The sequence below is a fragment of the Polynucleobacter sp. MG-27-Goln-C1 genome, from assembly GCF_018881905.1.
Classification (GTDB): Bacteria; Pseudomonadota; Gammaproteobacteria; order Burkholderiales; family Burkholderiaceae; genus Polynucleobacter.
Map to the genome: position 1 here is coordinate 57,672 of NZ_JACVPM010000001.1, position 56,495 is coordinate 114,166.

Genomic DNA, 56,495 nt, shown 5'->3' on the forward strand with positions numbered 1-56,495 from the left:
GTACTAATCCAACCTAGGAGTGCAAATGTCGCAAAGCTCAAGGCAAAAGAAACTAGTAGACGTTTACGGATATGGTTGCACTTGTAGTGGCCTAGTTCATGAGCTAGTACGGCTTCCACTTCACCGGGATTGAGTTTCTCAATCAAGGTATCAAAAAAGACGATACGCTTGGCTTTACCCATGCCAGCAAAAAATGCATTGCCATGGGCGCTACGTTTGCTGCCATCCATGACAAATAGACCTTGGCTTGCAAAATCACAACGCGTCAACAGAGCTTCAATTTGGGTCTTTAGTGCACCTTCTTCTAGTGCTTCAAACTTATTAAAGATAGGTGCAATAAAGGTTGGAAATATCCACTGCATTAACAAGCTAAAGGCGGTAAGAACGCCCCACGCCCATAGCCACCAGAAGTCACCTGCTTGAGCCATTAAACTGAGAATGACCCAGAGGAGTGGAGTGCCAATTGCGCCACCAACACCTAAGCCCTTGAACATGTCGCTAAAAAAGAGTTTGGCATTCATGCGGTTAAAACCAAAGCGCTCTTCTAAATAAAACTGTTTGCACCAGGAAAAGGGTAGGTCAATAATTCCGGAGATCAAGACAATGGATATCAATAGCGCCATTTGCTGCGCAATACCTTCTCCCAATAGCTGCAGAAGAGAGAAATTCAAAATTTGCAAGCCACCCAAGAGCGTGAAGCCCATCAAAACAATTGCGCTGAAGCCATTCTCTAAAATACCCAGGCGCAGTTTAGCGATCGTATAGTCAGCAGCCTTTTGGTGCTCGGCTAAAGAGATCTGAGAGGCGAACTCAGCTGGTACCACATCACGATTAAGTGCAACGTGACGAATTTGGCGTTGGGATAACCAGTGGCGTAGACCAAAGCTGGCGATGAAGGCGATTAGAAAAACAATTGTGAATGTCATGAGATGATTATAGATATGAGTGAAAAAACAAGTACCCCCGCACCAAAGGTAGCGCCAGCCAATGAACACCTGATTTGGGTGGATATGGAGATGTCAGGCCTAGACCCTGAAAAAGAGCGCATTTTGGAAATTGCCGTGATCGTGACCGATGCATACCTCAATACCATTGCTACTGCCCCTGTTTGGGTAGTCCACCAAGACGACGCCTTATTAGATGCGATGGATGCCTGGAATAAGGGCACGCATGGACGCTCTGGTCTCATTGATAAGGTCAAGGCATCAACCACAGATGAAGCCACGGCCGAAGCTGAATGCATTGCCTTTCTTAAGAAATACATCAAACCCGGTATCGCTCCAATGTGTGGCAATACGATTGGCCAAGATCGCCGCTTCATGGCTAAATACATGCCTCAGCTGGAGGCATTTTTTCATTATCGAAATATCGATGTTTCCACCCTCAAGGAGCTCTGCAAACGCTGGCATCCTGAGCTGGTAAAGGGTTTTACAAAGAAGCAGGCTCATACCGCCTTGGCAGACATTGAGGAATCTATTGAGGAGCTCAAGTACTACCGAGAAAAGTTTATCGTTCCTTTGCCGGAGTAAGTTGGCATTTAAAGGTGAGTAATGAGTAATAAAAAAGGGTCTAGAAATAGACCCTTTTTACTTTTCAAAGTGACCGTTCGCCTTATTTCTTAATTGCACTCTTAGGTCTAAAAGCCTTGACGATAGATTCATCTGTCTCGATATAGGGGCCACCAATCAAGTCAATGCAATAGGGGACCGCAGCAAAGATGCCGGGAACAATGGATTTGCCTTCGGCATCCTTTAATCCCTCAAGTGTTTCTTTGATTGATTTAGGTTGGCCAGGCAAGTTGATGACTAGGGCGGTATGACCATCGATTTCTCGTAAAACGGCTGTTTGACGGGACAAAATGGCGGTAGGTACAAAGCGCAGGCTAATTTGGCGCATTTGCTCGCCAAATCCGGGCATTTCCCGGGTTCCGGCATCCATTGTGGCCTCAGGGGTTACATCTCTACGGGAGGGGCCTGTGCCGCCTGTGGTGAGGACTAAATCACAGCCAAGATCGTCGGTCAGTTCCACGATGGTTTCGGTAATGATCTCCCGCTCATCTGCAATAAGGCGCTCATGAAAGACGCAGGGGGTACTAATAGCGGTCTGAAGCCACATTTGCAGGGCAGGGATGCCCTCGTCGGTATAGACGCCCTTACTCGCTCTATCAGAGATCGAGATTAGACCAATTTTGATTTCGTTTGGGGAGGATCTTTTCCAGGCTTCGGTATGCTTCATGTTTCTATTCTAGCTATTATTAGGGCATGTTTACATACTCATCAAATCAGTTTCAAGAAATCATTGATTTCATGCTCACAGAAGCCAAAAGGCGGGGTGCCTCAGATGCTGTAGCTGAGGTTTCTGAGGGGCAAGGTCTTTCCGTCACCGTCCGCAAGGGCGAGGTTGAAACCATTGAGCAAAGCTTGGATAAACAAGTTGGCGTTACTGTCTTTTTAGGCCATCGTCGCGGCAATGCCAGCACGAGTGATTTTTCTAAAGATTCTTTAAAGGCGACAGTTGAGGCTGCGTACCATATTGCCCAGCATACGGCTGAAGATCTTTGTGCCGGCCCTGCTGAAAAATCACTCCTAGAAAAACATCCGCTTGATCTGGATTTATTTCATCCATGGGATTTGGATTCGGCAACAGCAATTGATATTGCACGTACTGCTGAAGGTGCTGCCTTTGCGGTCAGTAAACAAATTAAAAACAGCGATGGTGCTTCGGTATCCGCACATCATGCGCATTTCATGATGGGAACTAGTCATGGGTTTATGGGTGGCTATCCATTCTCACGCCACTATATTTCTTGCGCACCGATTGCAAATGAAGGTGGCAAGAAGTCACTTATGCAACGAGATGACTGGTATTCCAGTTCACGCATCCCTGAAGAGTTAGCTGATCCGGCCGCGATTGGTAAGTACGCAGCAGAGCGTGCGCTCTCACGTCTTAAGGCAAGGTCACTAACTACTCGACGCTGCCCGGTGATTTTTGAGGCGCCTTTAGCTGCAGGCCTATTGGGTGGATTGGTGCAGGCGGTATCCGGGGGCGCTTTGTATCGTCGCTCCAGTTTTTTGTTGGATAGCTTGGGTAAACAAGTCTTACCAAAGCACGTTAGTCTTTTTGAAAACCCTCATCTGAAGTCGATGACAGGTAGTGCGCCGTTTGATGAAGAGGGCGTGAAGACAAGCGCAAGGACGGTAGTCGATAAGGGCGTACTGCAAGGCTATTTCTTATCCACTTACTCTGCCAGAAAACTTGGCATGAAAACTACTGGTAACGCTGGTGGCTCTCATCACCTGACATTACAAAGTCGCAAGACGCCTAAGGGTGGATTGCCCGCGCTCCTTAAAGAGATGGGTACAGGTTTGTTGGTTACTGAGCTCATGGGGCAGGGCGTGAACTATGTCACTGGTGATTACTCTCGTGGCGCTTTTGGTTACTGGGTAGAGAACGGTGAGATTCAGTATCCAGTGGAAGGAATTACGATTGCGAGCAACTTACGCGATATGTTGATGGATATTCAGATGATTGGTAGTGATTCATTAATCCGCGGAACCAAAGAAACGGGTTCTATTCTGATTGGATCTATGACGGTTGGTGGTAAATAATTTTGGAGGAGAAGAAAATGCAAAGACGTTCCTTTTTAAAGAAAGCCACTATCGGTGCAGGTGCGGCAGCATTAGCGGCTCCATCCATTGCACAGAGCTTACCAACACTCAATTGGCGTTTGGTCTCGAGCTTTCCTAAATCATTGGATACTTTGTATGGCACCCCAGAGGTATTTGCCAATGCTCTGCGTAAAGCTACTGATGGCAAGTTCAATGTCAAAGTGTTTGCTGCCGGAGAAGTAGTGCCGGCCTTGCAAGTATTGGATGCGGTTCAAAACGGTACGGTGGAATGTGGTCATACCGCCAGCTATTACTACTTGGGTAAGAACAGCGCATTTATTTTTGATACGGCCGCGCCATTTGGCATGACAGCACGCCAGCAATCTGCTTGGATGTTGCATGGCAATGGCATGAAGTTGATGCGTGAGCTCTATGCCAGTTACAACATTGTGAACTTCTTGGGCGGACAAACTGGTACTCAGATGGGTGGCTGGTTCCGCAAAGAGATCAAGTCTCCAGAGGACCTCAAGGGACTTAAATTCCGTATCGCTGGCTTTGCTGGACAGGTGCTTGCCAAGTTAGGTGTAGTGCCACAACAGTTGCCTGCTGGTGAAATTTATTCTGCCCTAGAAAAAGGCACGATTGATGCCGCTGAATTTGTGGGTCCTTACGATGATGAGAAATTGGGTCTAGCTAAGGTCGCCAAGAACTATTACTACCCAGCATTCTGGGAAGGAGCGGCCGGCCTCTCATTCTTGGTAAATAAGAAGCAGTGGGATTCATTACCACCTGCATACCAAGCAGCATGGCAGGCAGCGTGTTTTGAAGCCCACACGGATATGTGCGCCAAGTACGATGCTTTGAATCCACCGGCATTACAACGCCTTGTTCAGGGTGGCGCAGTATTACGTAAGTTCAATACCTCAGTAATGGATGCCTGCTTTAAGGCTAGCCAAGAAACCTATGCTGAAGAGTCTGCCAAGAATCCTCAGTTTAAGAAAATCTTCGAAGACTATCGAGCTTTTAGAAACATGGAAGCGCAGTGGTTTAACGTGGCAGAGCAAGCATTTGCACAATATAGTTTTGCTAAGAAGCTTTAAGGCTAGGTTGCCAAAAGCGCCGCATCAATTGCAGATAAAGAAAAGCCACCCTAGGGTGGCTTTTCTTATAAGGGCAGAAATAAAAATCCTTACTGCTTCTTAAATACCTGCTGTCCATTAACCCAGGTTTCATTCACTTCAATATCTCTAATCTTGTAGGCATCCGTTTTCATGGGGTTCTGATTCACGATAGCGAAGTCAGCATATTTACCCGCCTGAACTGATCCAACCTTGTCATCCATCTTCAGTTGATAAGCGGCATCAATAGTGACCGCTTTTAACGCATCATTAATGGATACCTTTTCATTAGCATTTAATACCTTTTGCGGCGCTACTTGCCAAAGTCTTGAGGCGCCCTCAGAAGCGTACTTCAATGGGTGGATAGGAGAAACAGGAGAGTCGCTATGGTACGCAAAATGCATGCCATTCTTTATCAAGCTAGCGCTTGCGTCAATACGATTAGCTCTCTCAGGCCCAAGCAGGTGGTCATGAAAAGCTTCGCCCCAATAATCTGTATGTCCAATAGTGAAGCCAGGAACAACACCTAATTTTGCTGCTTTTGTGATCTGTGCCTCAGTAGGTACAGTGAAGTGCTCAATTCTTAATCTAGTCTTGGCATCACTTGGCTTGGTAACTAGTTTCTGAAATACATTGAGAGTCTGCTCAATTGCTCTATCGCCATTGGAATGCACAGAGATTTGCCAGCCCTGATCAAATCTTGGTTTAGCAAGATCATAGAGTTCTTGCTCAGTAAAGTTGAGGCTGCCTGTATTTGTAGTTCCCGCAGGATATGCGTAGGGTTGAATCATTGCGCCAGTGAGACCTTGGTCGGATCCATCAGACACAATCTTGACGCCAATAAGCTTATAGACATCATCACCCTGACCTGGCTTATAGCTATTGTTAGTCAGTGGATATGCATTTGAGTACATATATCCCCTGACGCGAACTGGAAGCTTCCCGCTGTGAGTCATGTCGTTTAATAAAGCATTTTCTTTATCAACACCAAGGTAACCGCCGAGAGAAATTTCTGCTGAAGTGGTAACACCCTTGCGCACCATTTTCTGGCCAACCTTTGCAAGCGCTTGTTCAATTAAATCCTGGTTAGGTACAGGCATCTTTGATAAGAACAAATAGAAGGCTGGTACCTCATAAACTACGCCAGTTAAACGCCCCTTGCTATCTTTAAGCAATTTGCCACCTTTGGGATCTGGAGTGGAGTCAGTAATTCCTGCCATCTCCATAGCCTTATGGTTTACATAGGCAATGTGCATACTTTGATTCATGACAAAGATTGGCTTAGTCGTAGATACCTTATCCAAGATATCGGCCGTCAACTCAGCCATGAATGGATCGGTCCTTGAGGGATCAACACCGAACGCAGTGATCCACTCTCCATCTTTAACATTCTTGCTATACGTTGTCAGTTTTGCAACCAAACTGTCTAAGGTGTCATGCGGCATCTCGAAGTTGGACATGTTTTGCCAAAGCTCTTCTGAAAATGCTGTGCCAAAGATATGTACATGTGGCTCAACAAAACCTGGCATTAAGGTTTGACCATTCAGATTGATAAGCTTGGTGTCTTTACCTTGTAAGCTTTTAACTTGGGATAAAGAGCCGACCTTAGTGATCTTGCCACCCTGAATAGCTACAGCCTCTGCTGTAGGCTGGGCCTTATTCATTGTGACAATATCGCCACCATAAAAAATGGTGTCAGCATTCCCAGCGGCGCTAGCGATCTGGCCGGCGGAAAGTAAACAGATGGATGCGAGAGTGATGCGGCTTAAAAGATGCATTTTTTAACCTTGGTGTTGTGGGTGATTGAATAAAAAGCTTTTAATGGGGTGCGATTTTTCTATTTACGCTCAAGCGTAATGAAATTAAACGTAATTTCACCTTCAGATGCTGGAGTACGCTCAATTTCTTTCCATTCGGATGGATTGGGAACCTCAAAGAAGGTATCACCACCGTCTACATCGATTTCAATCTCGGTGATGTAAAGGCGATCTGCCATCGGAAAAGCTTGAGTAAAGAGCTGCTCTCCACCAATCACAAATACGCGGGGGAATTCATTCAAAGTGGCGAGTGCTGCATCGAGTGAGTTAACTACTTCCGCGCCAGTCAACTGGAGATTGGCGTTGCGACTCACAACGATATTGCGGCGTCCAGGAAGCGGGCGACCAATAGACTCCCAAGTCTTGCGACCCATGATGACGGGGTGGCCCATTGTTACTTTTTTGAAGAACTGCAAATCAGCAGAAATCTTCCAAGGCATTTGATTGTCGCGGCCAATCACGTGATTACGTGAACGGGCAACAATCATCGATATGGCAGGGTGCTTGGTTGCAGTCATGAGGATCTAATTTCTTAAACAGCTACAGGAGCTTTAATGGCGGGATGGGATTCGTAGCCGGCGATTTCAAAATCTTCGAATTCATAATCAAAGATGGAATCTGGCTTACGTAGAATATTGAGCTTAGGCAGCGGGAAGAAGTCTCTGGATAGCTGAAGATCAACTTGCTCTAAGTGGTTGCTGTAGAGATGACAGTCGCCACCAGTCCATACAAAGTCACCCACTTCTAAATTGCATTGCTGCGCCATCATATGGGTTAGCAAAGCATAGCTAGCGATATTAAAAGGTACGCCCAAGAAGATATCCGCGCTGCGTTGATAGAGTTGGCAAGAGAGCTTGCCATCGGCAACGTAGAACTGAAAGAAGGCGTGGCAAGGCGCCAACGCCATACGAGGAATATCGGCAACGTTCCATGCGGAAACAATTATGCGACGAGAATCTGGATTCTTTTTAAGGGTCTCTACAACTTCTGCGATCTGATCAATATGCTGACCATTAGGCGCAGGCCATGAACGCCATTGATAGCCGTAAATCGGACCTAGGTCACCATCTGGTGCTGCCCATTCATTCCAAATAGAAACACCACGCTCTTTGAGCCAGTTGTTATCGGTGCTACCTTTGAGAAACCAGAGCAATTCCAAGATGATGGATTTGAGATGCAATTTCTTGGTAGTGACCATCGGAAAGCCTTCAGCCAGATTAAAGCGCATCTGGTGGCCAAAGATAGAGATCGTTCCGGTTCCGGTTCTATCGGATTTTTGGACGCCCTTTTCGAGGACTTCCTTCATAAGATTGTGATATTGACGCATAGGTATATTCAGCTAAATGATTCAGTGATATTAAGAGCTTACTCGAATGTTGGTGGGCTCACCCCAAGCGCTTTATGCAGCTTTGGAGAGGTGGTGGTGTACTGGAGTTGAATCTGCTTTTCAGGGGCTATATAGGCTGCTGCCGCAAATGCCGCCAAGGCTGCCTCATGAAAGCCTGACAGAATCAGTTTTTTCTTGCCTGGGTAGATATTGATATCGCCAACGGCGTAAATACCGGGCGTATTGGTCTGAAAGCAGGCGGTATCCACAGCAATTTGCTTGCGATCAATATCCAAGCCCCAGTCAGCAATTGGACCTAATTTCGGGGAGAGGCCATAAAACAATAAGAGCGCATCTAAGGCAATGTTTTGAACTTCACCATCAATGTTGGTGACGGCAATACCAATGAGTTTGTCATTGGAGGATTCAAGGCCGGTAATTTGTCCGATGATGAGTTGCATCTTGCCGGCTGCGCAAAGCGCGCGCATCTTAGTGATAGATTGAGGCACTGCTTTGAATTCATCTCTGCGGTGAATAAGGGTCACACTGGCCGCTTGATCAGCGAAATGTAATGCCCAGTCGAGTGCAGAATCTCCGCCGCCACAAATCACCACACGCTTACCTATAAATTGCTCAGGATTTCTGACTCGATAAAAAACTTGGCTATCTACAAATGCCTCAATGCCATCCAGATTAAGTGTGCGCGGTTGAAATGCGCCAACGCCGGCAGCAATAAAAATAGCTTTACTCAAAAATTGTTGATCTTGGGATGTGCGAATCAGAAAGCGGCCATCAGCCTGCTTCTCAAGGGTGGAGACCTCTTGATTTAGGTGGAACTGTGGCTTGAATGGCTCAATTTGTTTAAGCAGATTAGCAACCAGCTCGCGACCAGTGCAAACCGGAATCGCCGGAATGTCGTAAATCGGTTTATCTGGATAGAGTTCGATGCATTGACCACCTACCTCGGGCAGGGAGTCGATGACATGCGCTTTAATTTCTAGGAGACCAAGCTCGAAGACTTGGAAGAGCCCCACCGGACCGGCGCCAATAATGACTGCATCGGTTTCAATGGGGGAGTGCAATTTACTTTACCAGTTGGTCAAGTTTGTTTTTAACGTCTTTCCACTCTTCTGCTTCTGGAAGAGCGGCTTTGGATTTGGTGATGGATGTCCATGAAGGAGATAGGTCGGCATTCAACTTAATGAATGCCTGTTGGTCTCCCGGTACATCATCTTCGGCGTAAATCGCATTGACTGGGCACTCAGGCACGCAGACTGCGCAATCAATACATTCATCTGGATCGATAACTAAAAAGTTAGGGCCTTCGCGAAAACAATCGACTGGGCAGACATCAACGCAATCAGTGTATTTGCAACGGATACAGGCTTCGGTAACAACGTAAGTCATGATGGTGTACAGGTGAGGAGTCCGGATTAATGGACTGCCAAGTTATAAAAACTCAATTTTAGCCGAATCAGCCTATTTTTCAGGCAAAAGCCCCAATTTACTTGAGGTAAAGTCACGCTATGAACACTCCAATCAATACCTCCACAAGCCATTCCAAACCAAAGATTTTGGTCGCAAGGGCCATATTTCCTGAGGCCCTAGCCAAATTAGAGGAATCCTATGAGGTTCACTCTAACCAGTCCGACAAGATATTGACCCCAGAAGAGCTTCAAAAGGCACTCTCAGGGGTGGAGGGGGCTTTAGTTGCAGGTAGTGAGCGAATCGATGCTGCTGCCCTCGCTCAGGCTAAAAACCTGAAGGTAGTTGCCAATATCTCTGTCGGCTATAACAATTTTGATGTCCCAGCGATTACCGCTGCTGGTGTCATGGCTACCAATACCCCTGATGTTCTTACGGATACCACAGCAGATTTTGGCTTTGCTTTATTGATGGCAACTGCTAGACGTATTGTGGAATCGGAGCATTGGGTGCGAGCAGGTAAGTGGGATCAATGGTCGATTGTGAATAACCCACTCGGCATGGATTTGCATCACAGCACTGTTGGCATTATTGGTATGGGTCGTATTGGTCAAGGGATCGCTAAGCGCGCTTTAGGTTTTGGGATGAAGGTGATTTATCACAACCGCAGCCATCTTTCTGATGCTGATGAAAAAGCTTGTGGTGCCACTTATGTTTCAAAAGAAGAATTACTCCGCACTGCTGATCATGTGGTGTTGGTGCTGCCTTACACCGCGCAAAATCACCATACGATTGCTGCTGCAGAAATTGCGATGATGAAACCGACTGCAACCCTGATTAATATTGCCCGCGGCGGTATTGTGGATGATGTGGCTTTGGCACAAGCATTGCAAAGTGGCAAGATCTTTGCAGCTGGCTTAGATGTTTTTGAGGGTGAACCTCAAGTGCATCCAGAGTTACTCAAGTGCAGCAATATTGTGTTGGCTCCGCACATTGCGAGCGCTACAGAAAAGACACGAAGAGCGATGGTAGATCTCGCAGTAGAAAATCTACGAGCAGCCCTTGATGGAAAAAAGCCACCAAGCTTAATTAATGCTGAAGTACTAGCGGGTAAAAGTCAGGCTTAAGAAATGAAACGAAGTCGACAGAGTGATTAGTCGGCTTCGATTTCTTCTGGGAGCTCGCGAAGAGCAAGCTCAATCCCACCAAATTTACCTGCTACCCAGTTGTATACCTTGCAGGCAATCCAAAGCAAAGCAAAACCCAGTAAAGCATTGAGGATCAGTGCGGAGAGAACGGTAAATCCAGGAATAGCACCGTCACGAATGAAGGCCACAAACAAGGCCAACAACACAATCGGTACGGAGAAGCAGAGATAAACCAAAACCAGGGTTTTGGCGGTATGCATTGGATCTACGTAGACAATTTCTTTTTTGGTGAGTTTCATGAGGTGCAATCTTAAAGCAGTCCGTCGAAAAGCGCCACATCTACCCAGTCACCAGCGGCAACATTTCCTTGGTCATGGGGTAGGATTACAAAACAATTTGCCTCGCTCATGGATCGCAAAATTCCGGCGCCTTGGCTGCCAGTTAGTTTGACTGTAGGCTTTCCATCTGGGCCGCGCCCCACAATAGCGCGCTGAAACTCAGTCCGACCGGGCTTTTTCCGAATCGGCGCCTCGGCAATCGCTTGAGTCATTGGTGGCTCAGTCTGGCTTGCACCATTCAGTTGCAACAAAGCGGAGCGGACAAATTGGTAGAAGGTCACCATGACTGCAACGGGATTTCCGGGCAGACCAAAGAAGAGGGTTTTTCGGCTAGACCCTTCAACTGGCTTGAGCATTCCAAAGGCCATGGGACGACCTGGACGCATAGCAATTTTCCAAAATCCTACATCGCCCAAATCCTGCATGATTTGCTTGGTAAAGTCTGCTTCGCCAACGGAGACTCCGCCAGAAGAAATCAGAACATCCGCTTTAGAGGCGGCATCCATAAAGGCAGCTTTAAGTGAGGTGGGATCATCGCGCACAATGCCGCAATCAATGATTTCTAAATTAAGGCGATTGAGTAGACCAGTCAGGCTGTAACGATTGCTGTCATAAATGCTGCCGAGGTCTAGGGCCTGCCCAAGTGGGCGCAGCTCATCTCCAGAGGAAAGAATAGCAACTTTGAGTTTGCGATGTACTTTAAGGCTCGCAATACCCAGCGAAGCAGCTAGACCAAGATCGGATGGTCGCAATAAACGACCGGCTGCAATAGCAGCTTTTCCGCTTTGCAAGTCTTCGCCACGTAAGCGACGATTCTCTCCGCGCTTCACTTGATTTTGCTTAAAACCTACAGCTGACTCATTTGCAGATTCTGTAAATTCTTGAGGTATGACGGTATCGCAGTCATGAGGCATGAGTGCGCCAGTCATGATCTTGATACATTCACCCAGACCAATAGCCCCCTCATAAGGTTTGCCAGCATAGGCTGTGCCAACAATCTTCAAGGTAATTACGGTTTCATTATTTCCCAAGCAATCACCATTAAAAGCGAAGCCATCCATCGCAGAGTTATCAGCAGCGGGGACATCAATCGGGGAGAGTAAGTCTTCTGCCAAAATGCGGTTGATCGCTTGATCCAATGTGACCAACTCAATATCACTCGCGTTATTCAGCTTGCGAGACTCCTGAATCAATTCATTAACGAGACCGGCGATTGCCTTGCGTGCTTCGTCCACATGGAGAGAGGCGGTCAAAAGAATGGGGCTATTGGGAGAGTGCTTCATTAAATCTGTCATGACGATACTTTTTCTAGGGCAGCCAACTCTTCCGGGGTATTAACGTTGGCAAATGATTGCGGGTTTTCAAAAACCACAGTGCCAGAACGTAACTCTTTAAACCAGCGATCAATCTTCAAATCCCCTTTGCTTAAAAAAGCATTCAAAGAATCTTGCAGGCTGGTTTTCATTAAACAGAAAACGGGTTGCGACCAAACCTTTCCATCAGCCTCTTTGGAGGAGGCAAAGACGAGCTCTAAATTATTGTCTTCCAGCTCGGCTGACATCGTTTTGGCAAGATCCGTTGGCAATAGAGGTGAGTCACAAGGTGATGTCAGTAGGTAGGATGTTTTGCAATGCTTTAGACCAACCGAGAATCCAGCTAAGGGGCCAGAGAAATCTGGCGTTTCATCCATGAGCACTGGGTAGCCATAATACGAATACTTCGTAATGCTGCGGTTAGCATTAATCAGAATGGTGCTGACCTGGGGCTTGAGTCGACTGATAGCAGATTCAATGAGGGGTTTGCCATGAAAGGGGATTAAGCCCTTATCAATGCCGCCCATTCTTTGGGCGCGGCCACCTGCCAGAATAAGTCCCGTAATTTGTGCTGAAGTAATCATTAGCCGCCGATGTAAGACATTTCTACTTTTCGAGCGGATTTTGATCCAGCAGTATTGGATCCCCGAATTTCTGAATAGTGATCATTGCGTCCAGACCATGTGGACATGATGGCGTTGGCAATTTCTAAATCACTTCTATCGGAGCGCAATAGCGTTTTGAAATCAAAACCTTCGTTTGCAAATAGGCAAAGATAGAGCTGACCATCTGTAGAGATGCGAGCACGCGTGCACTCGTGACAAAAAGTTTGCGTGACGCTAGAGATAAAACCAATTTCGCCGGAGCCATCAACATAGCGCCAGCGCTGAGCCACTTCACCGGGATAGTTGGCCTCAATAGGCTCTATCGGGAAGACGGCATTAATGCGATTGGCCACTTCTTGTGAGGGAAGTACTTGCGACATATCCCAACCGTTAGAGCTACCTACATCCATGAATTCAATAAAGCGCAGTGTTACACCGCTACCTTTGAAGTGCTTGGCCATGCCAATAATCTCTTGATCGTTTGTACCCTTCTTAACAACCATATTGACTTTGAGATTAGTGAAGCCCACTTCTTGAGCTGCAGCAATTCCGTCGAGTACATCGGTGACTGGGAAGTCGACATCATTCATTTTCTTGAAGACATCATCATTCAAGCCATCAAGGCTAATGGTTAAGCGATGCAAGCCTGCTGCTTTTAATGCAGCTGCCTTCTTACGCAAAATACTGCCATTGGTAGTGAGCGTTAGATCAAGGGGTTGATCTGCTGTAGTGCGAATCTTCGCTAGCATCTCAATCAGCACTTCGAGATTTTTACGTAGCAAAGGCTCACCACCAGTCAGACGAATTTTTTCCACGCCTAGAGAAGCAAAGATATTCGTTAAGCGAGTGATCTCTTCAAAGCTGAGTAATTCATTATGAGAGAGATAGGGATAGTCTTTGTCGAAGATTTCCTTGGGCATGCAATAGGTGCAGCGGAAATTGCATCGATCGGTTACGGAGATTCGTAAATCACGTAGAGGACGTCCCCGAGTATCTTTAGTTGAAGTATTAGCGGCAACAAGCTGTCCAGGAATGGACGGCGCAAGGCCTTTACCTTCATCTAAACGTATGGGGATTACTTTTTCAACCATGCCTAATTATGGCTGTGAAACGGTGTTTCTGCCAAACTGCCAAATATCCTTGTGGGATAAATAGCAGTCTGGAGAAATTGGATTAAACCGTTTTTTCTTGGCCGCCGGTTTCAACTAAAACCATTGGACCATTTTGCAAGCTAACCGGAGCTTTAGGAGTTCTGCCCATTGGCAAAATTTCTGGCTCAGCTTTGATTTGCGATTGCGCTTCTTGATGCTTGCTTGAGTCTGTAGCTACCCAAACCATGCCAGCAGATTGAACGACGCTATGCAATGGAGTTTCCTCGAGTGCCTGGAAGGCAACCTTAGGAAGCTCAGGCATCGGCTTTGCAATTACCTCAATAGCTGGCGCTGGCTTAGCTGCTGCCTGTGGGGCAGGAGTTGTGGCAGCGTTATCAGGGCGATTGCTTTGACGTGGTGCACGTTGCTCTCTTGGCTCTCTAGGTGCGCGGGGTGCGCGCTCTTTTACTTCGTTAGAGGCTACAGGCGCAACAGTATTTCCAAAGCTTTGAGCAATATTCTGAATCGGCATTGAAGCAGACGCTCCAGCCATTCCTACTGGTGGGCCTGAGAATGAAGTTGCTATTGCAACAACAGAAGCAATTGCTGCATCACCGTTGGACTCAGTGCGCTCGCCACGTTGACCACGGCCACGACCACGACGGTTGCGACCACGACCACGACGCTCTTCGCCATCCGCACTTGGTGCTGCATCAGTACCAGGAGCAGCCTCAGTTGCAGGAGTTACCGCAGCTTGATTTTCTGGTTTTGGATTTTGATTGTTCTGGTTGCGATTGCCGTTATTTCCGTTGCGGTTACGACCATCTTGACGACCTCTACCGGCACCCGCTTCGCGTGGAGCATTTCCACCTTCAGTGCTTACTGCACCTTCGGCTGGACGCTCAGCACGATCGTTACGTTCGCCACGACGACCGCGATTGCGGTTATTGCCGTTACGATTGTTTTGATTGCGGCCACGTGGTGCGCTAGGAGCAGGTTTCACTTCTGGCGCAGGCGCTGAAGAGAATAGGCTCTTAATGAATCCGAAGAATCCACCAGTGCTTGCAGTTTCAGCATTCGCTTTTTCAGTACGCGCAGGACGTGGCTGACTTACTGGTGCTGGTGCATTTGGCGTAATACCTTTAACAGCAGCTTCAGGGCGAACTTTAACGTCCGCATCTTTACGGCTGACTGCAGTATCAGTCTCGAGTTCGGCAGCAGCTTCTTCAGCCATCACATAACTCGCTTTTTGATCATCAAGACGTGGATCGTCATGACGCAAACGCTCAAGCTTGTAATGTGGAGTTTCTAAATGCTTGTTTGGAATCATCAAGACATTGACTTTGAAGCGTGTCTCAATCTTGATGACTTCAGCGCGCTTCTCATTGAGCAAGAATGCAGCCACTTCGACTGGAACTTGACTATGAATGGCGGCAGTATTCTCTTTCATTGCCTCTTCTTGGATGATGCGCAAGACTTGCAATGCAGAGGATTCAGTATCGCGGATATGGCCTGTGCCATTACAGCGTGGGCAGGTTACGTGGCTGCCTTCAGAGAGGGCAGGGCGTAAACGCTGGCGTGACATCTCCATCAAGCCAAACTTGGAGATCTTGCCCATTTGAACGCGAGCACGGTCATGACGTAGAGCATCGCGTAAACGATTCTCAACATCCTTCTGTGCCTTGCTCGACTCCATATCAATGAAGTCGATCACGATTAAGCCACCCAAGTCACGTAAACGCGCTTGACGGGCAATTTCATCGGCAGCTTCTAAGTTGGTACGAGTAGCAGTCTCTTCAATGTCAGAGCCGCGGGTTGCGCGTGCAGAGTTAACGTCAACTGAAACCAAGGCTTCAGTGTGGTCAATCACAATTGCGCCGCCAGATGGCAATGGCACAGTACGTGAGTAAGCAGTTTCAATCTGATGCTCAATTTGGAAGCGAGAGAACAATGGAACATCGTCCTGGTAACGCTTCACTCTTGGCAGATTATCCGGCATCACTACGGACATAAATGCCGCAGCTTGCTCGTAGATGTCGTCCGTATCGATGAGGATCTCACCAATATCTGGTTGGAAGTAATCACGAATCGCACGAATCACTAAGCTGGACTCGAGGTAGATCAATAGCGGTGCTGAGTTGCCTTTAGCGGCCTCATCAATCGCTGTCCACAACTGCATGAGATAGCTTAAGTCCCATTGCAATTCAGTAGCGTCACGGCCAATACCAGCTGTACGAGCAATGATGCTCATGCCATCTGGTACTTGTAATTGGGACATTGCTTCACGGAGCTCTTGACGGTCTTCACCTTCAATGCGACGAGAAACGCCACCTCCACGAGGGTTATTTGGCATTAATACCAAATAGCGACCTGCTAGAGAGACAAAAGAGGTGAGGGCGGCGCCTTTTTGGCCACGCTCTTCTTTTTCTACCTGAACAATGATTTCTTGGCCTTCGCGTAAAGCTTCTTTAATAGAGGCATTACGGACATCAATGCCTTCTTTGAAGTAGGTGCGGGCAACTTCTTTAAATGGCAGGAAGCCATGACGTTCTTCGCCGTAATTTACAAAGCAAGCTTCGAGCGAGGGCTCAATGCGGGTAATAACACCTTTGTAAATATTGCCTTTGCGTTGTTCACGACCGGCAGCTTCGATATCGATATCGATGAGTTTTTGACCATCGACGATGGCAACTCGCAACTCTTCTTGTTGAGTTGCATTAAATAACATGCGTTTCATAACACTCTCCTATTGGGAGTGCGTCGTTGCGCGCTGCGTTAGGGACAGGTTATATACCGCTTGGGGCATAGCCCATTGGCGGCTTTGGAGTGTGGATCAAGCAAGTCCAGGCATTTCTTGCCTGGTACACCAAGTTCAATGTTGTTAAACCGGTGCCACACTTGACGATCGCCGCAGAGACCTCCTTTAGGTCATCAATGCAGGCGCGCGCCTGAAAACTGTCTTCTAATCGCGGGTCGCGGCATACGGCACACCAACCCTGCGCCTCATTACAACGGGGGAGGGGCAACCCCGGGAGTCTATTAAGGGCGACTCCAAGCTCCACGATTCGAACCTGAATCAGGTTAGTCTCGGGCCAATAAATTGGCTAGAGCGTTGATTATACGGCACAAGTTGAACGACAATGGGGTATTGTTAAGTCCCTTGTCGACCCCTGTCGAGGCGACAAGAGAGATAAATCATGAAATCCGAACCCATTTCCAAGCCTTCACAGGTAAAAACCACCGCTCCGGCCGCCGTCCACCTCCAGACCATTGGTCCAGAAGAGGCTGGCCAGCGCTTGGATAACTACCTCTTGCGTTGGGCTAAAGGGGTCCCCAAAAGCCACGTTTACCGGATTATTCGCTCTGGCGAAGTCCGGGTGAACAAGAAAAGAGCTGAGCCAACTACGCGTTTAATTGAGGGGGATGTGGTTCGAGTTCCTCCAGTTCGGATCGCCGAGCCCGCCCAAATGGCGGCAGTCAATACCGCCCAAACCAAGTCACGGGCGCAGGGATATTCCGACAAAATGCCTATTTTGTTTGAAGATGAAGCGTTACTAATAGTCAATAAACCAGCAGGTTTGGCAGTTCATGGTGGTTCAGGTATCGCTCTAGGCGTTATTGAGACTCTGCGCATTACCCGCCCTGAGCTCAAATTCTTGGAATTGGTCCATCGTTTAGATCGAGATACCTCGGGTGTCTTACTTTTGGCAAAGAAGCGCAGTGCTCTGGTGGAATTACATCGCCAAATCCGCGAAGGGCAAACAGATAAGCGTTATTACTTGCTAGCCCATGGGGAAATTGCTCAGGGTGCGGGCACGATGCAACTCAAGTTTGCATTACATAAATACTTATTGGCCAATGGCGAGCGTCGTGTTCGGGTTGATCCAGATGGTCTACCAAGTCATACCGCTTTGCGTGTTACCAAAGTAATGAAGCGCGGAGAGCTAGCTATTACCTTGGCTGAGGCTCAATTGAAAACCGGGCGTACCCACCAAATCCGCGTACATCTCCAAAAACTAGGACACTCGATTTTGGGTGACGATAAGTACGGCTTTGAAGATCAGGACAAGATTGTGAAATCCAAGCGCCTTTATCTACATGCCCATTTAGCTGGCTTTACTCATCCACGTACTGGCGAGAAAATGCGTATCGAATCACCCCTACCTGCTGAATTTACAGCGATGATGAAAACTTTTGAAGTGCCTAACAATGCTTGAAGAGCAAAAGCCCGATAGACGTTACGACCTGATTGTGTGGGATTGGGATGGAACCATTATGGATTCCACGCCGACAATCGTGGATTGTATTCAGCAAGCGTGTCGCGATTTGGGTTTCAAGGAGCCTGATGATACTTTGGCTAGCTCTGTTATCGGCTTAGGTATTCAGGATTCGCTGAGAAGAGCGGTGCCGTGGATTGAGCCGGCACATTTCCCAAAATTAACCGAACGTTTTCGTTATCACTACCTCGCTAAAGATCACGAGCTTGATCTATTTCCAGGTATTCGTGAGTTGCTGCACAGTTTGCGCGAGGATGGTTACCTTTTAGGTGTTGCCACAGGTAAATCCCGTGTTGGATTAGATCGATCTTTAAAGCACCACCAGCTTGAGCAGATGTTCCATGAAACACGTACAGCAGACGAATCCTTTTCCAAGCCCCATCCTGGAATGCTTCTAGAGCTTTCGGATGTCATGCAAGTGCCAATGCGCCGCATGTTGATGATTGGCGATACAACCCATGATTTAGATATGGCAGCCAATGCAGGCGTAGATGCCGTAGCTGTAACGTATGGCGCGCATCCTCCGAGCACTTTAAAAGAGGCGCCATCACTGATTCATGTGGATGATGTCTCGCAATTAGGCCAATGGCTTAGCGACAATCTCACTGTTAAAAATTAGTTAGTCATTAAGGGTTAAAAAGATGGATCAGAATCAATCCGAGAACGTGAATCAAAATTGGGAACGTCAAGCTCTTGAGCATTTATTGCTCGAGAATTTAAAAGAGACTCGCAAGGCACGTCGCTGGAAAGCGGTGTTTCGTATTCTCACTCTGATTGTCTTTGTTGGCGTAGTGCTATCAGTTTTTGATTTCCATCTACCGGGGCGCGGGATGGGAATGGAAAAGCACACGGCTTTAGTCACGCTAGAGGGTGAGATTTCTTCAAGCTCGATGGCCAATGCTTTAGATATCAATTCATCGCTTACCGCTGCTTTTGAAAATCAAAATAGTGCGGGCGTAGTTTTGCGCATCAATAGCCCTGGCGGCTCTCCGGTTCAGGCGGGCATGATGAACGACGAGATTCATCGCTTGCGCAAACTTTATCCAAGCAAGCCGTTTTATGTCGTCGTGGAAGATATCTGCGCCTCAGGCGGCTACTATGTCGCTGTTGCTGGTGATCAGATTTTGGTTGATAAGGCCAGTTTAGTGGGATCTATCGGCGTGATCATGGAGGGCTTTGGTTTTACTGGCTTGATGGATAAGTTAGGCGTAACTCGCCGCATGATTACTGCAGGATCAAATAAGGGAATGATGGATCCGTTCTCTAAAGAAAACCCGCAGCAAGTTGAAATGATTAAAAATATGATCGATGAGATTCATCAGCAATTTATTGCGGTGGTCAAAGCAGGTCGTGGCGATCGCTTAAAAGAGACTCCAGAGATGTTCTCGGGCCGTGTATGGAATGGCGAACAGGCAATCAAAATTGGTTTGGTGGATGGCTACGGAACAGTAGAGACTGTAGCGCGCGATATCTTTAAAGCGCCGGATATTCTGGACTACACCATGAAAGAGAATTTCGCAGAACGTGTTGCTAAACGTTTTGGTGCTGAGGTGGGTTCTGCAGCAGGCAAGGCATTAATTAAGACACCTGATCTAAAGTAAAAAACGATAGATCAACAAGGTAGCAAAAAAACATCTAGGCCAGCAATAGAAATACTGCTGGCCTATTTTGTAGTGAAGCGCAGGCAGCCTCATTCGGAAAGCGCTTACGCCAGTCTGCAATTGATAGAGTAGTGACCATCTCCGTTGGTAGGCTCAAATCCATTCCCATGCAAAGCATCGATTGCGGTGACAGTGCACTCAGGCAGGCCATCAGCATGGCAGTATTGCGATAGGGTGTCTCAATCCAAATTTGCGTCTGCTGTAATTTTCTAGATTCCACTTCCAGCTGTTTTAGTCGTGCAATGCGATCTTGCGCATCATGCGGAACATAGCCCTGAAATGCAAAGCGCTGACCATTCAAACCGCTCGCCATCAGGCCCAACAAAATAGAGCTTGGACCGACCAAAGGTTTTACTTTGGCGCCTAACTTATGTGCCGCAAGGACGAGCTCAGCACCGGGGTCTGCAACACCCGGAACACCTGCCTCTGACATGAGCCCCATGTCTTTACCGGCGATGAGCGGCTTGAGTAAATCCATTGGTTTAACGGCATCACCGTACTTAGCATTACGGGCAACGCCACGCCACTCACTCATTTGCATTTCTTGAATAGTGCAGGCTAAAGGTGAAACGCTATCGACTGCTTTTAAAAAAGCACGGGCTGTTTTTGCATCCTCAACAATCCAGTTGGTGAGCTTGGCGGTTTGGGCGATGGTTTCGCTTGGCAAGACCCAAGGCAACTGCTCAACTCGAGAATCATCACCCAAAGTGTTGGGAATTAAAAAGAGGGTGCCTAGTGTCGAACTCATGTAGTTGCTTAGCTTTATGTTTGTTTTATTTCTTTGCTGGAATAACAAAGCCAGCTTCACGCAAGAGGCCGCTGAGAGCAATTAATGGCAAGCCAATTAATGCAGTAGGGTCATCGCTCTTAATGGATTCCAAGAGTGAGATTCCTAAGCCTTCGGATTTGGCACTACCAGCGCAGTCGTAGGGTTCTTCGGCGTGAAGATATGCCTCTAAAACATCATCCGATAGTTTGCGAAAGCTCACTTCCGTAGGAATATTGATTGTGGTTTCGACATCGCCATGCATCAGACATAGAGCTGTTTGAAAAGTCACTGTTGCACCGCGCATGAGTTGGAGTTGCGCCATGGCACGCTCAAAGTTTCCTGGTTTGCCAATCGCCGCACCACAGAGGTCGGCGACTTGATCAGAGCCAATGACCCAAGCCTCGGGGTGATCTTTCGCTACTGCGGCAGCCTTGGCTTTTGCTAGGCGCAAGGCTAAATCTAAGGTGCTTTCACCGGGCAAAGGAGTTTCATCCACCTTTGGGGAGATGACGTCAAAAGGAATGCGCAGGCGTTCTAAGAGCTCTCGACGATAGACCGAGGTGGATGCCAGAATTAGTTTTTTTGCAGAATTACTCATCACTACTTGTACTTTCGCTGAAGCCTTCATTTAGACTGATGTCATGAATCGTAATCAAGTTTTACCTCAAGTTGAGCTATCCACCGATCCCAAGGCTTTGAGCCGGATCGATTTTTGTGCCCCACAGTCCTATCAAGGCTCTGGTTTTTTGGAGATTGCAGCCTTACCGAGGGTGGCTGAGGAGGCCTCCAGCATCGAGCCGGGTGATGGCTTCCATTGGCAGGTAAAGACCCATTTTGCGGATTCTCCGGGTTCTGAGCCCCAACAAATTCTGGAATTAGCCGTAAAAGGGCGTATTCATCTGGTCTGTCAGAGCTGTTTGCAGGATTGCGGCCTCGATTTAACTCAAGAAAGTCGATTTGTCATGGTGGCTACTGAGGAGGAGGCAGAAGCCTTCCCTATGGAGGACGACCAACAAGAGCCTTTGGTAGCAAGTCAGCACTTTGATCTTTTGGGCTTAATTGAGGATGAAATTCTCCTGTCTATGCCCTTAATTCCAAAGCATCCAGAGGGTACTTGCAAACCACATGCCTCTTCATTTGGGGAGGGCGGGGAAGCTGCAGATGCCTCTGAAAAGCCCCAAAATCCCTTCAACATATTGAAAAATATGAAGAAAAATTGAATAGACCACCCGCATTGGGGGGTGGCTTTTCAAACCCGTTTTATCAATTAATCAAGCATTTAGCCCAATTCTCATGCTAGAATGTCGCCTTGCTTAGGAGTTCAATATGGCCGTCCAACAGAATAAAAAATCCCCATCCAAACGTGGCATGCACCGTGCGCACGACTTTTTGACCGCACCTGCTACGGCTGTTGAAGCCACAACTGGTGAGGCCCATTTGCGCCACCACATTTCACCAAACGGCTACTACCGTGGTCGTAAAGTGGTTAAAACTAAAAACGACTAATTCTTTAGTCTAAAAGATAGAAGCGGCTCCAATAAAAGCCGCTTTTTTCTTTGAAAAATACCACTTGCAGCAATACTTGATTTTATGAGTGTCACTCTTGCTATCGATGCTATGGGCGGAGATCACGGAGCAGTTGTCACGGTTCCCGCTTGTTGCGATTTTCTCGAAAAACATGCTGATGTGAAGATTGCCTTAGTCGGCAATCCGGAAGTGCTCAAGCAAGCCTTGAGTAAATTTCCCAAAGCGCCAATGGAGCGCATTCAAATTATTCCCGCCAGTGAAGTTGTCTTAATGGATGATCCCATTGAGGTGGCACTGCGTCGTAAAAAAGATTCTTCTATGCGCGTTGCTATTGAGCAAGTGAAAGAAGGTCTGGCTGATGCAGTCATCTCTTCTGGCAATACGGGCGCCTTAATGGCGATCTCCCGCTACATTCTCAAAACCCTTGAAGGTGTTGATCGCCCTGCAATTGCTACTGCGATCCCGAATGAAAAAGGGCGCGGCACCACCATGCTGGATCTCGGTGCCAACGCGGATTGTGAGCCAATGCACTTGGTGCAATTTGCACAAATGGCTAACGTGATGGTTCAAGTGGTGGATGGCACACAAAATCCTTCAATCGGTCTTCTCAATATTGGTGAAGAAGTGATTAAGGGAAATGAAGTAGTCAAGCAGACGAGTGAGTTGCTGCGCCAAGCAAACTTAAACTTCTATGGCAACGTAGAAGGCAACGATATTTTTAAAGGCACTACGGATATCGTGGTGTGCGATGGTTTTGTTGGTAACGTAGTCCTCAAGGCAAGTGAAGGCTTGGCGAAGATGATGAGCGGTTTAATCAAACAAGAATTCAATCGATCATGGCTTACGAAGCTAATGGCGATTTGCGCTATGGTGCCATTGTTGCGTGTCCGCAAGCGCGTGGATCATCGTCGTTATAACGGCGCAGTACTTTTAGGTTTGCGTGGTTGTGTGATCAAGAGTCATGGGTCAGCAGATCGTTTTGCATTTGGTTTTGCGCTCGATCGCGCATATGAAGCAGCAAAAAATCGCATGGTAGAGCGCATAGCTCAAGCTTTTGTGGCGGAGACAAAATAATCATGGGTACTTATTCACGGATAGCTGGAACTGGAAGTTACCTTCCAGAGCAGCGTTTAAGCAATCAAGATCTGGTTGAGCGTTTAGCGAAGATTGGTCTTGAGACTAGCGATGAATGGATTGTGACTCGTAGCGGCATTTCTGCTCGTCACTTTGCGGCAGACAATCAACTTACGAGTGACTTGGCGGTCAAAGCTGCTGAAGCCGCATTAGAGGCGGCTGGCTGCACCTCAGAAGATCTTGACCTCATTATTTTGGCAACCTCTACGCCGGATCATTTGGGCGGCTTTCCAAGTACTGCTTGCGTAGTGCAAGATAAATTGGGTGCTCACACAAACTGTGCGGCATTCGATGTCCAGGCGGTATGTGCCGGCTTTACTTATGCTCTGGCGATTGCGGATGCATTTATTCGTACGGGCACTTACAAAAAAGTTTTAGTTCTCGGTGCAGAAACCTTTTCCCGTATTTTGGATTTCCAAGATCGCACGACCTCTGTTTTATTTGGTGATGGTGCTGGGGCAGTGGTTCTTGAAGCCTCGAAAGAGCCAGGTATTTTGGCAACTGCCTTACATGCTGACGGCAGTCAACGTGACATCCTCTGTGTTCCAGGACGTGCAAAGCAGGGTGGCGTAGAAGGCTCTGCTTACTTAACTATGGATGGCCCTGCAGTCTTTAAGCTGGCCGTTAAGGTGCTAGAGCAAGTTGCGCATGAGGCTTTAGAGAAAGCCAATCTCAAACCAGAGCAAATTGATTGGTTGGTGCCACACCAAGCCAATATTCGCATCATGGAGAGCACGGCTCGCAAGATGGGTATGTCGATGGATAAAGTGATTGTGACTGTGCATGAGCATGGCAATACTTCTGCTGCATCTATTCCACTTGCCTTGGACGTCGGCGTGCGCTCTGGTCAAATTCAACGCGGTCAACACCTTTTGCTAGAGGGCGTGGGCGGTGGCTTTGCTTGGGGCGCAGTAGCAATTAAGTATTGAAGCAAAGCACTAAAGCTAAAAATATATTCACAACTATTATTCAGCGATTATTCCTATGACATTTGCATTTGTATTCCCTGGCCAAGGTTCCCAATCTGTTGGGATGCTCAACTCCATTGCTGATCGCCCAGAGGTTCGTGCAACTTTGCAAGAAGCCTCAGAGGCTTTGGGTGAAGATGTTGCAAAACTGATTGCTGAAGGCCCTGCAGAAGCATTGTCTTTAACAACCAATACACAGCCCGTGATGTTGACCGCGGCGATTGCGTTTTATCGCGCTTGGTTAGCCTCTGGTGGTGCCGTTCCTCAGATGATGGCTGGTCACAGTTTGGGTGAATACTCTGCTTTAGTTGCTGCTGGCGTCATCTCTTTTAAAGATGCAGTGCCTTTAGTGCGCTTTCGTGCTGAAGCGATGCAGACGGCTGTCCCAGTTGGTACGGGTGGTATGGCTGCGATTTTAGGTTTGGATGATGCGATTGTAAAAACGGTTTGTGCTGAAGCTGCTGCAGCTTCCGGTGGCGTAGTGGAGGCAGTGAACTTTAATGCTCCAGGACAAGTCGTGATTGCGGGTGGTAGCGATGCCGTGACTAAGGCTTGCGAATTACTCAAGGCAGCTGGTGCGAAGCGTGCTCTGCCATTGCCAGTATCCGCACCATTTCATTCATCGCTGCTGCAGCCTGCTTCTGAAAAGCTCAAAGCCTACTTGGCCGATATTGAATTTAAGGTCCCCACTATTTCTGTAGTTAATAACGTTGATGTCAATGTGCTAAATGATCCAGCGGCCATTAAAGATGCCTTGGTGCGTCAAGCTGCTAAGCCTGTACGTTGGCAAGAGACTATCAATGCTATGGCGCAGCAGGGCATTACTCAGGTAGTGGAATGCGGTCCTGGCAAGGTATTGGCTGGGCTGACTAAGCGCATTAATGAGCATGTTGTTGGCATTCCTATTTTTGATGAAGCTAGCCTCACTGAAGCCTTGGCTACAGTAAAGTAAAAATACAAATAAGAAACATTAAAGAAACGACGGAAGACAAATATGAATCTCGACTTAAGTGGACAAATTGCATTGGTAACTGGCGCATCGCGCGGTATTGGTCAAGCCATTGCGGATGAGTTAGTGAAATGTGGCGCCAAGGTAATTGGTACTGCTACTTCTGAAGATGGCGCCAAGGCTATCAATGCGCGTTTACAAGCGAGCGGTGGTCGCGGTGAAGTACTGAATGTGACTGACCCAAAGGCTTGCGAAGACATCATTGATTTGATCGTCAAGGATTTTGGCGGCATCAATATTTTGGTGAATAACGCAGGCATCACTCGCGATAACCTAGCAATGCGCATGAAAACAGATGAGTGGACAGATGTGATCGACACCAACTTAAGTGCAGTTTTCCGTTTGTCCCAGGCGGTAATGCGTCCAATGATGAAGGCACGTGCTGGCCGCATTATTAACATCACCTCGATTGTTGGGCATATGGGCAACCCTGGACAGGCTAATTACGCAGCTGCCAAATCAGGGGTTTCTGGAATGACCCGCGCTTTAGCCCGTGAAATCGGTAGCCGCAATATCACTGTAAATTGTGTTGCACCTGGATTTATTGATACCGATATGACTCGCGCTTTGAGCGAAGAACAGCAAAATAGCCTGAAAGCGAACATTCCCTTGGCTCGTCTGGGTAGCCCAGAAGATGTGGCCCAGGCAGTGGCGTTTTTGGCATCCCCAGCGGCTGGGTACATTACGGGTAATACCTTACATGTCAATGGCGGCCTGTATTTAGCCTAAAAATAAAGCAGAAATTTGATCATTTTTTGGCGGATTTGCTAATTCGGCCCGCCAAGCTGATAAAATTCTTTTCATCGTTTTTTTACAACCCTTGGGGGAATTAATGGATAACATCGAACAACGCGTTAAGAAGATCGTCGCTGAGCAATTGGGCGTCGCAGAAGCAGATATCAAGAATGAATCTTCTTTTGTGAATGACTTAGGCGCAGACTCTCTTGACACTGTTGAATTGGTAATGGCTTTGGAAGATGAATTCGGGATTGAAATTCCGGATGAAGAAGCTGAAAAAATTACTACTGTTCAGCTCGCTATCGATTTTGCTCAGTCAAAAGCTCAGGGTTAATTCCCTAGCTTAGTTAAAAGCTATTACTGTGTCAGCATCAAATGGCCGTCGCCGGGTTGTTGTTACCGGCTTAGGCCTTATTTCACCAGTTGGTAACTCGGTTGATGTAGCTTGGTCTAATTTGCTCGCGGGCAAATCAGGCATTGCTACCATCACTAAGTTTGACCACACTCCGCTGAGCGTGCATTTCGCCGGCGAGGTGAAAGATTTCAATGTCGAAGAATATGTTTCTGCCAAAGAGGCGCGCCATATGGATACCTTTATCCATTACGGTATCGCTGCTGGCACGCAAGCAATTCGCGATAGCGGTTTACAGATAACCGAAGAGAACGCCGAGCGCGTTGGTGTCATGGTTGGTTCAGGTATCGGCGGTTTGCCGATGATTGAAGAGACTGGCGCTGAGTTGCTCGCTCGCGGTCCTCGTCGCATCTCCCCATTCTTTGTGCCAGGCTCAATCATTAATATGATTTCTGGCCACCTCAGTATCTTGTTTGGTCTTAAGGGTCCAAACGTTGCTGCAGTGACAGCTTGCACCACAGGTTTGCACAGTATTGGATTGGCAGCACGTTTAATTCAGTACGGTGATGCCGATGTGATGGTTGCCGGTGGTGCTGAATCTACGATTTCCGCATTAGGGGTTGGTGGCTTTGCTTCTGCTAGAGCTCTATCTACTCGTAATGATGACCCTGCAACAGCTTCACGCCCATGGGACAGAGACCGTGATGGTTTCGTTCTGGGTGAGGGTGCTGGTGTTATTGTTCTCGAAGAGTATGAGCACGCTAAAGCACGTGGCGCAAAAATCTACTGTGAGCTCTTAGGCTTCGGTATGAGTGGTGATGCGTATCACATGACTGCCCCAAATATGGATGGCCCACGTCGTTGCATGGTGAATGCAATGCGCGATGCTGGCTTGAATGCAGATCAGATTCAGTACATCAATGCACACGGTACTTCGACACCTTTGGGTGATAAGAATGAAACTGGCGCTATCAAGGCTGCTCTCGGCGATCACGCCAAGAAGACGCTAATTAACTCTACTAAGTCGATGACTGGCCACCTTTTAGGCGGTGCGGGCGGCTTGGAGTCTGTCTTTACTATTCTGGCTTTACATAACCAAAAGTCTCCACCAACAATCAACATCTTCAATCAAGATCCAGAGTGTGATTTGGACTACTGCGCCAATACTGCTCGTGATGTGAAGATCGACCATGCCGTCAAAAACAACTTTGGCTTTGGGGGTACTAACGGTACCTTGATTTTTGGCAAACTGACCTAATATTCTTACTAGGTTATTTCCTTTCTTCGTTTCCTTAATTATTGGTTTTTACCAAGTAGGTTGATGGCATCATGAAAAAGTATCTTATTGCGCTCTTAGCTATCTTTAGCTTGGGGCAAATTGCATTCATTCCTCAGGCCTGCGCCCAGAGCCCTCGCGTCTCCATTCCAGATTTTGCTGATTTGGTTGAGAGAGCCAGTCCGGCCGTGGTCAATATTCGTACTACTGAAAAAGTGATGCAGCAGCAAGCCCAGGGTGGTTTCCCAGGAATGCCAGAGGATCAAGCTGAGTTCTTCCGTCGTTTCTTCGGAGTACCTATTCCAGGTTTGCCTGGTACACCTAAACAAGCCCAACCGAATCCAGGCAAGCCTCAAGAGGCTGATCGTGGCGTAGGTTCAGGCTTCATTATTGAATCCAATGGTTTGATTCTGACAAATGCCCACGTGGTTGAAGGTGCGAATACGATTTACGTTACCTTGACTGACAAGCGTGAGTACAAAGCGAAGTTACTAGGTATGGATAAGCGTACTGATGTGGCGGTTGTCAAAATTGATGCACGCGATTTACCTAAGTTGCCATTGGGTGACTCTTCCCGCGTAAGAGTGGGTGAGTGGGTATTAGCGATTGGCTCCCCGTTTGGCTTAGAAAATACCGTGACCGCAGGCATCGTGTCCGCCAAGAGTCGTGATACTGGCGACTACTTGCCATTCATTCAGACGGACGTGGCGGTGAATCCTGGTAACTCGGGTGGTCCCTTATTGAACACAGCCGGACAGGTCATTGGCATTAACTCACAAATCTTTAGTCGCTCTGGTGGATATATGGGTATCTCATTTGCGATTCCGATTGATGAGGCCATGCGCGTTGCAGATCAATTGCGTACCAATGGAAAAATGACTCGTGGTCGTATTGGCGTTGCTTTAGGTGAAATGACTAAAGAGATCGCTGAGAGCTTAGGCTTAGGAAAACCACGTGGAGCTTATGTTCGCAATGTTGAACCTGGTGGTCCAGCAGCAGCGGGTGGCATTGAGTCGGGCGACGTGATTTTGAGCTTCAATGGCCGCGATATTGGAAAATCCACCGATCTACCCAGAACAGTTGGTGAAACTAAGCCTGGAACTAGCGCAACAGTCCAGGTCTGGCGCAAAGGGGGCACCAAGGACTTGATGGTGACTGTGGCCGATACCGAAGCTGGTCAGGCCGCTGTGAAGAAATCGGATAACTCTGGATCATCTGGTGGGAATACCAATTCTCTTGGAGTGGCGGTTTCTGAGCCCTCAGATAGCAAGAAGAAGGAGCTCAATATCCGCGGTGGGGTTGAGGTTACGGGCCTAGGAGATGGCCCCCTAGCGCGTGCAGGGGTGCGTCCTGGCGATGTCATTATCCGGATTGCGGATGCTGACATTACTGGGGTAAAGCAGTTTGAGAGCCTGGTTAAGGGCCTGGATGCCAATAAATCGGTCCCAGTTTTTGTCCGCAGGGCTGATAGCACCATGATTATTCCAGTTAGGCCAAAATAAGCCAAAACCTGGGTTTTTGCATGGAATAAACGGGTTCGGCGCTAATTTAGCGCCACCCATTACAATCACTTTAAGACGGCTTTTTGCAGCGCATCATTGTGGTGCGTTCTGACAAGGCGTTTTTTGAAGACCACATAAGACGCTATGGATTTAATCCGCAATTTTTCTATCATCGCCCACATTGATCACGGCAAATCAACGCTTGCTGATCGCATTATTCAACTCTGTGGCGGTCTATCTGATCGTGAAATGGAAGCCCAAGTGCTTGACTCGATGGATATCGAGCGGGAGCGTGGCATCACGATTAAAGCGCAAACAGCAGCGCTGACTTATAAGTCCAAAGATGGCAAAACTTACAACATCAATTTGATTGATACTCCGGGACACGTTGACTTCTCCTATGAAGTGAGCCGCTCTCTATCAGCATGTGAAGGTGCATTGTTGGTAGTTGATGCCAGTCAAGGTGTTGAGGCTCAAACTGTCGCTAACTGTTACATGGCGCTGGAGCTAGGCGTTGAAGTAGTGCCGGTGCTTAATAAGATTGATTTGCCGCAGGCTGATCCTGAGCGCGCTAAAAAAGAAATTGAAGATGTTATTGGTATCGATGCATCTGAGGCGGTGACGTGTTCGGCTAAAACTGGCTTAGGCGTACAAGAAGTCATCGAAGAGATGATTGCTCGCGTACCCCCACCAAAAGGCAATGCAGCAGATCCTTTGCAAGCCTTGATTATTGATTCTTGGTTTGATAACTATGTTGGTGTGGTGATGTTGGTGCGGGTTGTGAACGGCACCTTAAAGCCAAAAGAAAAAATTACTTTGATGTCCAATGGCTCAAGCCATCTGGTTGAGCACGTTGGTGTATTTAGTCCAAAGTCTGTGGATCGTCCAGCGCTGTCTGCTGGCCAGGTAGGCTTTGTGATTGCCGGTATTAAAGAGTTAAAAGCCGCCAAGGTGGGTGACACAGTTACCCATACTCCTGGGCAGCAAGGCCGAGTCCCAGCTACCGAGCCACTTCCAGGCTTTAAAGAAGTGAAGCCCCAGGTCTTTGCAGGTCTGTACCCGGTGGAGTCGAGTGAGTACGATCAATTGCGCGAATCTTTAGAGAAGCTGCAATTAAACGATGCCTCACTCTTGTATGAGCCTGAGGTTTCGCAAGCGCTTGGTTTTGGATTCCGCTGCGGCTTCCTGGGATTGCTCCATATGGAGATCGTGCAAGAGCGTTTAGAGCGTCAGTACGGCATGAATCTCATTACTACCGCACCAACGGTGGTGTACCAAGTAGAGCAATCTGATGGCACGATCCTGTCGGTAGACAACCCATCGAAGATGCCAGAGGCTAGCAAGATCAACACGATTCTTGAGCCGATCGTGACAGTCAATCTGTATATGCCGCAAGAGTACGTGGGCGCGATCATTACTCTATGTATTGGTAAGCGCGGTATTCAGATGGATATGAATTACCTCGGTCGCCAAGTAAAACTCACATATGAACTGCCAATGGCGGAGATTGTTTTGGATTTCTTTGACAAAATGAAATCGATCTCTCGTGGCTATGCATCTATGGATTACGAGTTCAAAGAATACCGTCCGGCAGATGTGGTTAAGGTAGACATCCTCATTAATAGTGAGCGCGTTGATGCTTTGTCGGTGATTGTTCACCGCAACAATAGCCAGCACCGTGGACGCGAAGTAGTTGCTAAGATGCGCGGCATTATTCCGCGTCAAATGTTTGATGTGGCCATTCAGGCGGCAATTGGTAGCAACATCGTTGCCCGTGAAAACGTGAAAGCCTTGCGTAAGAACGTATTGGCTAAGTGTTACGGTGGTGATATTTCTCGTAAACGCAAATTATTAGAGAAGCAAAAAGAAGGTAAGAAGCGCATGAAGCAAGTAGGTAACGTGGAGATTCCACAAGAAGCCTTCTTAGCCATTTTGCAGGTAGACGACTAATGAACTTTGCGCTCATCCTATTTATCTTGGTAGTAGTTTCAGGTATTGCTTGGATTGCTGATCGTTACTACTTTGCCCCGCAAAGACGTATGGCTGGCATTGATCGCATGCCATTGTGGCTGGAATACACGGCTGGTTTCTTCCCGGTAATCTGCGCGGTATTTGTATTGCGCTCTTTTATTGTGGAGCCATTCAAAATTCCATCAGGCTCGATGATTCCAACCCTGCAGATTGGCGACTTTATTCTGGTAAATAAATTTACCTACGGAATTCGATTGCCAGTCATCAACCAGAAGGTAGTCGACCTAGGATCCCCAAAACGTGGTGATGTAGTCGTATTCCGCTATCCGCGTGATGAATCAGTTGACTACATTAAACGCGTCGTGGCTTTGCCTGGTGACACCATTACTTATCAAGACAAGCGTTTAACAGTCAATGGTCAGCCACTTCAATATAGCGGTGGTGAGCCTTACTTAGATCCAGAAAACATGAGGTATGCCAAACGGTTTGCAGAGTCTTATCCTGCGGATTTAGGTGGTAACAAGCATGAAATTCTCAATGATCCCGATCGTCCTGCTGGCATGTTTCCTGCAGAACGTTTTCCTGGATTTGAAAATTGTCAGTACCAAAATGGTGGGCTGACTTGTACCGTCCCAGCAGGGCATTACTTTGCTATGGGTGATAACCGCGATAACAGCGCTGACTCTCGTTACTGGGGATTTGTGCCGGATAAAAATATCGTCGGCAAGGCATTCTTTGTTTGGTTAAACCTGGGAAATCTGGGTCGCATTGGCGGCTTCGAATAAAGTCATGAACGCCCGCGCCGCCATCGAAACTGCACCGCTGCAAGCGCAACTGGGCTACACGTTTAAAAAACTAGAGCTACTGAATCAAGCTCTAACGCATCGTAGTCACAGTAAGAAAAATAATGAGCGCCTGGAATTTTTGGGTGACTCGATTCTGAACTGCGTTGTTGCTGAAATGCTTTATGAGCGTTATTCCGATCTAGATGAGGGTGATCTCTCCCGTGTGCGGGCTAACTTAGTCAAGCAGCAAGCACTCTACGAGATTGCTCAAACTCTATCGTTGTCAGACTATCTTCGCTTAGGTGAAGGTGAGCTGAAGAGCGGTGGCTTTCGTCGCCCATCTATTCTGGCCGATACACTTGAGGCGGTCACTGGTGCAATATTTTTAGATGGCGGGTTTGATGCTGCTAAGACGTGTTTGCGCAAACTCTATTCCATTATTCTGGCCAATGTTGATCCCAAAACATTGGGTAAAGACGACAAAACACTATTGCAAGAGTGTTTGCAAAGCTATCAATTGCCGCTGCCGACTTATAACGTCACAGGTACTAGCGGTGCAGCCCATAACCAGCAATTTGAGGTGGAGTGTTTAATCCCCAACCTCAAGGTCTCCGTTAAGGGTGAGGGCGCGTCTAGACGTGCGGCAGAGCAGGCAGCTGCGAAGATAGCTTTAATCGCTGCATTAAAAGCCTTGCCACAAGCGCTAGGCAAACCTAAAAAGACTCGATCGGCTAAAAAGAAAGCAGCAAAAAAAGTAGCAACCGAAGAGCAATTAAATCTTAAGCTGAAGGGCTAATCGTGTTTAGATGCGGCACTATCGCCATTGTTGGCCGTCCCAATATGGGCAAATCGACCCTCTTGAATGCTTTGGTTGGTCAGAAGATCAGCATTACTTCTCGTAAAGCACAAACCACGCGTCACCGTATTTTGGGTATTCAGAATCGTGAAGAGGCGCAGTTCATTTTCATTGATACGCCAGGCTTTCAGACGCGTTTAATGAATACCTTGAACAAGGCCTTGAACCGCACTGTCACTACAGCTTTGCAAGATGTAAACGTAGCCTGTTTTGTAGTTGAGGCTGGTTACTTTGGTGAAGATGACAAGAAGGTTTTGAAATTACTGCCAGATGACTTACCTATTGTCTTGGTTTTAAATAAATTAGATCTGTTTAATAGTCGTTTTCAGACTCCCTCTGAGCGGGATCAGGCGCTACTGAACTTTATTAAAGAGATGGCCCGCCCTTGGTGTGAGTTAGGTGGCCATGAAGATCAGAAATCTGAGTTCGCTGAAATCGTGCCAATGAGCGCCAAGAGTCCTGGAGATGTTGAGAGATTGTTGGATGTGCTTGAGGGCTACTTGCCAGAGGCGCCAGCCGTCTACGATGGCGATACCATTACTGATCGCAGTGAGCGCTTCTTGGCTGCCGAGATCCTGCGTGAGAAGGTCTTCCGCTTTACAGGGGAAGAGTTGCCTTACACCAGTACCGTTGTAATTGATCAGTTCAAGATGGATGGCAAGATGCGCCGGATTGCAGCAACGATTTTGGTTGATCGCGATAGCCACAAGGCGATGATTATTGGCGCCAAGGGTGAGCGACTGAAGAAGATTTCTACCGATGCCCGCATTGATATGGAAAAGCTCTTTGACGGCAAAGTCTTTCTGGAGACTTGGGTGAAGGTCAAGCGCGGCTGGGCAGATGATCGCGCTGAATTGCGGGCACAAGGTTTAGAGTAATTATTCATGGCCTCCATTCGTGTTGCTGACGAACCCGCTTTTGTATTGCACAGCATTCCTTACAAGGAAACCAGCTTAATTCTGGATGTCTTTACACGTCAGCATGGTCGTATGGCCTTGATTGCCAAGGGTGCCAAGCGTCCACACTCGGTACTGCGCCCAGTCTTGCAGCGCTTTCAGCCCCTATTGGTTTCTTGGAGTGGCAAGTCCGAGCTGCGTACTTTAACGAAGTCAGAGTGGGTTGGTGGCACGCCATCTTTGGTGGGTGATGCATTGCTCTGTGGCTTTTACCTCAATGAGTTATTGGTCAAGTTTCTAGCTCGTGAAGACGACTATGAAAAACTCTACGACCATTACACCGATACCATCTCCGCTTTATCTAATCTCGAATTTGAATCCAAAGGCTTAGAAGAAATTCTGCGTCCCTTTGAGTTAACGCTTTTGCAGGAAACTGGTTATGCGGCGGCGCTTGATCGCTGTGTCGAAACCAATAGTGCTCCGATCTCGAATGAGCAATATGTTTATCAGCCGGAGCGGGGTGTCAGACCTGCTCAAGGGGATGATCCAGGCCACTGGCCAGTCTTAAGCGGTAAATCCCTGCTAGCTATTGCAGCAGGAGACTTTTCTGATCAAGAGACGCTTTCTGAGAGTAAGCAGTTAATGCGCTTCTTATTGGGCTTGCATCTTCATGATCAAGTGCTCACTACCCGTCAGATTTTGATTGATCTCAAGAAAATCTAGTAATCTACTTCAATGAATACCCAACCAAAGCTTGAGCTTGGCATCAATATCGATCACGTCGCTACCTTGCGTAATGCACGTGGCACGGTTTACCCCGATCCTTTGAAAGCTGCCCGTTTGGCTGAAGAAGCGGGCGCTGATTTAATTACCTTACATTTGCGTGAAGACCGTCGCCATATTAAAGATGCGGATTTGATGGCTTTACGTCCTTTGATTCAGACGCGCATGAATTTGGAATGTGCGGTTACTCCAGAGATGATTAAGATCGCCTGTCGAGTGCAGCCGCATGATGTTTGCCTTGTTCCCGAAAAGCGTGAAGAGGTAACTACTGAAGGTGGCTTGGATGTAGTGGGACACTTTGAGGCAGTTAAATCTGCCACCACGCAGTTAAAAGCTTCAGGCATCAGAGTCTCACTCTTTATTGATCCTGAGGAAAAGCAAATCCAAGCTGCAAAAGATGTTGGTGCAACAGTGGTCGAATTACATACTGGTCGATACGCAGATCTGACAGGCAATCAACAGAAGCAAGAGCTCGAGCGCATTAGAAAAGCGGCGCAGTTTGGAAAAAGTATTGGTTTGCGGGTCAATGCGGGTCATGGTTTAAATGAGGCTAATGTGATCCCAGTTGCCGCCATTGCCGAGCTATCTGAGCTCAATATTGGCCATGCTATTGTTGCTGAAGCCCTCTTTAAGGGCTGGCAAAACGCGATTACCGACATGAAGGCCCTCATGGTTCAGGGTAGAACTCAAGCCTAAAAGATTAAAGATCAAATGATTATTGGCATGGGCACAGACATTTTGCAGATTGAGCGGCTTCAAGCTGCTTACGATCGCACCAATGGCCGCTTAGCTGAAAAAATTCTTGGGCCAGATGAGATGTTGGTTTTTAAGCATCGCTTGGCTAGAAATCACAAGAGGGGCATTGCCTTCTTGGCAACACGCTTTGCTGCAAAAGAAGCATTCTCTAAAGCAATTGGCCTGGGCATGAGAATGCCCATGACTTGGAGATCCCTCCAAACGCTCAATGAGCCTAGCGGTAAACCAGTGACATCGTATTTGGGTGCACTCGCACAATTTATGCAGGATAAAAACTGGGAAGCCCAGGTTACCGTGAGTGATGAGCAAGACATGGCAATAGCGCATGTCATCGTGGTTCAAAAATAAACAAGCATCAAAAATATATAAATCTAAAAAATTTCGAGGAATGCATGGCTAAGTCGACTATGAAACCGGGCCCAGTTACTTTAGATGTGGTTGGTCTTGAGTTAAATGCAGAGGATCGTCGTCGCATCTTGCACCCACTTACTGGTGGTGTGATTTTGTTTGGCAGAAACTTTGCTAATCGCAAGCAGCTCACTAAACTCACTTCAGATATTAAAAAGCTCCGTTCCGATGTATTGATCTCGATTGATCATGAGGGTGGACGTGTTCAGCGCTGCAGGACTGATGGCTTTACCCATTTGCCTGCCATGCGTAAGCTAGGCGAACTGTGGGGTTCTAAAAATAAGTCATCGCATTCCGCAGAATCTGCTGCTATTGCGATGGCAGCAGCTACAGCTTGCGGATATGTCTTGGCCGCCGAGTTGCGTGCTTGCGGTGTGGACTTTAGTTTTACCCCGGTCCTAGATCTCGATTTTGGCCGCAGCGGTGTCATCGGAGATCGTGCATTTAGCCGTGACCCACAAATCATCTTTGCTTTGGCTAAGAGTCTGAATGAAGGCTTACGTCTTGCCGGTATGGCGAACTGCGGAAAACACTTCCCAGGCCACGGCTGGGCAGAAGCGGATTCTCATGTGGCTATTCCGGTTGACGAACGTCCTTTGAAACAAATTCTGAATGATGATGCTAAGCCTTATGAATGGTTGGATCTGAGTTTGACGGCAGTAATGCCAGCCCATGTGATCTATCCAAAAGTAGATAAGAACCCCGCTGGATTTTCTAAGGTTTGGCTACATTCCATTTTGCGTCAAGAGTTAGGCTTTGAAGGCGTGATCTTTAGTGACGACCTTTCGATGGAAGGTGCGAGCGTTGCTGGTTCTGTAGTCAAGGGTGCTGATATGGCGCTTGAGGCAGGATGCGATGCAGTGTTGATTTGCAACCGCCCGGATCTTGCGGATCAATTACTTAGTCAGTTGAAAGTTTCTAAAGCAAAACAAGCAGAGTCTGCCACTCGATTGAATCGTTTAATGCCGACTGCTACGGCTCCTGCTTGGGATGAGTTGCAATCTGAAGCCCAATATCAACATGCCAAAGGCTTGCTGCAGCAACTGAATTTAATTGGATAAAGTCTCTATTTCTTTGAAACTCTTTCCCATTCAGAGATCACAAACTTTTTAACTTCTTCGCCTTGCTCTCTGGCGCAAACGATTTCACTAACGTTCACTGTTTGATAGATCTTCTGTAAACGCAGAATATCGCCCTGGGTAGAGTAGTGTGGAATCCATGATCCCCAAAAGAAGCCCAGATCTTCTAATGCCATATAGGCATTGGCCGCCGCCTCTTGCGTAATAGGCAGATCAAGATAAGCGGAGGCAATTTTTAAAGTCTCAAGTTTTTTTAGCTCAGCCGTGACTGATGCTATTAAATCCTCTCCGATATGAGCCACGGATATATTGGCTACCTGGTCTTCAGAGTCAATTTCAGTTTTAAGAATTGTTTCCCCAGTTCCTTGTATCTCCAAATTACTAATATTGCGCTGGAGATTTAAGTTGCTTAAAAGTGCATTCAAGTGTTCATTGTGTTTAGTTGGAACATAAATATCATGCGGGCGATCTTTTAGCGGGAGGTAAAAGGCTAACAAAGACATGCGGGTGTCGCTAAAGTTTTGCAGACCCTGCATTGCAAAGGTTGGTGGAACATCTCCAATAAAAAGACCAGTTTCCTTCGCGTTAAAGGCAATCATTTCATGCTGGCTATAAGGGTGATTGGTAACGCACTCAGTCCAAAAGCCTGGCAAGCCCAAAGATTCAGCAATTTCTATACGCTTTTTTGAAATCAACTCAGCAATGTGATGCCCCCTGTAATCGGGGTCGACCATCATTTTTCCAGCTTCTGGGGAGCAATTTTCAGGGCCATCAAAGGTTAGTGCGCAGTGCCCAATAATTTGATTATTTTCTAATTTCGCAACTATGGAGTGCATTTTCTGTGTGACGATTGCATCTTTCAGTAGTGCGGCGTCGTACATCACTGGATTGGTATAGCTTTCCCCGTAGCAACGTCGAACGCAGTCAATCAGATGGGGAATATCTTCAAGGGTTAAGGTGGTGATTACTGGGGAAATGGTATCGGTCATGGTTTTGATTATGACTGTACTTTAAGAAATAAAAAAGCCCGGCAAGCCGGGCCTTTTACTATCGAGCGAGCTAATTAATTAGCGCGGCTACGATATTCACCAGTACGAGTATCGATCTCGATCTTGTCGCCGGTGTTACAGAACAAGGGAACTTGCAATTCATAGCCAGTAGCCAATTTTGCAGTCTTCAATACTTTGCCTGAGCTGGTATCGCCTTTAACTGCTGGCTCTGTGTAAATGATTTCACGAACCAAAGAGTTTGGCATTGCTACTGAGAGTGCTTTACCTTCGTAGAACACGACTTCGCAAGGCATGCTTTCTTCGAGGTAATGCAATGCATCGCCCATGAATTCAGCTTCAACTTCATATTGGTTGTATTCAGTATCCATAAATACATACATTGGATCTGCGAAGTAAGAGTAAGTGCAATCTTTCTTATCCAAGATCACTACATCAAACTTGTCATCTGCTTTGAATACGCCTTCGTTGGGCGCACCAGTTAACAAGTTCTTAAATTTCATTTTTACAACAGAAGAGTTGCGGCCTGAGCGGCTGTATTCTGCTTTTAAAACGACCATGGCATCAGTGCCGATCATTACTACGTTACCAACGCGGAGTTCTTGTGCTGTTTTCATCTTGCTATTCCTGGGTGCAGAGCTGATTTTCTGCGGTTTTTATCAAAAACAAGATTGTAACCGCCCGCAGGTAGATTTCGCTCAAGATCAGGCTACAAAGCCCATTAGACGGGCAGCCAGGCCGCCATCAGCTTGTTTTTCGAGTAAATCTGATCGCCAGGCCTTGGAATGGGCTCCCCATTCATCAATAGACTGGTACCACTCGCTAGGCATTGCCCAAGTCATCGCAGCTATTACACCGTGTTTAAGCTCTTGTGATGCGTCTTCAAGATAGAGGTCTAAAAATGCAGCCAACTTGGTTTTGTGAGCCCCATCTTCTTGGGGGTAAATATGCCAAATGAAAGGCTTTCCGGCTAACTGAGCTCGGACAAAAGAATCCTCACCTCGAACAATATTGAAGTCGCATTGTGAAAGAATCCAATCATATTCATCTTGAGAAACAAACGGAATCGAGATCAGCTGAATGGAATCGGGCAAAGTAACTGGTTGAGTAGGGTGGGCAGAGCTGAACTGCAATTGCTCGCGTTGACCATGTGTCAGCAGGATGTCGAACTTCTCATCCAGGGTTGCCAGATCCTCCAACCATTTCAGTAGCGGTACACCTGGATAGCAAAAAACACTGATACGTTTTGTGTTGGGCCGCAATAGTTTCCAGCTGGCCTTGAGGCTCTCCGGAATCAATTGCTCAGTGAGTGATTGATCCTTGGGTATTGGGTCAATCAAAATGCCGCCCGCATTCTCCTGGAAGCCTGGAAAGAAAAAGTATTTTGGAATGCCGTGTGCTTGGGGGGACGATTTTTGATGAAAGTCCACAATCCAAGGCTCTGCACTTAAATATTCTAGATTAATGATGATGGGTTTTTTGGGGGCAATCAGGAGGCCTGCAAGGTAGCGCTCGGGAAGATCGCACCCAAATGCCTCAATCACCACGTCGGGCGTTTCTACTGGATGGCGGCTATTGTGATGACTGGCTTCCCAGGGTTGGATGTCGATACGGCGCCTGATTTCCGGATCAACCCCGGAAGCGAGTAAATTAAGGGTTGGCAGATCGTCACAGAAAATGCGCACGTCTTGGCCGTGAAGACTTGTTAAGCTTCTTGCAAGACGCCAGCAAACACCGGCATCACCATAGTTGTCTACGATTTGACAGAAAATATCCCAACGCATGAGCAATTCGCTTTTTGAAACCCTTCAGCAGGATGTTAAACGGCTACCCGGATTGCCGGGGGTCTATCGCTTCTTTGATGAGGCGGGACATATTTTGTATGTCGGAAAAGCGCGCAACCTCAAAAAGCGTGTATCTAGTTATTTTCAGCGAACTCAACTTTCACCACGGATAGAGCTGATGGTGGGAAAGATTGCCCGCTACGAAACTACAGTAACACGCTCAGAAACTGAAGCCTTAATTCTAGAGAACAATCTCATTAAGGAGTTGGCTCCTCCATTCAACATTCTCTTCCGAGATGATAAGTCTTATCCCTATGTGATGTTGACGGGTCATCAGTTTCCTCGCTTGGCCTCTTATCGAGGAAAGACGGATAAGCGTAATCACTACTTTGGGCCATTTCCCAATTCATGGGCAGTTCGCAACAGTGTGCAGATTTTGCAAAAAGTATTTCGTCTGAGAACTTGTGAAGACTCAGTATTTAAAAACCGCAGTCGCCCTTGTTTATTGCATCAAATACATCGCTGTAGTGCTCCTTGTGTAGGCCGTTTAAGTGTCGAGCAGTATGGCCAGGATGTAGCCCAGGCAACGCGTTTTTTAGAGGGCGACCATAGTCGTGTGCTCTCCGAGTTAGAAAAGAAAATGCAGGTCTACAGCGATGCCATGGAATTTGAGATGGCTGCAGTACTAAGGGATCGTATTGCTGATCTCTCGAGCGTCTTGCAACAACAGTCGATGGACACCGTTGCTGATGGTGAGGGCGATGTGGATGTGATTGCTGTTGCTCAAATGGAAGGTGTGGTCTGCGTCAATCTGGCAATGATTCGTGGTGGTCGCCATTTGGGTGATCGCGCTTACTTCCCTAAGGGTCTGCGCTCAACGTCTGGAGAGTTGCCACCACCCGCTGAAATTCTGGAGGCATTTATTGCTCAACATTACCTGGAGGAGAAGGCAGGCGATGGTGAAGCGACTACCAATTTAATTCCGCCTGTACTGATTTTGAATCATCCTCTGAGAAAGCTGGTTGATGACATTGCAGCTCCAGAAGAAGGTGTTGAAGATGTTTCTGAGCAATCAGCCCCGGAAGGTTTGCACGATTTATTGAATGCACAAGCTGGTAAGCGCATTACTTTCCTTCACCAGCCACAAGGGCAGAGACGACATTGGTTGGCTATGGCTGAAGGTAATGCCAAGATTGCGATAGCAAAGCGTTTAGTAGAAACGGGTGGCCAACTAGCAAGAGCGCGAGCATTGGCTGATGTCTTAGCTTTGGAATTAGAAAGTCTTGAGCAACTACGTATTGAGTGTTTTGATATTAGCCATACCTCCGGAGAGGCCACTCAAGCTTCTTGTGTGGTGTATTCCAAAAATGCGATGCAGCCTAGTGAATATCGCCGCTTCAATATCAATGACATTACACCGGGGGATGATTACGCTGCGATGCGTCAGGTCTTACAGCGTCGTTATGCAAACTTCCAAGAGCTCCCTGTTGAGAAGATGCCCCAAGTCATTTTGATCGACGGCGGCAAAGGTCAAGTTGAGATGGCAAGACAAGTCCTTTCTGAATTTGGTATGGATATTGGATTGATCGTTGGCGTTGCTAAAGGGGAGGGTCGTAAGGTGGGCCTGGAGACCCTGATCTTTGCGGATGGACGTCAGTCGCTTGAGCTCGGTATTGATAGCGCTGCTTTGTTGTTGGTGGCGCAAATCCGTGATGAAGCGCATCGCTTTGCTATTACTGGCATGCGAGCTAAACGAGCAAAAGCCAGAACAGTCTCTCAGCTAGAGGAGATCGAGGGGATAGGAGCCAAGCGACGTCAAAAATTACTTGCCCGCTTTGGGGGTTTGCGGGGCGTTTCCAATGCCACTATTGAAGAGCTTTCTAGTGTTGAGGGAATTTCCACGGCATTGGCCGAGCAAATCTATAAGCAACTTCATTGATTTCCCAGTGTGCTCACATTGGGTTATGCTTGAGTCATGCCTTTTAACTTACCCATTGCCCTGACCTGGTTGCGCGTTGCCGCCATTCCACTGGTCGTTGCAGTGTTCTATTTGCCTAATAGCTGGCTTAATTCTTTCGATAAGAACCTCACCGCTACCGTTATTTTTGTGTTTGCGGCCGTGACTGATTGGTTAGATGGTTTCTTAGCTCGCAAAATGAAACAAGAGTCGGCATTCGGCCAATTCTTGGACCCCGTAGCTGACAAATTAATTGTTGCTGCTTCATTGTTGGTTCTGCTTAATATGGATCGCGTCCAAGTCTGGGTAGCTTTGATCATTATTGGTCGCGAAATTACTATTTCAGCATTAAGAGAGTGGATGGCGCTCTTGGGTGCTGGAAAAAGCGTTGCCGTACATATGGTTGGCAAGTTAAAAACTACCGCTCAACTTGTCGCCATTCCATTTTTATTGCTAAACGACACTTTATTTGGATGGCTTAATTGCGCACAAGTTGGCACTTGGCTAATTTGGATTGCATGCTTTTTGACGCTTTGGTCAATGTTCTATTACATGAAAAAAGCTTTGCCTCAGCTAGTTGATAAGGCTGAATAAAGTCCACAAACCCATAGCTGATAAGGGTTTGAAAGAAACGTGAGTCCCGCCAGTTTTTAGTCTTAGACACAAATAATGCGTTCCCTCAAATTGTTTGTTAAACTACTGCCCTGTTATGCGGGAATAGCTCAGCTGGTAGAGCGATACCTTGCCAAGGTATAGGTCGGGAGTTCGAACCTCCTTTCCCGCTCCAAGTTCGATGGGAAGCCCTAAAAAGCTTCCCATTTTTGATTCAAGCATATGGCGCGTTGGCCGAGTGGTTAGGCAGGAGCCTGCAAAGCTTCGTACGGGGGTTCGATTCCCTCACGCGCCTCCAGTAATTTAGATTGATTACCAGGGCAAGAATATGATCCAACTCAAACGAATCCAATCAATTGCATCAGCGCTCGCACTCTCTGTGCTCTTGGCTGCCTGCGCATCTTCCGGAGATTCTCCAACCGGTACGCCTAGTGAAATCCAAGAAATTCAGGCGCAACTCTTGGGCGATATGCCATTACCTGCAGCATCAAAAATTATTGGTTCAGATTCTTTAATTATTGGCCGTGGTGATAACTGGGTTGGTCGAGTTGTTTTGTCTGGCGTTCAATCTCCAACCGATATTTATGCTTTCTTTCAGGCCGAGTATCCTAAAGTGGGTTGGACTACTGTGAGTGCCGTGAAATCTAAAACCAGTATTTTGGTTTTCACTAAGGGCGATCGCACTTCAACCATCGAGGTGAATGAAGGCTCATTCGGCGGACCTAAATCAATCATCACTATTACGGCATCACCAAAGAATGCAAACGTAGTGACACCAACTAAGAAATAAAAATATTTACTCCGTCAGCAATAGAAAAAGGCCTCTAAACGAGGCCTTTTGCTTTATCAGGTGAGGTAGCTTAGAGCCCGCCAGCCCTAATCAGGCCAACAGCTTGGCCCTCTACGGCGAAGTTCGGTTGACGTCTATCTACCAAAATATTTTTGAAGTCTGGGTTTTCGGCTTGTAATTCTATAACCATGCCATCTGCAGTTTTCTTTTGGTTCCAGCGTTTCACTGTGACTTCATCATCTAAGCGTGCAACCACGATATCGCCGTTGCGTACTTCAGAAGTTTTTCGTACGGCAAGATAGTCACCATCCAAAATTCCAGCATCGCGCATACTCATGCCAACTACTTTTAATAAGTAATCAGCACCCTTACTAAATAAGCTGGGATCAATCGGTACTTGTTTTTCAATATGCTCGATAGCTGTGATCGGAGAACCTGCGGCAACACGACCAATGAGTGGCAGTGTAAGTTGCTGAAGTGCGCCAGAGGGTAAAGACATCTGACGATATTTGTTTGGATTGTGAGTCTGGTTAAAGCGTTGGGGAATCCGAATACCGCGCGAGGTTCCTGGCGTCAGCTCGATGTATCCCTTTTTTGCCAAGGCGCGTAAGTGCTCTTCAGCAGCGTTAGCAGAGGCAAAACCCAGTTGCGTTGCAATTTCAGCACGCGTTGGCGGTGAGCCACTTTCATCGATGGCTTTGGTGATTAATTCCAAAATCTCACTTTGACGTGAGGTGAGTTTGGGGAGGGCAGTCAGCTCCTCTTGAAAATCGACTGTATTTATGTCCATACTGGGATTGTATACAGCACTATTTGAATATTCAAGCAATTTGGAGGCGGATAATGGGGGAATGAGCTCAAAACCCAGCATTTCTGAAAGCACACCTCATCTCCTAGTCTTAGGCATGGGGGGCACCATTGCAGGCCTTGCGCCAAACCCGGAAGAAAACCCCCTCCAATATCAGGCTGGCCAAGTCGGGGTTGATGCCTTGGTGGCGCATGTTCAGTCAGTCGTGCCCGAGGGGGTCAAGCTGGTGTCACGTCAGGTGGCGAATATCAATAGTCGCAATTTGACTGACGCTCATCTCGCCACACTGGGGCTTGCAGTAAGAGAGGCTCTGCTAAATGTTGCTGTAAAGGGGATTGTGATTACCCATGGCACCGATACGATTGAAGAGACGGGCTTATTTTTGCAGGTAACCTGTGGAAAGATGGCCCAGACACAAGGCAAGCGGGTCATTTTGACGGGGGCAATGCTACCAAGTAATGCCCCTGGGGCTGACGGCCCCTCCAATCTATTGGACGCCTTGCGCTGGGCTTCTACATCGATTGATAACTGTCCTGGCGGCATTTATGCCGTAATGGACGGGCGTGGATGCATGGCACTCGATCTAGCTAAGCGCCATGCCACAGCCCTGAATGCTCCTTTACAAGATGCACCATCAAGCTCAGTAGGCCTCATTAATCCTTCTTGGTTATCTGGTGTCAAGGCGGTTCAGGCTGCTTGGAATGAGGATTTGCCCATTCCGCTGGAAGGCGAGTGGCCTTGGGTTGAGATTTTGACTAGCCATGCAGGCGCGCGTTCTGAAACCATCACGCAGTGGCTGGGTAGTACTGTAGAGGGCTTTGTGCTTGCTGGGTCAGGCCATGGTGGCTTTCATGATGACTGGGCAAAACCTTTGGATCAGGCAATGGCTCAAGGCATTGCTTTGGTGAGAACGACTAGAACTGGGGCAGGTGCTACTTTGCGAAACATTCCTGAGCTTGATGCGCCTGGATGCTGCCCATCTGGGGCATTGACTGCACCTAGAGCCAGAATTGCGCTCCAATTGGCTTTAAATGCGTCAAAGCAGGCAAATAAAGCAGGTAAACCCCTGACTTGGCAGGATTTTTTTGCTAGAATAGCGGACTTACCTGAAATTCGGTAAGGACTTAAAAGCTGTAAATATCCGTAGTTAGTTTTACCTACAATTTGTTACTACCTTGTCACACTGGCGCTAACTTTAAAACCATCGGAAGTTAGCAAGACGCCCAGGTGACTTTATCCTTAAGGAGTGTTAGATGCGTCATTATGAAATCGTCTTTATCGTCCACCCGGACCAAAGCGAGCAAGTGCCTGCGATGATTGATCGCTACAAAGCGACATTAGCTGCTGCTGGCGGCAAAATTCATCGTATGGAAGATTGGGGTCGTCGTCAGATGGCTTACATGATCGACAAACTTGCTAAAGCCCATTACGTTTGTATGAACATTGAGTGCGACCAGAAAACTCTGGACGAGCTCGAGCACGCATTCAAATTTAACGATGCTGTTTTGCGTCACCTCATCATCAAGACTAAGAAAGCTGAAACTGAGCCTTCAATCATGATGAAAGAAGTGCAACGTGAAGAAGCGCGCAAAACAGCTCAATCCGACGCTCCTGTAGCAGCGGCTTAAGTTAGAAATTTGAAGAGGAATACACAGACTAGAAAACGTATCAGAGTGACGGAGCGGCGTTGAATCATTTCACCCTAACTGCATTCTTGGTAGCTAAAGACGCGATTCGATTTACACCAGCAGGAATACCGGTGATGCATTGCCAGCTAGAACATAGCGGCGAAGTAAGCGAGGTAGGAGTTGCTAGGAAAATCCAGATGAGCGTTGAAGCCATAGCAATCGGCCCGATACAAAAGGGCTTAGAGCAAATGGATTTAGGTGCTGAGGCAGTGTTTGAAGGATTCTTAGCACCCAAGACTCTACGCAATCAAAGACTTGTTTTCCACATTACCCATATTCAATTGAAAAATTAAAGAGGAAATCATCATGGCGTTTGGAAAGAAACCCGATTTCAAAAAGAAACCAGCTCAGAACCCATTGTTCAAGCGTAAGCGTTATTGCCGTTTCACTGTTGCTGGCGTAGAACAGATTGACTACAAAGATGTAGACACATTGAAGGACTTCATTGGCGAAAACGCCAAGATCACTCCTGCACGTTTGACAGGCACAAAAGCTAAATATCAGCGTCAGTTAGACACTGCTATCAAGCGTGCTCGTTACTTGGCTTTGTTGCCATTCTCCGATCAACACAAGAAATAATTGGGAGCCCTCAATGCAAATCATTCTTTTAGAAAAAGTAATTAACCTGGGCAACCTCGGTGACATCGTTCGTGTTAAAGACGGTTACGCTCGTAATTTCCTAATCCCACAACGCAAAGCTCGTCGTGCAACTGAAACAGCTATCGCTGACTTTGCAGTACGTCGCGCTGAGTTGGAAAAATTGGCTGCTGAGAAATTGGCTGCTGCTGAAGCAGTTGGCACAAAGCTTAAAGACTTGGTTCTCGAAATCGGTCAAAAAGCGGGTGTTGACGGTCGTTTGTTTGGTTCTGTAACCAATCATGACATCGCTGATGCTTTGAAAGCTAAAGGCTTTGTAATTGAAAAAGCTTCTGTACGTATGCCTACTGGCCCGTTGAAGATGGTTGGTGATCACCCTGTAGCGGTAGCTGTTCATACCGATGTAGTGGCTGACATTACTATCCGCGTAGTTGGCGAGCAAGCGTAAGTTTTAGATCTGTAAGCTAGCCTCATGGCTGAATCCCGCTCACGCTCTCTTATGTCAAATCCTGGCATGATGGGTTCTGGGGATCCGGTCTTGCAGGCGCTCAAAGTACCGCCGCATTCTGTAGAAGCCGAGCAATCTTTGCTCGGCGGTCTACTGATCGATAACACAGCCTGGGATCGCCTAGGTGGCGTGTTAACTGATAAAGATTTCTATCGTCCTGAACATGCACTGATCTATAAGGTCATTCAGCGTTTAGTTGGCGACAATCATCCCGCTGACGTCATTACTGTTCATGAGGCTGTGAAGTCCGAGCAAGGTGGCGATTTAGTTGGGATTGATTACCTCAATTCATTAGCGCAAAGCACTCCAAGTGCAGCGAACATCAAAGGCTATGCCGACATTGTTCGTGACCGCAGCATTCTGCGTCGCCTAATTGAAGTGTCTGACAACATTGTGAACTCTGCATTTGTTCCAGAGGGCCGTTCAGTGAGAACGCTCTTGGATGAAGCAGAATCACGCATTCTCCAAATTGGTGAAGAAGGCAGTCGCAAAGCAGATTACCTCGAGATTGAACCGTTGCTCAAAACCGTTGTTGCTCGTATTGATGAGCTCTACAACCGTCAAGGTGGAAGTGACATCACCGGTATTGCAACGGGATTTATTGATTTAGATAAACAAACTAGCGGTCTTCAAAAAGGCGACTTAGTGATTGTTGCTGGAAGACCGTCGATGGGTAAGGCGCAGCCGCTAGATGCAAAAGTCAAAACGGTGGATGGCTGGAAGTTAATGGGGGATTTACGTTTTGGTGATCGCCTCGCTTCTGTGGATGGTCAGCACTCCATGGTTACCGGCATCTATCCGCAAGGCGCTAAACAGATCTACAAAATAACCTTCTCTGATGGTCGTGAAGCTGAGTGCTGTGATGAGCATCTCTGGCGTGTCATGTATCGCGATTGGGATGCTCCCAAAGTGATTAATACTGCGCGTTTAATGGAAATGCTTTCTTGTGTTCGCTACAAGAATCGTTTGTGGATAGATCCTGTCTCGGGTGATTTTGGGCACTCAAATGCATTGCCAATTAACCCATGGGTTTTGGGTGCATTACTCGGGGATGGAACTTTAGCCTTATCCCATGGCAGCGTCATGTTCTCGACCAAGTCTCCAGAGCTGATTGAGCGTATGAATGCGTTAGCCGGATATGAGATGGAGTTGGTTCATGCCAATGCATATGACTGGAGATTGGTTTCAAAAGCCAGAATTGCTGCCAATGGCCAACGTCAGTCAGTGCCAACAAATTATTTCCGCTCCGCCTTGCAAGATATAGGTGTGTTGGGCTGCAGGAGTTTTGATAAATATATTCCTGCTTCTTATCTTGAGGCAAATAAGACTTCTCGTCTCGCACTGTTTCAGGGTCTGATGGACACTGATGGCTGGATTGAGAAGTGGGGCTCGATTCGCTTTTGTACTTCAAGTAAGCAGTTGTCAGAGGACGTTGCCTCTTTGGCTAGATCATTGGGCGGTTTTTGCTCAATCGCTCAAAAACAGACAAGCTACAGCTACAAGGGTGAGAAGAAGCGGGGGCGCCCATCTTATGTTCTGAATATGAGTTTTGGCCCTGGCTTTCAAGCATTTACCTTGCCTGAAAAGAAGGAAAGACTTAGATCAACTTGGGATCGCCAACGCAGACTGTCATTTAAGAGTATTGAGCCATCTAGAGTTGCTGAGGCTCAATGCATCTCTGTTAGCCACCCAGATAGAACCTATGTAACCAATGATTACGTAGTGACCCACAACACTGCATTTGCACTCAATATAGCAGAGAACGTCGCGCTAGCGGAAGGATTGCCGGTTGTGGTGTTCTCTATGGAGATGTCAGGCGAGCAATTAGCAGCTCGTTTGCTGGGCTCGGTGGGGCGCGTTGACCAAGGTCGCATGCGTACCGGCAAGTTGCAGGACGATGAGTGGCCACGCGTTACCGATGCGATTGCCCGCTTAAGTAATACCCAAATTTTGATTGATGAGACTGGTGCTCTTTCAAGTTTAGAGTTGCGTGCTCGTGCGCGTCGTATTGCTCGTAACTTTGGTGGAACACTTGGTCTTGTTGTGATTGATTACTTGCAGTTAATGAGCGGCTCTGGCTCCGAGAACCGCGCAACGGAGATTTCAGAAATCTCACGCTCACTCAAATCGCTCGCAAAAGAATTGCAATGCCCGGTTGTTGCACTCTCACAGTTAAACCGTGGTCTTGAGCAACGCCCTAATAAGCGTCCAATCATGTCTGACTTGCGTGAGTCGGGTGCGATCGAGCAAGATGCCGACTTAATTATGTTCATCTACCGTGATGAGGTGTATCACCCAGATACCACTCAGGACAAAGGTATGGCAGAGATCATTATTGGTAAGCAGCGTAATGGACCAATTGGTACTGTGCGCTTAAGCTGGCAAGGTCCATATACTAAGTTTGATAACTTGGCGATGGGATCAGTTGGTTATTCTTCTGGTGGATACGAGCCTTTCTAATTCAATAAAAATCTGAAATCAGTAAGCAAAAATAAACAAGAATAAAAAAAGCCTCGCAATGCGAGGCTTTTCAACTTGATGCGCAAAGTATTTACTTACCACCTTCACACTTCTTAATGGAAGCAGCTTTAGCGGCACCATACAGCGGCTTACCGTCTTTACTTACCGCCTTAGCTTCGCAATCATTAGGCTTGGCATCACCCATACATTTTTTAATAGATGCATCTTTAGCTGCGCCATAGAGTGGTTTACCTTCTTTGCTAACTGCTTTAGCTTCACACGCAGCTTGATCTGCAAAAGCGATAGATGGAATTGCAAAACTGAATGCAATACTTAAAGCGATGATGATTTTCTTCATACGAGCCACTCCCAAATGAGTAATCTAAAGAACCAATTGTTCTACTTAAGAATGTAAACAATATTCAGTGTTTTGGGAATACGGTGTTAATGCTATCAGCTGAAAGGCTAATAATTAAGGCGTCAATCTTCTTGCTTCGGTAAATCTAGCCGCCCAGTAGGGCGTAGTGATGTACTCCAGGCGCACAGTTCCTCCGGCGCTTGGAGCATGTACAAATCTGCCTTGACCCACGTAGATCCCTGCATGTGAATATTTTTCACCGGTAGTATTAAAGAAAATCAGATCACCTGGTGCAGGGGGTTGATTCTCAACACTTTGCCCTTTGGTGCTCATTTCTTGGATAGTCCGCGGTAGCTTGATGTTAGCCGACTTCTGATAGACGTAAGCAATGAGCCCACTGCAATCAAATCCGCCCTTCGGATTATTGCCGCCGTAGCGATAGGGTACACCCACCAAACCCACTGCTGCAATAGAGATATCCTCTGTGCCTACACTCGTATCTTGTTTGAATTGGGAAACTTTAGCCGCATTATTTTTTGAGCTAAAGCTACTGCATCCTGATAGCAAAAGCAGGGCACAAATAAAAATGCCGCACCCCATTAGAGTGCGGCATGAGAGGGGTTTCTTAGAGTGCGTCAGCAGCATGATCCGCAAGACGTGAACGCTCACCGCGGGCTAGAGTCACATGTCCACCATGACGCCAGCCTTTGAAGCGATCTACTACATAGGTAAGACCAGAAGAGCCTTCAGTTAAGTAAGGCGTATCGATCTGCGCAATATTGCCCAAACAAACAATCTTGGTTCCTGGACCTGCACGAGTGACCAAAGTCTTCATTTGTTTAGGTGTTAAGTTTTGCGCCTCATCAATAATCACAAACTTACTCACAAAGGTTCTGCCGCGCATGAAGTTCATGCTCTTCACTTTGATGCGTGAACGAATCAGCTCCTGGGTAGCAGCACGACCCCATTCGCCAGCGCCATCTTCATTGCGTTGTAATACCTCAAGGTTGTCGTCAAATGCACCCATCCAAGGCTGCATTTTCTCTTCTTCAGTACCAGGCAAGAAACCAATATCTTCCCCAACGGGAACGGTAGCGCGGGTGATGATAATTTCGTTGTAGCGCTTACTATCTAGAACTTGCTCAAGGCCGGCAGCTAATGCCAGCAAGGTTTTACCGGTACCTGCTTGACCCAGCAATGTGATGAAATCCACATCAGGGTTCATCAGCAGGTTCATGGCAAAGTTCTGTTCACGGTTACGCGCAGTCACACTCCACACATTATTTTTCTGATGTGAAAAGTCTCTCAAAGTTTGGAGGAGAGCAGTCTTGCCATTAATTTCTTTTACTTGCGCGTAGAAAGGTGTGGAACCATCAGGGTTTTCTTGATAGACGAACTCATTCACTAGCATGCTCGGTACTGAAGGGCCAGTTACGCGATAGAACATCGTTCCGGATTTTCCATCAGCCCAGCTTTCCATATCTTTGCCATGCTTTGGCCAAAAGTCTGCTGGTAAGGTCATGACTCCGGAATACATCAAGTCACGATCTTCCAGCACCTGGTCGTTGAAGTAATCTTCAGCAGGCAATCCTAAAGCGCGTGCCTTAATGCGCATATTGATATCTTTGGATACCAATACCACCTCTTGGCCCTTACGAGTCTTTTGTAGCTCACTAACAACCGCCAAGATGAGGTTGTCGCCTTTGCCTTCAGGCAAGCCCTCAGGCAAGGCCTGGGTGGTGAGCTTGGTTTGGAAAAAGAGTCGACCAGAGACATCCTGATTGCCGAGCTTATTTAGTGGAATGCCTTCATCTAATGTGCCGCTAGTACCCGCAACCAATTGATCTAAGGAGCGACTAACGGTACGCGCATTACGAGCAACCTCAGTCATCCCCTTCTTATGGTTATCCAATTCTTCCAAGGTAGTCATTGGCAGGAAGAGGTCGTGCTCGGAGAAGCGGAACAGGGAGCTGGGATCATGCATTAATACATTGGTATCCAAGACAAAAAGACTTGGAGGGCCGGTGCGAATAATGCGTTTTGGTTTCTCTGGAACACTTGATGCTCTCTTATCGCTGCGCTCATTACGTGGCGCAACTGGACTGCGATCACTTTTGATTTTCTCAAGCGCCACTTCGGCAGCAGAGAGATCTTCTTCGGCATCCGTTGCCCAATCTGGCGCATGGCTTTCCATCACAACAGTTTTTGCTGGTGCAGGGCGCTTCTTTAAGTTTGGAGTGTCCTTACTGCTAATTTTTACTTGGCCAGCAATTTGAGTTGGGATTGGGGGCAATGGCATGCAGACTCTCCTAAAAGAAAAAACCGTCAAGCGGATTGCATTGACGGTTTATAACGAAACTGGGTGTAAAACGATCTGTAAAACGGCGGGGGTTGTTTTCCAAGCCTGTTCTTAAATATTCAGGCTGATGAGTCAAACGGATTGTTAGACTTTCCCGTCGTTTACGGTGCATATGAATAACTTTACCCCAAATTTTGGGCTTTGCAAGTACCCCAGATTAAATTAATTTATAAATTATTTAGTGGCTTGAGCCGCTTGTAATACCTCTGTCACATGTCCCGGAACCTTCAGGCCGCGCCACTCTTTTGCGAGCTTGCCTGAGGAGTTAAAGAGGAATGTGCTGCGCTCAACGCCACGAACCTGCTTGCCATACATATTCTTTAGCTTCATCACGCCAAAGAGCTGGCATAGGGTTTCTTCCGTATCGGCAACGAGCTCAAATGGCAGCTCTAGTTTGCTGCGGAAGTTATCGTGCGATTTGAGGCTATCTCGAGATACGCCAACAATCAAGGTATTGGCTTTGGTGAAGGCGTCAATATTGTCCCGGAATTCACCAGACTCGGCGGTGCAACCGGGAGTCATGTCTTTTGGGTAAAAGTAGATAACTAGCTTTTTGCCCTTAGCGGAATCCGGCGTAAATGTTAATCCCGATGTTGCTGGGATTGCGCACTGGGGCATTGGTTTACCAATTTCGACTGTCATGATGGTCTCTCTAATTTAACTTTGTGTATTACGTATTCTGATACTACTTAAACTGCTTGCAAAATGAGTTCGCCACTTCGGTTGGGGATCTCACCCCAGGTGACTGGCTGTACCGCTATTTTATCGAGTTGCTTAGTGGCTTCCCAGGATTGATGCAGTTCGCCCATGGTGACCAGGTCGTGACCTTGGTTTAACCAACCAGCAAGCAATTGTTCAAAGGCGGGGAGTAGCTTTTGACCTTCTAGTTCTGCATGCAAGGTAAATACCTGATCATTTGGATTGCTTTGGGTGATTGCCAGAAGTTTCTTCACGGCACCAAACTCATCGGCATCATCAATGCCAATCAACTCATCAAACGTTGGCAATGTCGTTGGGTACTGGACATGCTTGGCTTTGCCAGAGGGTAGCTCGAAGCGATAAGGCATCAGGTTAGGCTCAGCTCTGCCATCGGAAGAATATTTAATGCCCCATTGATCAAGTTGCTCAAATGCAGCCTCATTCATTTGCCAGCCAGCGGCACCATACGTGACTGGTGGGTGGCCAAAAATCTCTACAAAACGATCCCAACTTTTTTGCATCTGCGCTTTAGTCCATTGAGCATCGCGATTGCGCACAGCGTCTTGCCAGGCCACATGATCCCAAGTATGAATGCCAGTCTCATGACCGGCCGCATCTATGGCGCGCATTTCAGCAGCCGCTTGTTTGCCAATGTCGGGTCCAGGCAAGAGGACGCCGTAGAGCAAGGTTTTAATGCCGTAATGTTCAACAACGGAAGTGCGACTTACTTTCTTAAGGAAGCCTGGCTTAAATACCCGCTTGAGAGCCCAACCCGTGTGGTCGGGACCTAAGCTAAATAGGAAAGTGGCTTTAAGGCCAAAACGCTCAAGCGTACGCGCTAGATTAGGGACGCCTTCTTTGGTACCACGTAGGGTATCAACGTCTACTTTGAGAGCAATCTTAGCCATGAACCTCTGTACTTACTCGCTATCAACCAAGTGACGCGCTTTTTCCACGTCTTCACGATAGGCTTCGAAAATATTCTTCAGCGCATCGCTCATATTAGTAGTTGGTTTCCAACCTAATTCGCTCATCGTGTTGTCAATTGCGGGAACGCGGTTCTGAACGTCTTGGTAGCCTTCGCCGTAGTAAGCCCCAGAAGTAGTTTCGACAATCTTTACTTCATTGGCTGTTTTTGCGTACTCTGGAATACTGCGGGCAATCTCCAGCATCTGATTAGCAAGTTCACGAATAGAGTGATTGTTCTTTGGATTACCGATGTTATAGATCTTGCCATTTGCAACACCATCTTTGTTATCGATAATGCGCATTAAAGCGTCGATACCATCATCAATATAAGTAAAGGCGCGTTTCTGAGCGCCACCATCGACGACGTTGATTGGCTCGCCACGAACGATGTGACCCAAGAACTGAGTTACGACGCGGGAGGAACCTTCTTTTGGTGTGTAGATGCTATCTAAACCAGGACCAATCCAGTTAAATGGGCGGAAGAGGGTAAAGCGCAAACCTTCCATGCCGTAACCCCAAATGACGCGATCCATCAATTGCTTAGAGCAGGCATAGATCCAGCGTGGTTTATTGATTGGGCCGTAAACCATATTGGACTTAGCCGGATCAAATTCACCATCTTCACACATGCCATAGACTTCGGATGTGGATGGAAATACCAAATGCTTTTTGTATTTAACGGCTGAGCGAACGATGGGTAAGTTGGCTTCGAAGTCGAGTTCAAATACTTTTAATGGCTGCTGAACGTAAGTCGCTGGTGTTGCGATAGCTACTAAAGGTAGGATGACGTCACATTTACGAATGTGATACTCAACCCATTCTTTATTGATGGTGATGTCACCTTCAAAGAAGTGCATACGTGGATGGTTCACTAAATCACCAAGGCGATCGTTTTGCATATCCATGCCGTAGACATCCCAATCGGTTGTCTCAAGGATGCGCTTTGAGAGATGATGACCAATAAAACCGTTTACGCCAAGAATGAGTACTTTTTTCATCTTTACTGCCTCGTATTTAATCTAAAGGGTGCTACTTTTAATTTGTTAGCTACTTGCTGGGAACCAGTCCAGTATCGCTACTGCTCTTTGGTCGCCGCAAACGCCGAATACCTGATTATCAACCACTTGGATGCCGGAAGCCTGAAGATCTAGCTGCCCCGGAAATGGCCCTTCTAGGCTGGTACGAGACACGATCATGCGCTGACCTTGCCAGTCGGTAAAAGCCCCAGGATAAGGGGGTGCAACGGCTCTGACGAGGTTGTGAACCTGCTGAGCTGTCTGATCCCACAGAATTTGCCCGTCTGCAGGCTTTCGGCCTCCAAAATAGCTTCCCTCAGCTAGATTATTGGCTTTTCTGGGGATGTGGCCTTGAACAAGTTCCGGGAGGACCTGGTTCATTACGGCAACAGCTGCTTGGCTAACTTTGCCAAAGACTTCTGTAGCGGTTTCATTGGGGTCAATCGAGACTGCAGATTGCCCCACGATATCGCCCGCATCCGGCTTGACTTCCATGATGTGCAATGTGGCGCCAGTCTCGGTTTCCCCATGAAGGATGGCCCAATTAACTGGAGCGCGACCGCGATACTTTGGCAGCAGTGAGCCGTGCATATTTAGTGCGGCAATTTTGGCGCATGCCAAGAGCTCCGCCGGGATCATATGGCGGTAGTAAAAAGAGAATAAATAATCGGGGGATAGCTTTTGGATCTGCGGAATTAAATCCATCAACTGATTTGCATTTGGTGTGATGCAAGGAATCTTTTTTTTCTCACAGAGATTGGCAACACTGCCAAACCAGACATTCTCATTGGGATCATCTTGATGCGTAACAACTAGATCAATCTGAATACCTGCACTAAGTAATGCCTTAAGGCAATTAACGCCAACATCGTGATAAGCAAAGACGACTGCGTGCAATTATTTTTTCTCTAAAACAGTTTGCACAACATAGCGTGGACGCTCGCGAACCTGTTGGTAGATGCGGCCAATGTACTCGCCAAGTAAGCCAAGGCCAAATAGCATTACACCTATCAAGAAGAAGGTAAGAGCGAATAATGTAAATACGCCTTCAACCTCGGCACCCAGTACAAAGCGGCGGACTAAGAGGTATATAAATAGGGTGCCTGCAGCCATTGCTAGGAGCATTCCCAGGATCGAGAAAATCTGCAAAGGCATCACCGAGAAGCCGGTTACCAAATCAAAGTTCAAGCGAATAAGTTGATAGAGGCTGTACTTGGACTCACCAGCAAAACGTTCTTCGTGCTTGACGCTGATTTCTGTAGGGTTGGATGCGAATGTGTAAGCCAGTGCTGGAATAAATGTATTGCTTTCATCGCACTGACGAACGAGGTCAACGATACGACGGCTGTAACCGCGGAGCATGCAACCTTGGTCAGTCATCGTGATACGAGTAATTTTTTCACGCAAATGATTCATCGCGCGGGAAGCAAATTTTCTGAAGAAGCTATCGCGACGATCGGCGCGAATAGTGCCAACGTAGTCATGACCTTTGAGTAATTCATTTACCAAGGCGTCAATTTCTTCAGGGGGATTTTGCAGATCAGCGTCTAGGGTGATGATGTATTCACCGCGGGAGTATTCAAAGCCAGCCATGATTGCCATATGCTGACCAAAGTTGCTATGAAATAACACCGCACGAGTCACATCTGGGCGAAGCTCAACTTGTTTAGCCAAAATCCCAGCCGAACGATCTTTACTGCCATCATTCACAAACACTACTTCGTAAGCAATGTTGCGCTTGCTAGACATGACATCTAGCGCAGGATATAGGCGATCAAAGAGGGCTTGAAGACCGTCTTCCTCGTTGTAAACGGGAATGACAATGCTGAGTGTCGGATTGCAGGCTTGGGTAGCTAAATTTGCAGTCATGCTGCAATTTTGCCTGATTCCGCTCTCGATACTAGTTTTTACGATGTTTCTTCAGAATTCCAGTCAAAGCACTAGCTATACGGCCAATATCTTCATCTGCCATGCCCGGAAAGAGGGGGAGGGTCAAAATGGATCGGCCAATACGCTCTGCTACTGGGGTGGCTTGAACTTGGTAACCCAGCTTTTGGTAAAGCGTAAATCCAGTAATGGTGGGGTAATGAACGCCAGTGCCTATGCCCAACTCTTTGAGCTCAGTCATCACTTGCGCACGATCTACATTCAATTGATCAAGCGGAAGTACAACTTGGAACATGTGCCAGTTGCTATCGGTGAAGTTTTCTACTGGCAACTCTAAATTGAGATTAGCTAGTCCGGCGGATTTCATTTCACTGCGAATGGCATCAAAGTACTGCCTGGCTAAAGCGGTTCTCCGCGCCTGAAAGCCTGGCAACTGTTTGAGTTGATGCAGGCCGATTA

General features: G+C 47.3%; 60 protein-coding genes and 2 tRNA genes (2 of these 62 cut by a window edge). 35 read left to right on the forward strand and 27 right to left on the reverse strand.

The window, feature by feature from the left end:
* Window positions 1-926, reverse strand: partial view of a M48 family metallopeptidase gene (locus ICN14_RS00285; protein ID WP_216224045.1) — the 5' portion only. The gene continues 325 nt to the left of window position 1, outside the view; the window shows 926 of its 1,251 coding nt (coding positions 1-926); its start codon is at window positions 924-926; its stop codon lies off the left edge, out of view.
* Window positions 927-941: 15 nt separating this feature from the next.
* Here ICN14_RS00285 and orn point away from each other — a divergent pair, with 15 nt between their 5' ends.
* Window positions 942-1,529 carry an oligoribonuclease gene (gene orn / locus ICN14_RS00290; RefSeq protein ID WP_216224046.1) on the forward strand — a complete coding sequence of 196 codons (588 nt, stop codon included), beginning with the start codon at window positions 942-944 and terminating at the stop codon, window positions 1,527-1,529.
* A gap of 82 nt (window positions 1,530-1,611) precedes the next feature.
* Here orn and mog read toward each other — a convergent pair whose 3' ends face one another.
* Window positions 1,612-2,235, reverse strand: a complete 624-nt coding sequence (mog, locus tag ICN14_RS00295) for a molybdopterin adenylyltransferase (protein WP_216224047.1) — start codon at window positions 2,233-2,235, stop codon at window positions 1,612-1,614.
* 26 nt (window positions 2,236-2,261) lie between these two features.
* Between mog and pmbA the strand changes: the two genes are divergently transcribed.
* Both pmbA and ICN14_RS00305 read left to right on the forward strand, forming a co-directional pair.
* A complete protein-coding gene (gene pmbA, locus ICN14_RS00300; RefSeq protein ID WP_216224048.1) occupies window positions 2,262-3,608 on the forward strand; it encodes a metalloprotease PmbA in 1,347 nt (448 codons plus the stop codon).
* A 17-nt stretch (window positions 3,609-3,625) separates the two neighbouring features.
* Complete coding sequence (locus ICN14_RS00305; RefSeq protein WP_216180211.1) at window positions 3,626-4,708, forward strand: TRAP transporter substrate-binding protein; 1,083 nt, start codon at window positions 3,626-3,628, stop codon at window positions 4,706-4,708.
* A gap of 89 nt (window positions 4,709-4,797) precedes the next feature.
* Here the strand turns inward: ICN14_RS00305 and ICN14_RS00310 are convergent, their stop codons facing one another.
* Genes ICN14_RS00310 through fdxA form a run of 5 tightly spaced genes read right to left on the reverse strand, consistent with a single transcriptional unit; the run spans window position 4,798 to window position 9,277 of the window.
* The gene (locus tag ICN14_RS00310; RefSeq protein WP_216224049.1) at window positions 4,798-6,504 is read right to left on the reverse strand and encodes an amidohydrolase; all 1,707 of its coding nucleotides are present in this window, start codon (window positions 6,502-6,504) and stop codon (window positions 4,798-4,800) included.
* Between the two features lie 59 nt (window positions 6,505-6,563).
* Window positions 6,564-7,061 (reverse strand): dihydrofolate reductase, encoded by a 498-nt coding sequence (locus ICN14_RS00315; RefSeq protein WP_216224051.1) that lies wholly within the window; start codon window positions 7,059-7,061, stop codon window positions 6,564-6,566.
* Between the two features lie 14 nt (window positions 7,062-7,075).
* The gene (locus tag ICN14_RS00320; protein WP_215301534.1) at window positions 7,076-7,870 is read right to left on the reverse strand and encodes a thymidylate synthase; all 795 of its coding nucleotides are present in this window, start codon (window positions 7,868-7,870) and stop codon (window positions 7,076-7,078) included.
* 38 nt (window positions 7,871-7,908) lie between these two features.
* Entirely contained in the window at window positions 7,909-8,952 is a 1,044-nt protein-coding gene (locus tag ICN14_RS00325; RefSeq protein WP_216224053.1) for an NAD(P)/FAD-dependent oxidoreductase, read from the reverse strand.
* 1 nt (window position 8,953) lies between these two features.
* Window positions 8,954-9,277 carry a ferredoxin FdxA gene (fdxA, locus tag ICN14_RS00330; protein ID WP_215333620.1) on the reverse strand — a complete coding sequence of 108 codons (324 nt, stop codon included), beginning with the start codon at window positions 9,275-9,277 and terminating at the stop codon, window positions 8,954-8,956.
* Window positions 9,278-9,396: 119 nt separating this feature from the next.
* Here fdxA and ICN14_RS00335 point away from each other — a divergent pair, with 119 nt between their 5' ends.
* A complete protein-coding gene (locus tag ICN14_RS00335; protein WP_216224055.1) occupies window positions 9,397-10,422 on the forward strand; it encodes a D-glycerate dehydrogenase in 1,026 nt (341 codons plus the stop codon).
* Window positions 10,423-10,448: 26 nt separating this feature from the next.
* Here the strand turns inward: ICN14_RS00335 and ICN14_RS00340 are convergent, their stop codons facing one another.
* The 5 genes from ICN14_RS00340 to ICN14_RS00360 all read right to left on the reverse strand — a co-directional run bounded on the left by ICN14_RS00340 (window position 10,449) and on the right by ICN14_RS00360 (window position 16,527).
* Entirely contained in the window at window positions 10,449-10,742 is a 294-nt protein-coding gene (locus ICN14_RS00340; protein ID WP_215304809.1) for a hypothetical protein, read from the reverse strand.
* An 11-nt stretch (window positions 10,743-10,753) separates the two neighbouring features.
* Entirely contained in the window at window positions 10,754-12,064 is a 1,311-nt protein-coding gene (gene glp, locus ICN14_RS00345; RefSeq protein ID WP_216224927.1) for a gephyrin-like molybdotransferase Glp, read from the reverse strand.
* 8 nt (window positions 12,065-12,072) lie between these two features.
* Window positions 12,073-12,678, reverse strand: coding sequence for a molybdenum cofactor guanylyltransferase MobA (gene mobA, locus ICN14_RS00350; RefSeq protein ID WP_216224056.1), 606 nt, complete (start codon window positions 12,676-12,678; stop codon window positions 12,073-12,075).
* On the reverse strand, window positions 12,678-13,790 hold the full coding sequence (gene moaA, locus ICN14_RS00355) for a GTP 3',8-cyclase MoaA (RefSeq protein ID WP_216224058.1): 1,113 nt from the start codon (window positions 13,788-13,790) through the stop codon (window positions 12,678-12,680). Before moaA ends, mobA begins: the two co-directional genes overlap by 1 nt.
* 82 nt (window positions 13,791-13,872) lie before the next feature.
* Entirely contained in the window at window positions 13,873-16,527 is a 2,655-nt protein-coding gene (locus ICN14_RS00360; protein WP_216224059.1) for an Rne/Rng family ribonuclease, read from the reverse strand.
* 460 nt (window positions 16,528-16,987) lie between these two features.
* Here ICN14_RS00360 and ICN14_RS00365 point away from each other — a divergent pair, with 460 nt between their 5' ends.
* Genes ICN14_RS00365 through ICN14_RS00375 form a run of 3 tightly spaced genes read left to right on the forward strand, consistent with a single transcriptional unit; the run spans window position 16,988 to window position 19,668 of the window.
* Complete coding sequence (locus ICN14_RS00365; protein ID WP_216224060.1) at window positions 16,988-18,007, forward strand: RluA family pseudouridine synthase; 1,020 nt, start codon at window positions 16,988-16,990, stop codon at window positions 18,005-18,007.
* The gene (locus tag ICN14_RS00370; protein ID WP_216224061.1) at window positions 18,000-18,686 is read left to right on the forward strand and encodes an HAD-IIIA family hydrolase; all 687 of its coding nucleotides are present in this window, start codon (window positions 18,000-18,002) and stop codon (window positions 18,684-18,686) included. Before ICN14_RS00365 ends, ICN14_RS00370 begins: the two co-directional genes overlap by 8 nt.
* Before the next feature lie 22 nt (window positions 18,687-18,708).
* Window positions 18,709-19,668, forward strand: coding sequence for a S49 family peptidase (locus ICN14_RS00375; RefSeq protein ID WP_216224062.1), 960 nt, complete (start codon window positions 18,709-18,711; stop codon window positions 19,666-19,668).
* 34 nt (window positions 19,669-19,702) lie between these two features.
* Here ICN14_RS00375 and ICN14_RS00380 read toward each other — a convergent pair whose 3' ends face one another.
* Complete coding sequence (locus ICN14_RS00380; protein WP_216224063.1) at window positions 19,703-20,476, reverse strand: SAM-dependent methyltransferase; 774 nt, start codon at window positions 20,474-20,476, stop codon at window positions 19,703-19,705.
* Between the two features lie 25 nt (window positions 20,477-20,501).
* Entirely contained in the window at window positions 20,502-21,125 is a 624-nt protein-coding gene (locus tag ICN14_RS00385) for a Maf family nucleotide pyrophosphatase (RefSeq protein ID WP_370624789.1), read from the reverse strand.
* A gap of 13 nt (window positions 21,126-21,138) precedes the next feature.
* Here ICN14_RS00385 and ICN14_RS00390 point away from each other — a divergent pair, with 13 nt between their 5' ends.
* From ICN14_RS00390 to nagZ, 17 genes are all read left to right on the forward strand, one after another.
* Entirely contained in the window at window positions 21,139-21,717 is a 579-nt protein-coding gene (locus ICN14_RS00390) for a YceD family protein (RefSeq protein ID WP_216224064.1), read from the forward strand.
* Between the two features lie 106 nt (window positions 21,718-21,823).
* Window positions 21,824-22,003 carry a 50S ribosomal protein L32 gene (gene rpmF / locus ICN14_RS00395; protein WP_011902241.1) on the forward strand — a complete coding sequence of 60 codons (180 nt, stop codon included), beginning with the start codon at window positions 21,824-21,826 and terminating at the stop codon, window positions 22,001-22,003.
* 84 nt (window positions 22,004-22,087) lie between these two features.
* Window positions 22,088-23,098 carry a phosphate acyltransferase PlsX gene (gene plsX, locus ICN14_RS00400; protein WP_216224065.1) on the forward strand — a complete coding sequence of 337 codons (1,011 nt, stop codon included), beginning with the start codon at window positions 22,088-22,090 and terminating at the stop codon, window positions 23,096-23,098.
* 2 nt (window positions 23,099-23,100) lie between these two features.
* On the forward strand, window positions 23,101-24,087 hold the full coding sequence (locus tag ICN14_RS00405) for a beta-ketoacyl-ACP synthase III (RefSeq protein WP_216224066.1): 987 nt from the start codon (window positions 23,101-23,103) through the stop codon (window positions 24,085-24,087).
* Window positions 24,088-24,142: 55 nt separating this feature from the next.
* Window positions 24,143-25,078, forward strand: a complete 936-nt coding sequence (fabD, locus tag ICN14_RS00410; protein WP_216224067.1) for an ACP S-malonyltransferase — start codon at window positions 24,143-24,145, stop codon at window positions 25,076-25,078.
* Between the two features lie 42 nt (window positions 25,079-25,120).
* A complete protein-coding gene (gene fabG, locus ICN14_RS00415; RefSeq protein WP_015421598.1) occupies window positions 25,121-25,864 on the forward strand; it encodes a 3-oxoacyl-ACP reductase FabG in 744 nt (247 codons plus the stop codon).
* A 103-nt stretch (window positions 25,865-25,967) separates the two neighbouring features.
* Window positions 25,968-26,207: an acyl carrier protein gene (gene acpP, locus ICN14_RS00420; protein WP_015421596.1), complete on the forward strand. Its 240-nt coding sequence runs from the start codon at window positions 25,968-25,970 to the stop codon at window positions 26,205-26,207.
* Window positions 26,208-26,235: 28 nt separating this feature from the next.
* Window positions 26,236-27,483: a beta-ketoacyl-ACP synthase II gene (gene fabF, locus ICN14_RS00425; protein WP_216224069.1), complete on the forward strand. Its 1,248-nt coding sequence runs from the start codon at window positions 26,236-26,238 to the stop codon at window positions 27,481-27,483.
* A gap of 71 nt (window positions 27,484-27,554) precedes the next feature.
* Window positions 27,555-29,003 (forward strand): DegQ family serine endoprotease, encoded by a 1,449-nt coding sequence (locus ICN14_RS00430; RefSeq protein ID WP_216224071.1) that lies wholly within the window; start codon window positions 27,555-27,557, stop codon window positions 29,001-29,003.
* A 144-nt stretch (window positions 29,004-29,147) separates the two neighbouring features.
* Window positions 29,148-30,953: a translation elongation factor 4 gene (gene lepA, locus ICN14_RS00435; RefSeq protein ID WP_216224073.1), complete on the forward strand. Its 1,806-nt coding sequence runs from the start codon at window positions 29,148-29,150 to the stop codon at window positions 30,951-30,953.
* The gene (gene lepB, locus ICN14_RS00440; protein ID WP_216224075.1) at window positions 30,953-31,759 is read left to right on the forward strand and encodes a signal peptidase I; all 807 of its coding nucleotides are present in this window, start codon (window positions 30,953-30,955) and stop codon (window positions 31,757-31,759) included. The genes lepA and lepB overlap by 1 nt, the downstream gene beginning before the upstream one ends.
* Window positions 31,760-31,763: 4 nt before the next feature.
* Complete coding sequence (gene rnc / locus ICN14_RS00445) at window positions 31,764-32,555, forward strand: ribonuclease III (RefSeq protein WP_216224076.1); 792 nt, start codon at window positions 31,764-31,766, stop codon at window positions 32,553-32,555.
* Between the two features lie 2 nt (window positions 32,556-32,557).
* Complete coding sequence (gene era, locus ICN14_RS00450) at window positions 32,558-33,493, forward strand: GTPase Era (protein WP_216180274.1); 936 nt, start codon at window positions 32,558-32,560, stop codon at window positions 33,491-33,493.
* A gap of 6 nt (window positions 33,494-33,499) precedes the next feature.
* Window positions 33,500-34,234: a DNA repair protein RecO gene (gene recO / locus ICN14_RS00455; protein WP_216224077.1), complete on the forward strand. Its 735-nt coding sequence runs from the start codon at window positions 33,500-33,502 to the stop codon at window positions 34,232-34,234.
* A 12-nt stretch (window positions 34,235-34,246) separates the two neighbouring features.
* Window positions 34,247-34,990: a pyridoxine 5'-phosphate synthase gene (gene pdxJ / locus ICN14_RS00460; RefSeq protein ID WP_216224078.1), complete on the forward strand. Its 744-nt coding sequence runs from the start codon at window positions 34,247-34,249 to the stop codon at window positions 34,988-34,990.
* Window positions 34,991-35,005: 15 nt separating this feature from the next.
* Complete coding sequence (acpS, locus tag ICN14_RS00465; RefSeq protein WP_216224079.1) at window positions 35,006-35,398, forward strand: holo-ACP synthase; 393 nt, start codon at window positions 35,006-35,008, stop codon at window positions 35,396-35,398.
* Window positions 35,399-35,442: 44 nt separating this feature from the next.
* Window positions 35,443-36,519, forward strand: coding sequence for a beta-N-acetylhexosaminidase (gene nagZ, locus ICN14_RS00470; protein ID WP_216224080.1), 1,077 nt, complete (start codon window positions 35,443-35,445; stop codon window positions 36,517-36,519).
* Between the two features lie 5 nt (window positions 36,520-36,524).
* On the opposite strand, the gene ICN14_RS00475 is transcribed toward nagZ, so the two are convergent.
* From ICN14_RS00475 to earP, 3 genes are all read right to left on the reverse strand, one after another.
* Window positions 36,525-37,526: a GNAT family N-acetyltransferase gene (locus ICN14_RS00475; RefSeq protein WP_216224081.1), complete on the reverse strand. Its 1,002-nt coding sequence runs from the start codon at window positions 37,524-37,526 to the stop codon at window positions 36,525-36,527.
* 74 nt (window positions 37,527-37,600) lie between these two features.
* Window positions 37,601-38,161 carry an elongation factor P gene (efp, locus tag ICN14_RS00480; RefSeq protein WP_046330550.1) on the reverse strand — a complete coding sequence of 187 codons (561 nt, stop codon included), beginning with the start codon at window positions 38,159-38,161 and terminating at the stop codon, window positions 37,601-37,603.
* An 87-nt stretch (window positions 38,162-38,248) separates the two neighbouring features.
* The gene (earP, locus tag ICN14_RS00485; protein WP_216224082.1) at window positions 38,249-39,328 is read right to left on the reverse strand and encodes an elongation factor P maturation arginine rhamnosyltransferase EarP; all 1,080 of its coding nucleotides are present in this window, start codon (window positions 39,326-39,328) and stop codon (window positions 38,249-38,251) included.
* Here earP and uvrC point away from each other — a divergent pair.
* The 5 genes from uvrC (at window position 39,327) to ICN14_RS00510 (ending at window position 42,687) form a co-directional block, all read left to right on the forward strand.
* Window positions 39,327-41,267: an excinuclease ABC subunit UvrC gene (gene uvrC, locus ICN14_RS00490; protein ID WP_216224083.1), complete on the forward strand. Its 1,941-nt coding sequence runs from the start codon at window positions 39,327-39,329 to the stop codon at window positions 41,265-41,267. The genes earP and uvrC overlap by 2 nt on opposite strands.
* Before the next feature lie 36 nt (window positions 41,268-41,303).
* Window positions 41,304-41,879 carry a CDP-diacylglycerol--glycerol-3-phosphate 3-phosphatidyltransferase gene (gene pgsA / locus ICN14_RS00495; RefSeq protein ID WP_216224085.1) on the forward strand — a complete coding sequence of 192 codons (576 nt, stop codon included), beginning with the start codon at window positions 41,304-41,306 and terminating at the stop codon, window positions 41,877-41,879.
* A gap of 117 nt (window positions 41,880-41,996) precedes the next feature.
* Window positions 41,997-42,072: transfer RNA gene (locus ICN14_RS00500), tRNA-Gly, on the forward strand.
* 49 nt (window positions 42,073-42,121) lie between these two features.
* Window positions 42,122-42,195: transfer RNA gene (locus tag ICN14_RS00505), tRNA-Cys, on the forward strand.
* A gap of 30 nt (window positions 42,196-42,225) precedes the next feature.
* On the forward strand, window positions 42,226-42,687 hold the full coding sequence (locus ICN14_RS00510; RefSeq protein ID WP_216224086.1) for a hypothetical protein: 462 nt from the start codon (window positions 42,226-42,228) through the stop codon (window positions 42,685-42,687).
* 70 nt (window positions 42,688-42,757) lie between these two features.
* On the opposite strand, the gene lexA is transcribed toward ICN14_RS00510, so the two are convergent.
* Entirely contained in the window at window positions 42,758-43,477 is a 720-nt protein-coding gene (gene lexA, locus ICN14_RS00515; RefSeq protein ID WP_216224088.1) for a transcriptional repressor LexA, read from the reverse strand.
* 61 nt (window positions 43,478-43,538) lie between these two features.
* On the opposite strand from lexA, the gene ICN14_RS00520 reads away from it, so the two are divergent.
* The 6 genes from ICN14_RS00520 (at window position 43,539) to dnaB (ending at window position 48,748) form a co-directional block, all read left to right on the forward strand.
* On the forward strand, window positions 43,539-44,615 hold the full coding sequence (locus tag ICN14_RS00520) for an asparaginase (RefSeq protein ID WP_216224090.1): 1,077 nt from the start codon (window positions 43,539-43,541) through the stop codon (window positions 44,613-44,615).
* A gap of 133 nt (window positions 44,616-44,748) precedes the next feature.
* A complete protein-coding gene (gene rpsF / locus ICN14_RS00525) occupies window positions 44,749-45,123 on the forward strand; it encodes a 30S ribosomal protein S6 (protein ID WP_114653629.1) in 375 nt (124 codons plus the stop codon).
* Window positions 45,124-45,182: 59 nt separating this feature from the next.
* Entirely contained in the window at window positions 45,183-45,476 is a 294-nt protein-coding gene (gene priB / locus ICN14_RS00530) for a primosomal replication protein N (protein WP_216134092.1), read from the forward strand.
* A gap of 13 nt (window positions 45,477-45,489) precedes the next feature.
* Window positions 45,490-45,762, forward strand: a complete 273-nt coding sequence (gene rpsR / locus ICN14_RS00535; protein WP_011902267.1) for a 30S ribosomal protein S18 — start codon at window positions 45,490-45,492, stop codon at window positions 45,760-45,762.
* A gap of 13 nt (window positions 45,763-45,775) precedes the next feature.
* Window positions 45,776-46,228, forward strand: a complete 453-nt coding sequence (gene rplI, locus ICN14_RS00540; RefSeq protein ID WP_216224092.1) for a 50S ribosomal protein L9 — start codon at window positions 45,776-45,778, stop codon at window positions 46,226-46,228.
* Window positions 46,229-46,297: 69 nt separating this feature from the next.
* Window positions 46,298-48,748, forward strand: a complete 2,451-nt coding sequence (gene dnaB, locus ICN14_RS00545) for a replicative DNA helicase (protein WP_370624806.1) — start codon at window positions 46,298-46,300, stop codon at window positions 48,746-48,748.
* Window positions 48,749-48,839: 91 nt separating this feature from the next.
* On the opposite strand, the gene ICN14_RS00550 is transcribed toward dnaB, so the two are convergent.
* From ICN14_RS00550 to ICN14_RS00590, 9 genes are all read right to left on the reverse strand, one after another.
* Entirely contained in the window at window positions 48,840-49,106 is a 267-nt protein-coding gene (locus ICN14_RS00550; RefSeq protein ID WP_216224093.1) for a hypothetical protein, read from the reverse strand.
* Between the two features lie 114 nt (window positions 49,107-49,220).
* A complete protein-coding gene (locus tag ICN14_RS00555; RefSeq protein WP_216224094.1) occupies window positions 49,221-49,751 on the reverse strand; it encodes a C40 family peptidase in 531 nt (176 codons plus the stop codon).
* A complete protein-coding gene (locus ICN14_RS00560; RefSeq protein ID WP_216224095.1) occupies window positions 49,732-51,405 on the reverse strand; it encodes a PhoH family protein in 1,674 nt (557 codons plus the stop codon). The genes ICN14_RS00555 and ICN14_RS00560 overlap by 20 nt, the downstream gene beginning before the upstream one ends.
* Before the next feature lie 234 nt (window positions 51,406-51,639).
* The gene (locus ICN14_RS00565) at window positions 51,640-52,107 is read right to left on the reverse strand and encodes a peroxiredoxin (protein WP_216224096.1); all 468 of its coding nucleotides are present in this window, start codon (window positions 52,105-52,107) and stop codon (window positions 51,640-51,642) included.
* Window positions 52,108-52,154: 47 nt separating this feature from the next.
* Window positions 52,155-53,072: a polysaccharide deacetylase family protein gene (locus ICN14_RS00570; RefSeq protein ID WP_216224097.1), complete on the reverse strand. Its 918-nt coding sequence runs from the start codon at window positions 53,070-53,072 to the stop codon at window positions 52,155-52,157.
* A 12-nt stretch (window positions 53,073-53,084) separates the two neighbouring features.
* Window positions 53,085-54,131 (reverse strand): bifunctional UDP-4-keto-pentose/UDP-xylose synthase, encoded by a 1,047-nt coding sequence (locus tag ICN14_RS00575; protein WP_216224098.1) that lies wholly within the window; start codon window positions 54,129-54,131, stop codon window positions 53,085-53,087.
* Between the two features lie 45 nt (window positions 54,132-54,176).
* Complete coding sequence (locus ICN14_RS00580) at window positions 54,177-55,046, reverse strand: formyltransferase (protein ID WP_216224100.1); 870 nt, start codon at window positions 55,044-55,046, stop codon at window positions 54,177-54,179.
* Window positions 55,047-56,018, reverse strand: coding sequence for a glycosyltransferase (locus ICN14_RS00585; protein WP_216224101.1), 972 nt, complete (start codon window positions 56,016-56,018; stop codon window positions 55,047-55,049).
* A 31-nt stretch (window positions 56,019-56,049) separates the two neighbouring features.
* Window positions 56,050-56,495, reverse strand: the 3' portion of a protein-coding gene (locus tag ICN14_RS00590) for a DegT/DnrJ/EryC1/StrS aminotransferase family protein (protein ID WP_216224103.1). It continues 727 nt past the right edge of the window; 446 of the gene's 1,173 nt are visible here — the last part of the coding sequence; its start codon lies beyond the right edge, outside the window; its stop codon occupies window positions 56,050-56,052.

Excerpts from the sequence above, each read along its gene's own strand:
- orn (WP_216224046.1), top strand. The coding sequence starts at position 942 with ATGAGTGAAAAAACAAGTACCCCCGCACCAAAGGTAGCGCCAGCCAAT.
- mog (WP_216224047.1), bottom strand. The coding sequence starts at position 2,235 with ATGAAGCATACCGAAGCCTGGAAAAGATCCTCCCCAAACGAAATCAAA.
- pmbA (WP_216224048.1), top strand. The coding sequence starts at position 2,262 with ATGTTTACATACTCATCAAATCAGTTTCAAGAAATCATTGATTTCATG.
- ICN14_RS00305 (WP_216180211.1), top strand. The coding sequence starts at position 3,626 with ATGCAAAGACGTTCCTTTTTAAAGAAAGCCACTATCGGTGCAGGTGCG.
- ICN14_RS00310 (WP_216224049.1), bottom strand. The coding sequence starts at position 6,504 with ATGCATCTTTTAAGCCGCATCACTCTCGCATCCATCTGTTTACTTTCC.
- ICN14_RS00315 (WP_216224051.1), bottom strand. The coding sequence starts at position 7,061 with ATGACTGCAACCAAGCACCCTGCCATATCGATGATTGTTGCCCGTTCA.
- ICN14_RS00320 (WP_215301534.1), bottom strand. The coding sequence starts at position 7,870 with ATGCGTCAATATCACAATCTTATGAAGGAAGTCCTCGAAAAGGGCGTC.
- fdxA (WP_215333620.1), bottom strand. The coding sequence starts at position 9,277 with ATGACTTACGTTGTTACCGAAGCCTGTATCCGTTGCAAATACACTGAT.
- ICN14_RS00335 (WP_216224055.1), top strand. The coding sequence starts at position 9,397 with ATGAACACTCCAATCAATACCTCCACAAGCCATTCCAAACCAAAGATT.
- ICN14_RS00340 (WP_215304809.1), bottom strand. The coding sequence starts at position 10,742 with ATGAAACTCACCAAAAAAGAAATTGTCTACGTAGATCCAATGCATACC.
- glp (WP_216224927.1), bottom strand. The coding sequence starts at position 12,064 with ATGAAGCACTCTCCCAATAGCCCCATTCTTTTGACCGCCTCTCTCCAT.
- mobA (WP_216224056.1), bottom strand. The coding sequence starts at position 12,678 with ATGATTACTTCAGCACAAATTACGGGACTTATTCTGGCAGGTGGCCGC.
- moaA (WP_216224058.1), bottom strand. The coding sequence starts at position 13,790 with ATGGTTGAAAAAGTAATCCCCATACGTTTAGATGAAGGTAAAGGCCTT.
- ICN14_RS00360 (WP_216224059.1), bottom strand. The coding sequence starts at position 16,527 with ATGAAACGCATGTTATTTAATGCAACTCAACAAGAAGAGTTGCGAGTT.
- ICN14_RS00365 (WP_216224060.1), top strand. The coding sequence starts at position 16,988 with ATGAAATCCGAACCCATTTCCAAGCCTTCACAGGTAAAAACCACCGCT.
- ICN14_RS00370 (WP_216224061.1), top strand. The coding sequence starts at position 18,000 with ATGCTTGAAGAGCAAAAGCCCGATAGACGTTACGACCTGATTGTGTGG.
- ICN14_RS00375 (WP_216224062.1), top strand. The coding sequence starts at position 18,709 with ATGGATCAGAATCAATCCGAGAACGTGAATCAAAATTGGGAACGTCAA.
- ICN14_RS00380 (WP_216224063.1), bottom strand. The coding sequence starts at position 20,476 with ATGAGTTCGACACTAGGCACCCTCTTTTTAATTCCCAACACTTTGGGT.
- ICN14_RS00385 (WP_370624789.1), bottom strand. The coding sequence starts at position 21,125 with ATGAAGGCTTCAGCGAAAGTACAAGTAGTGATGAGTAATTCTGCAAAA.
- ICN14_RS00390 (WP_216224064.1), top strand. The coding sequence starts at position 21,139 with ATGAATCGTAATCAAGTTTTACCTCAAGTTGAGCTATCCACCGATCCC.
- rpmF (WP_011902241.1), top strand. The coding sequence starts at position 21,824 with ATGGCCGTCCAACAGAATAAAAAATCCCCATCCAAACGTGGCATGCAC.
- plsX (WP_216224065.1), top strand. The coding sequence starts at position 22,088 with ATGAGTGTCACTCTTGCTATCGATGCTATGGGCGGAGATCACGGAGCA.
- ICN14_RS00405 (WP_216224066.1), top strand. The coding sequence starts at position 23,101 with ATGGGTACTTATTCACGGATAGCTGGAACTGGAAGTTACCTTCCAGAG.
- fabD (WP_216224067.1), top strand. The coding sequence starts at position 24,143 with ATGACATTTGCATTTGTATTCCCTGGCCAAGGTTCCCAATCTGTTGGG.
- fabG (WP_015421598.1), top strand. The coding sequence starts at position 25,121 with ATGAATCTCGACTTAAGTGGACAAATTGCATTGGTAACTGGCGCATCG.
- acpP (WP_015421596.1), top strand. The coding sequence starts at position 25,968 with ATGGATAACATCGAACAACGCGTTAAGAAGATCGTCGCTGAGCAATTG.
- ICN14_RS00430 (WP_216224071.1), top strand. The coding sequence starts at position 27,555 with ATGAAAAAGTATCTTATTGCGCTCTTAGCTATCTTTAGCTTGGGGCAA.
- lepA (WP_216224073.1), top strand. The coding sequence starts at position 29,148 with ATGGATTTAATCCGCAATTTTTCTATCATCGCCCACATTGATCACGGC.
- lepB (WP_216224075.1), top strand. The coding sequence starts at position 30,953 with ATGAACTTTGCGCTCATCCTATTTATCTTGGTAGTAGTTTCAGGTATT.
- rnc (WP_216224076.1), top strand. The coding sequence starts at position 31,764 with ATGAACGCCCGCGCCGCCATCGAAACTGCACCGCTGCAAGCGCAACTG.
- recO (WP_216224077.1), top strand. The coding sequence starts at position 33,500 with ATGGCCTCCATTCGTGTTGCTGACGAACCCGCTTTTGTATTGCACAGC.
- pdxJ (WP_216224078.1), top strand. The coding sequence starts at position 34,247 with ATGAATACCCAACCAAAGCTTGAGCTTGGCATCAATATCGATCACGTC.
- acpS (WP_216224079.1), top strand. The coding sequence starts at position 35,006 with ATGATTATTGGCATGGGCACAGACATTTTGCAGATTGAGCGGCTTCAA.
- nagZ (WP_216224080.1), top strand. The coding sequence starts at position 35,443 with ATGGCTAAGTCGACTATGAAACCGGGCCCAGTTACTTTAGATGTGGTT.
- ICN14_RS00475 (WP_216224081.1), bottom strand. The coding sequence starts at position 37,526 with ATGACCGATACCATTTCCCCAGTAATCACCACCTTAACCCTTGAAGAT.
- efp (WP_046330550.1), bottom strand. The coding sequence starts at position 38,161 with ATGAAAACAGCACAAGAACTCCGCGTTGGTAACGTAGTAATGATCGGC.
- uvrC (WP_216224083.1), top strand. The coding sequence starts at position 39,327 with ATGAGCAATTCGCTTTTTGAAACCCTTCAGCAGGATGTTAAACGGCTA.
- earP (WP_216224082.1), bottom strand. The coding sequence starts at position 39,328 with ATGCGTTGGGATATTTTCTGTCAAATCGTAGACAACTATGGTGATGCC.
- pgsA (WP_216224085.1), top strand. The coding sequence starts at position 41,304 with ATGCCTTTTAACTTACCCATTGCCCTGACCTGGTTGCGCGTTGCCGCC.
- ICN14_RS00510 (WP_216224086.1), top strand. The coding sequence starts at position 42,226 with ATGATCCAACTCAAACGAATCCAATCAATTGCATCAGCGCTCGCACTC.
- lexA (WP_216224088.1), bottom strand. The coding sequence starts at position 43,477 with ATGGACATAAATACAGTCGATTTTCAAGAGGAGCTGACTGCCCTCCCC.
- ICN14_RS00520 (WP_216224090.1), top strand. The coding sequence starts at position 43,539 with ATGAGCTCAAAACCCAGCATTTCTGAAAGCACACCTCATCTCCTAGTC.
- rpsF (WP_114653629.1), top strand. The coding sequence starts at position 44,749 with ATGCGTCATTATGAAATCGTCTTTATCGTCCACCCGGACCAAAGCGAG.
- rpsR (WP_011902267.1), top strand. The coding sequence starts at position 45,490 with ATGGCGTTTGGAAAGAAACCCGATTTCAAAAAGAAACCAGCTCAGAAC.
- rplI (WP_216224092.1), top strand. The coding sequence starts at position 45,776 with ATGCAAATCATTCTTTTAGAAAAAGTAATTAACCTGGGCAACCTCGGT.
- dnaB (WP_370624806.1), top strand. The coding sequence starts at position 46,298 with ATGGGTTCTGGGGATCCGGTCTTGCAGGCGCTCAAAGTACCGCCGCAT.
- ICN14_RS00550 (WP_216224093.1), bottom strand. The coding sequence starts at position 49,106 with ATGAAGAAAATCATCATCGCTTTAAGTATTGCATTCAGTTTTGCAATT.
- ICN14_RS00555 (WP_216224094.1), bottom strand. The coding sequence starts at position 49,751 with ATGCTGCTGACGCACTCTAAGAAACCCCTCTCATGCCGCACTCTAATG.
- ICN14_RS00560 (WP_216224095.1), bottom strand. The coding sequence starts at position 51,405 with ATGCCATTGCCCCCAATCCCAACTCAAATTGCTGGCCAAGTAAAAATT.
- ICN14_RS00565 (WP_216224096.1), bottom strand. The coding sequence starts at position 52,107 with ATGACAGTCGAAATTGGTAAACCAATGCCCCAGTGCGCAATCCCAGCA.
- ICN14_RS00570 (WP_216224097.1), bottom strand. The coding sequence starts at position 53,072 with ATGGCTAAGATTGCTCTCAAAGTAGACGTTGATACCCTACGTGGTACC.
- ICN14_RS00575 (WP_216224098.1), bottom strand. The coding sequence starts at position 54,131 with ATGAAAAAAGTACTCATTCTTGGCGTAAACGGTTTTATTGGTCATCAT.
- ICN14_RS00585 (WP_216224101.1), bottom strand. The coding sequence starts at position 56,018 with ATGACTGCAAATTTAGCTACCCAAGCCTGCAATCCGACACTCAGCATT.